Here is a 55,814-nt window from a genome sequence, read left to right as displayed (position 1 = left end):
GATCGGCTACAAGCTGGGCGAGCGGGCCTGGCTGACCGGGCGGGAGCGGGCCCGGGCCGCGCACGCCGCCCGCGGGGAGGAGTTCGACCTCGCCGCGTGGCACGCCGCCGCGCTCGCGCAGGGCACGCTGGGTCTCGACGACCTGGTGCCGGAGCTGGCGGCCCTGCCGGCGCGCGCCTGAGCGCACCCGGGGGCGCCGCGCGGCTCAGCCGTGTGCGGCGCCCTCGGTGACCGGCCCCGCGGGGCGCTGGGGGGTGTCGCGGCCGAGCCGGTGCGACAGGCCCCAGCAGGTGACCCGCCACAGCGCCTCGGCGACGATGCCGCCGCTCATCTTGGAGGCGCCGCGCTCGCGCTCGGTGAAGGTGATCGGGACCTCGCTGACCCGGAACCCGGCCTGCAGGGCCCGCCAGGCCATGTCCACCTGGAAGCAGTAGCCCTGGGAGGCGACCGAGTCCAGGTGCAGCTGCTCGAGCACCGTGCGCCGGTAGACGCGGTAGCCGCCGGTGATGTCGCGCAGCGGCACGCCGAGTGCGAGGCGGGAGTAGAGATTGCCGCCGCGGGAGAGGAGCTCGCGGTGCCAGGGCCAGTTCACGACGCGCCCGCCGGGCACGTAGCGGGAGCCGAGGACGACGTCGGCGTCGGTCAGGGCGGCGAGCAGCGCGGGGAGGTCCTCGGGGGCGTGCGAGCCGTCGGCGTCCATCTCGACGACGACCTGGTGCTCGCCGGTCAGCGCGTGCCGGAAGCCGTCGAGGTAGGCGGCGCCGAGGCCGTCCTTGCCGGAGCGGTGCAGGACGCGGACCCGCTCGTCGGCGGCGGCGAGGGCGTCGGCGAGCTCTCCGGTGCCGTCGGGGCTGGCGTCGTCGACGACGAGGACGTCGGCGTCGGGCAGCGCGGCGTGCAGCCGCGCGACGGCGGGACCGAGGTTCTCCCGCTCGTCGTAGGTGGGAACCACGACCAGGACCGGGCCCGGCGGTTCGACCATGCTCGTCCTCTCCCCCGCCCGATCGGTGTCGACCGGGCGACCCTACCCGTACCGACCGCACCTGCTCGGTCACCGCTCGTCGTGCTGCGGCGGAGCGCGGTCGTGCGGACAGCGTAGTGGAGCGCCGCGACCGCCCGACGCGGCGGCATCGGACGCGGGACCGGCCCCGGGGCGGGACCCGGCGCGGGACGGGGGCGGCGGTCAGCGGGTCCCGGCGAGCAGATGGGCGTTGCCCAGCGCCTCCAGGACACCGCCGCGGGCCCGGCCGCCGGTGTTCTCGCCGGGGAGGAACCACTCGTAGCCGTAGGCGGCGGCGAAGCCCGCCTCGTCGACCGCGTCCGGGGCGATCTGGCTGGCGTGGGCGAGCATCGCGGACCGCTTCACGGCGAGCTCGGCCGGGCCGCCCCCGACGGCCACGGCGATCTCGGCGGTGACCCGGCCGTAGCCGACGCCCGCGGCGTGCGCGGCGCCGTGGACGAGGTGCCGGTCGCGCGCGGCCAGCGCGAGGTGCTCCCGGTCGACGGTCATCCGGTAGCCGTGGGCGCCGGTGAGCGAGCAGGCGATGGCACCCGCGGCGTGCGCGGCGCGGTGGTCGGGATGGCCGTAGATGCCGGCGTCGTCGTCGTGCAGGACGGTGCCCGCGCCCTCGGCGTCGACGATCTCGGCGACGGCGCGGCCGAGCGCGACGGGGTCGGCGCCGGCGAGGGCGCGCGGATGGCGCAGGCCGGGGCCGCCGGGCAGGCCGGAGTCGCGGTGCCCCAGCAGCACGAGCCGGTGCACGCCGAGCAGGGCGGCGGCGTCGGTGAGCTCGCGGCGGCGGCGGTCGGGGACGGTCTCGCCGGGTTCCAGGGGGAGGCGGGACTCGCCGAGGTCGCCGCCGGTGGCCATGACGAGCACGACGCGGGCGCCCGCGTCGGCGAGGCGGCGCAGGGTCAGTCCGGTGAAGATCGACTCGTCGTCGGGGTGGGCGTGCAGGGCCAGGACGGTCTGGCCGGAGAGGGTGTGCACCTGGTGATCGCTTCGCGTGCGGGGCCGGGGCGGCCGGTACGGACACGGGTCCGGAGCGGGTCGGTACCCGGGCGGCGCGAGCGGTCCACGGACGGTGAGCCGGGACGGCGGTGTCAGCCGCGCGGGGACGGACCCCGACGACAGCGACACGCGGCGGCGCGCACGGGGCGCGCGGCGGCGGCGGTCGTCGGCTCGATCACGCGGGAGATGATGGCAGGGGCGCCGTCACGGGTCCACACCGGGGCCCCGCGACGGCGCTCACACCGGTCAGACGGTGCTCTTCGGCATGATCAGCCAGAGCGCCAGGTAGATGACGAACTGCGGGCCGGGCAGCAGGCAGGACAGCACGAACAGGAACCGCACGGTGTTGCGACCCATCCCGAAACGGTCGGCCAGCCCGGCGCAGACCCCGGCGATCACCTTCCCGTTGCGGGGACGGACGAGACGCTGGGTCACGGGCATGTTCACGGGGTGCTCCTTCGTGGTGCGGGTGGGACCTCCCCCACCCTGGCACCACCGGGGCCCGGCGCGCTCGGGGAACACCCGGAGGGTGACCCCGAACGCGCCCCGGGGGTCGTTACAGGACGACGAGGTCGCGGGCGGTGGTGTTGAGCCGCTCCACGCCGTCGGCGGTCACGACGACGATGTCCTCGATCCGGGCGCCCCACCTGCCGGCCTGGTAGATGCCGGGCTCGATCGAGAAGGTCATGCCCTCGGTGAGGACGAGGTCGTTGCCGCCGACGATGTAGGGCTCCTCGTGCACGTCGAGGCCGATGCCGTGCCCGGTGCGGTGGATGAAGTGCTCACCGTGCCCGGCGGCGGCGATGTGCTCGCGGGCGGCGGCGTCGATGTCGGCGGCGGTGGCACCGGGCCGGACGGCGGCGACGGCGCGCTCCTGGGCCTCCTGCAGCACCGCGTAGGTCTCCTTGACGTCCGGTCCGGGCTCGCCGCCGACGGCGTAGGTGCGGGTGCAGTCGGAGTTGTAGCCGCCGGGCAGCGGTCCGCCGATGTCGATGACGACGACGTCGCCGGCCTCGATCACGCGGTCGGAGACGTCGTGGTGCGGGCTGGCGCCGTTGGGGCCGGAGCCGACGATGACGAACGCGGCCTCGGCGTGGCCCTCGGCGATGATCGCGGCGGTGATGTCGGCGCCGACCTCGGCCTCGGTGCGGCCGGGGCGCAGGAACTCGCCCATCCGCCGGTGCACCCGGTCGATGGCGGCGCCGGCCTCGCGCAGGCGGTCGATCTCGGCCGGGTCCTTGCGCATGCGGAGCTCGCGCAGCACGGTGCCGCCGAGGTACTGCGGGACGTCGGGGAAGGCGTGGCGCAGGCCGAGGACGTGGCGGGCGGGCATGTCGTCGTCGACCGACATCCGGGTGGGGCCGCCGGCGAGGTCGCTGACCAGCAGGTACGGGTCCTCGCCGTCGGTCCAGGTGACCAGGTCGATGCCGAGCGCCTCCAGCGGCACACCGGCGAACCCGGGCGCCTCCAGCGACGGGACGACGAGCGCGGGCGGCGCCCGGTGCCCGGCGGCCGGGACGATCAGGCAGGTCAGGCGCTCGTGCGAGGACCCGTCGAACCCGGTCAGGTAGCGCAGGTCGGTTCCCGGGGTCAGGAACAGCACGTCGGTGCCCTGCTCGGCGGCGTGCTCACCGGCACGGCGCAGCCGGTCGGCGAGCAGCTCGGTGGGGACGGCATCGGTCATGACCGTGAGCGTAGGCGGGCACGGGGGGTACACGACCGCCACCCGGAGCACCGCGGCGTGGGCCGGGCGGGGGCCGGTGGGCGTCCGGACGCGCTGCGTGACCGGACGCCTGCGGAGCCGGAGCGCGGGTCAGTCGGTGTCGAGTGCGGTGGGGTGCGCGGTGACGGTCCCGGCGAGCTCGACGAGCTTGACGTTGAGGTCCTGGGAGGTGCGGCGGAGCACGTCGAAGGCCTCCTCGGCGGTGAGCCCGCGGCGCGCCATCAGGATGCCCTTGGCCTGGCCGATCACGTCGCGCGAGGCGATCGCCTGGCGCAGCTGGGTCTCCTGGAGCCCGGCGTCGGACACGGCGACGCAGGTGGCCAGGGCCAGCGACGCGTGCGTGGCGAGCAGCATCAGGCGGTCGCGGTCGGCGGAGGTGAACGCCCGGCGGTCGGTGGCGTAGACGTTGAGCGCGCCGGGCAGCCGCGGCGGCTCGGCGTCGGGGATCAGCGAGACCGCCAGCACCGAGTGGAACCCGTGCCCGACGGCGGCGTGGGCGAAGTCGCTCCAGCGGCTCTCGGCGGCGAGGTCGTCGGAGGAGGCCAGCGCGGGGCCGTCGGCGCGGGCGGCCTCGACACAGGGGCCGCGGCCGCTGGTGTACTGGGCCTCGTCGATCGACGAGGCGGCGGGGTCGGTCTCGACGGGGGTGTGGAAGCGGCCGTCGTCGTCGCGGAGGGTGACGCTGACCATGTCCGCGCCGGGCACGACCCGGCGGACCGCGGCGACGACCCGGGCGAGGACGTCGGCGACCGAGCCGGAGGCGAGCAGGGCGCCGGTGAGGGCGGCGAACTCGCGGGCGAGCGGGCCGGTGTCGGCCAGGGCGTCCTCGGCGGGGCCACCGCGCTGCTCGGTGACGACGAACAGGTCCCGCTCGGCGGTCCAGTCGTCGCGCCCGGTGACCGCAGCAGGTCCGCTGTTCGTGGTGGTTCCGCTGTTCTCCACACCGGGCATTCTGCACGGTCCGCGCGGGTGCGGCGCCCACCCGGGTACGGCGGCGGTGCCAGACTCGCGGCATGAGTGAGCGCCCGCTGATGCTGCTGGACTCCGCGAGCATGTACTTCCGTGCCTACTTCGGCGTGCCGGAGAGCGTCACCGCCCCGGACGGGACGCCGGTGAACGCGGTGCGCGGGTTCACCGACATGATCGCGCGGCTGGTCACCGAGCACCGCCCGGTGCGGCTGGTGGCCTGCCTCGACCTGGACTGGCGGCCGGCGTTCCGGGTGGACGCGCTGCCGTCGTACAAGGCGCACCGGGTGGAGGCGGGCCGGGCCGGCGACGAGGTGCCGGCCGGCGTGCCCGAGGAGGTGCCGGACACCCTCGCCCCGCAGGTACCGCTGATCATGGAGGTGCTGGCCGCGGCGGGGATCGCGACCGGCGGGGCCGTGGGCTGCGAGGCCGACGACGTGATCGGGACCCTGGCCCACCGGGAGGCCTCCGACCCGGTGCTGGGGGTGTCCGGGGACCGGGACCTCATGCAGATCGTGCGCGACGCCCCGCCGGTGCGGCTGCTCTACATCGGCCGCGGGCTGAACAAGGCCGAGAACCTGGGCCCGGACGACGTCGCGGAGAAGTTCGGGGTGCCCCGGGAGCGGGCGGGCGCGGCGTACGCGGAGATGGCGATGCTGCGCGGGGACCCCTCCGACGGGCTGCCCGGCGTGCCCGGGGTCGGTGCGAAGACGGCGGCGACGCTGGTCGGCCGGTTCGGCTCGTGGGCGGAGCTGCTGGCCGCGGTCGGCGACGGCGACGCCCGGATCGGGGCGGGGCCGCGGGCGAAGCTGGCGGCGGCGCGGGACTACCTCGACGTCGTCGAGCCGGTGGTGCGGGTGCGGACCGACGCCGAGGTCGACCTGAGCCGCGACGACGTGCTCCCGGCGTCGTTCGCCGACCCGGACCGGCTCGACGAGCTGGCACGGCGGTGGGGTCTGGAGTCGTCGGTGGGCCGGCTGCGGAAGGCCCTGGACGCGGCGGCGTCGTCGTGACCTGCCCGGACCACGGGCTGCCGGTCCCGCCGTCGTCGGCGTACGACGAGGCCGTGGCCCGGGAGACCGCGGTGCGCGCGGCGGCGGCCGACCCGATCACCTCCCCCCACGACGGCGCCCCCGCCGCGGTGCGGGAGGCGGTGGCGGCCGCGGTCGAGGAGCTGCGGGACGAGCTGCTGGCGCTGTCGCACGACCTGCACGCCCACCCGGAGACCGCGTTCTCCGAGCACCGCTCGGTCGCCGCGGTGGCCGCGCTGCTGGCCGGGCACGGGGTCGACGCCGCCGTCGGCGTGCACGGGCTGGACACGGCGCTGCGGGCGACGCTCGGCTCCGGGGACGGCCCGACGGTCGCGGTGCTCGCCGAGTACGACGCGCTGCCCGGCATCGGGCACGCCTGCGGGCACAACGTGATCTGCTCGGCGGCGGTGGGCGCGTTCCTGGCGCTGGCGCGGGTGCTCGCCGCGCATCCGGTGGGCGGCACCGTGGTGCTGCTCGGCACGCCGGCGGAGGAGGGCGGCGGCGGGAAGGAGACGATGGCCCGCGACAGTGCGTTCGACGGCGTCGACGCCGCGGTGATGCTGCACCCGTTCGCCCACGACATCGCCGACCACCCGTTCCTGGGGCGCCGCCAGCTGGAAGTCACCTACCACGGGGTCGCCGCGCACGCCTCGGCCCAGCCGCACCGGGGCCGCAACGCCCTGGACGCGGTCGTCCTGGGCTACCAGGGGATCGCGATGCTGCGCCAGCACATCCCCGACGCCGACCGGGTGCACGGCGTCGTCGTCGACGGCGGGCAGGCGCCCAACGTCGTGCCGGAGCGGGCGTCGGCGCGCTACTACCTGCGCTCGCAGCGCCCGGAGACGTTGCGGGACCTGACCACGCGGGTGGAGGCGATCGCCGTCGCGGCGGCGGCGATGACCGGCTGCGGCCACACCCTGGAGTGGGACCCGCGCCCGCCGTACCTGCCGATCCGCCACAACCGGACCCTCGCCGCGCGCTGGGCGGTGCACCAGGCCGGGCGGGGGCGCACGGTGTACCCGCGCGGGGTGGTGCCGGAGTCCGAGACCGGGTCGACCGACCTGGGCAACGTCTCGCTGCGGGTGCCGTCGATCCATCCGATGATCGCGATCGCGGAGCCGGGCACCGCGCTGCACACCACCGGGTTCGCCGAGGCCGCGGCGGGCGCGGCCGGGGACCGCGCGGTGCTCGACGGCGCCGCCGGGCTGGCGACGGTGGTGGCCGACCTGCTGTACGACGAGGCGCTTTGCGGGGCGGTCGCGGCGGAGTTCGCCGAGGCGGGCGGCCCGGTGGACGTGCCCTCGTTCTTCGACTGAGGCTCAGCCGCCGTGGCCTGCGGTGCGGCGCTCCCGCGGCGCGGCGCGGGTGTGGATCTTCTCGCCCTGTGGGCCGAACAGACTGAGGAGCTCGACGGCGCGGTCGCGGTCGGCGGAGCCGAACCAGTGCGGGACGTGGGTGTCGAACTCGGCGGCCTCCCCGGCGCCGAGCACGACGTCGTGCCCGCCGAGGACCAGGCGCAGCCTGCCGTCGAGGACGTAGAGCCACTCGTAGCCCTCGTGCACCCGCGGGTCGGGCTCGTCGCCGCGGAACGGGATGAGCATCTTGAACGCCTGCAGCCCGCCGGGGCGCTCGGTCAGCGGGACGACGGTCATCCCGTTGGCCCGGCGCGGCCGCAGCCGCACCCGCGGGTCGCCGACCGGTGGGGCGGCGACGAGCTCGTCGAGCGGCACCTGGTGGGCGGCCGCGATCGGGAGCAGCAGCTCCAGGGTCGGACGGCGCCCGCCGGACTCGAGGCGCGACAGCGTGCTCACCGAGATACCGGTGGCCTCCGACAGGTCGGCCAGGGTCATGCCGTGTGCGGTGCGCAGCCCGGCCAGCCGGGGGCCGACGCCGGCCAGGGTGTCCGCGATCGCCTCGTCCACTCCGACAGTTTGCCATCCCGGCAACGATGTTTGCCAGTGTCGCGCTGCGGCGCGCAGGGTGGTGCCATGACCTCCTCTCCCGCAGACCCGTTCGGTGCCGCGTCCGAGCGCCGGGTCGCCGCGCTCGTCGCGGACGACCGGGTGCACGGACTCGCCACCGCCACCACCGCTGCCGCGACGCCCACCCCGCCCACCCGACCCACCGGAGGAGCCACCGTGACGGAGGACCGCTGGTCCGCGGCGTTCTGGGACGCCCACTACGACACCCGACCGCAGATCTGGAGCGGCGACGCCAACGCCGCCCTCGTCGCCGAGGCCGCGGACCTGCCGCCCGGGCGGGCGCTCGACGTCGGCTGCGGGGAGGGCGGCGACGCGGTCTGGCTCGCCGCGCGGGGCTGGCGGGTGGACGCCGTCGACGTCTCCCCCGTCGCGGTGGAGCGGGCCCGGGCCGCCGTGCAGCGGGCCGGGTGGGCCGACGCGGTCACCCTCACCGCCGCCGACCTGCGCTCCGACCCGCCCGCCGCGGGCGTCTACGACCTGGTCAACGCCCAGTTCCTGCACCTGCCCCCGGACGTGCGCCGCCCGCTGTACGCCGCGCTCGCCGACGCCGTCGCACCCGGTGGGACGCTGCTGCTGGTGCTGCACCACCCGCGCGACCTGGCCGCCGGGATCCCGCGCCCGCCGGAGCCGGAGCTGTTCCCCGACGAGCACGAGCTCGCCGGTGCGCTCGACCCGGACCGGTGGGAGGTGCTGGTCACCGACGCGCGGCCGCGGCCGGTGACGCTGCCCGACGGCAGCACGGTGACCGGCCACGACGCGGTCGTCCGGGCCCGCCGCCGGGCCTGAGCGTCCGCGTCGCGGGCGGGGACGCTCAGAAGAACGTGCCGCACCACGGCGCCGGTCCGGGCACCGCGAACAGCGCGTCCGCCCGGACCCGGGCGCCGGGAGTGTGCTCGCGCCAGCGGCCCGCCGCCACCAGCGACGACGGCGACCGGTCGCCGAGGAACGCCGCCGCCAGTGCGTCGACGGTGCACTCCAGGTCGGGATCGGTGCCGGCGGCGGGCTCGGCGGCGCCGTCGGCGAGACGCCAGGTGCCGGTGTCGCCGAGGAACGCGTCGTGCACCCGCAGCACGACCGGTCCGCCGGGGCCCCAGGCGCGGGCCCGCAGCGCGGCGTCCGGGTCGAGCAGGCGCAGCCACAGGTCGTCGCCGCGGCCGGTGACCCGGTGGGCCCGGGAGTCGGCCAGCACCAGATCGAGGTCCTCGTCGAGGGGACGTGCCCAGCTCGTCACCGCGCCGGCCAGGTCGAGGCCGGTCAGGAACCGCCACAGCCCGGCGGTCGCGGAGGGCCCGGCGGCCCAGAGCTGCTGCAGCCGGACCTCGTCCGTGCCGCCGGTGGCCAGGTCGCCCTCCGCGACACCCCACACCACGAACCCGTCGTCGACGCCGTCGGTGCCGGTGTGCACCGCCACGCCCTTGTACTCGCCGGCGGGCGGGCCCGCGGGGCGCAGCGCCCGCCGCCACCAGCGCGCGGAGCGTGTCATCCCGCCCGGGCGGTCCGCGGCAAGGCGTTCCTGCAGGCCGGGCAGCAGCGCGGTCGCCTCGTCGGGGTCGAGCATCCGCACCGTGCCCCCGGCCGGGGCCTCCGGGCGCCACGCGGCCCCCGCCGTGACGCGGACCTGGTCGGCGCGGGAGGCGACGCCGTAGCCGTAGCGACCGTAGATGCCGGCCTCCGAGGCGCGGAGCACCGCGGCGACGTCGCCGCGGTCGCGGGCCGCGGTCAGCTGGGCGCGCATGAGCGCGGTCAGGCGCCCGGCGCGGGTCCGGTCGGGTCGCACCCCGACGCCGCTCACCGCGGCGGCGGGGACCCGGGCCCCGCCGGGCAGGGTCAGCCGGGTCGGGAAGGAGTACGCCGACCCGACGAGCGCACCGGAGGGGTCCGCGACGCCGAGCCAGTGCTCGTCGGGGGCCTGCCCGTGGGCCTCCCACGCGTCGTCGGTGACCGGGCCGTGGTGCAGGGTGCCCAGGAACAGGTCGAACGCGCGGCGCCGGTCGGCGGGGTCGGTCAGGGTCCGGACCGTGTGAGGGGCGACGGTCGGCGGGGCGGGGTACGGGGCGAACGGGTCATCGGGGCTCACATCCGACGAGCCTCGCGTCCGCGCGCCCCGTGCGCCAGCCGATTACCCGGCCCGCCACCGCAGCCCGGTCAGACCCGCCCGACCTGGTAGTCGCCCTGGTCGCTGGTCACGACCACGGGGACCTCGACCTGCTCGCCGTCGACGACGGCCTGGCAGGTGAACTGCGTACCGGCCGACACCTCGACGTCCTCCGGGCAGGCGATCGCACCGACCTGCAGGCCGTAGTCCTGGGTGAGGACCTGGTTGACCCCGGCCTGTAGCGCGGTGCGGTCGAGCCGGTCGCTGCCGAGCACGCCCGCCCAGAACAGGGCACCGACCACGAGTGCGGCCACCACCACGGCGCCGACCCCGGCCAGGATGTACAGCCGCGTCCGCGACGGGGAGCGGACCGCGTCCCGGGAGACCCAGGGCTCGTCCTCACCGGGCCCGGGGTTCTGCCACCCGCCCGGCCCGGACCCGCCGTCGGCCGGGACGGCTGCGGTGGTCTGCGCGTCGGCCCAGGGCGACCCGGGTGACGACGTGGGGACGGCGTCGGTGGGGGCTCCGGTCTCGGCGGCCCGGCGACGGGCGCGGCGCCCGGTCGGGACGGCCCATCCGCCGTCGGTGCCGGTGTCGGAGCCCGCCTCGTCGCCCCACAGCGACTCGCCGCGGGCCGGGTCCCCGGCGGCTCCGTCGTGGGCGGCCCAGCCGCCGGTGTCGCCGCCGTGGCGTCCGCCCGCGGGCGGGACGGCGTCCCAGCCGCCGGTGCCCTGCACGGGTGCGCCGCCGGCGCCGGGGGCGGCCCAGCCGTCGCGGTCGTCGCGGTCGGGGGACCAGGCTCCGGTGGTCTCGGGGTCGGCGCCCCACCCGCCGGGCGGTGGCGTGCCCCAGGCGGGGATCTCCCCGGTCCGCTCCGCGGCATCCTCGGGATGCCGGTCCGGTCCCTGCGGGTTGTTCATCGCCTACTCGTCCGCCCGTCTCTCTCGTCGTGCCGTCGTGACTGCTGGTGCTGCTCGTGACTGCTACTGCATACCGGCCGCGACCACGCCGCGCCGGACCGCACCGGAGGCCCGGTGGGCCGCCTTGCCGACCGCGCTCGACCGCCCGGCGACCCCGGCGATCTGGTCGAGCAGGTCGAGGACCTGCCGGGTCCAGCGTACGAAGTCGCCCGCGGACAGCTCGTGCCCGTTCCGTTCGGCGGCCTCCAGGACCTGTGCCAGGGACTCGCCGCGCGCCCACCGGTGCATCGGCCAGGCGAAGGCCAGGTCGGGTGCGCGGGTGCGTTCGGCCTTGTGCCGGCGCTGGTCGGCGTCGAGCTCCTCCCACAGCCGCACGGTCCGCTCCAGCGCGTCGGACACCGGGCCGGTGGGCAGCCGCGGCATCGGTGCGTCGTCGCGGCGGGACTCGTAGACCAGCGCCGAGACCACCGCGGCCAGTTCGTCGGGCTCCAGGCCCTCCCACGCGCCGTGCCGCAGGCACTCGGCGGCCAGCAGGTCCGACTCGCCCCACAGCCGGGCCAGGACCCGGCCGTGTGCGGTGATCTCCTCCTCGCCGGGCTCGGCCTCCCCTGCCGGGACGAGGTAGCCGCGCTCGGCGAGCAGCGCCCGGATCCGGTCGAACGCCCGGGCCAACGAGTGCGTCGTGGCCCGCACCTTCTGCCGCAGCGTCTCGGTCTCCCGCTCCAGCCTCGCGTGCCGCTCCGCCCAGCGGGCGTGCGCCTCGCGGTCGTCGCAGCCGTGGCAGGGGTGCGCGCGCAGGGCGCGGCGCAGTGTCGACAGCTCCGGGTCGTCCTGCACCCCGGGCCGGCGACGACGCCCGAGGGCGCGCCCCTCCCCCAGCCGGGAGGCACGCAGCGAGGAGGCCAGGTCCCGGCGGACCTGCGGGGACCGGTGCTCGACCCGCTTCGGCAGCGTGATCCGGCCCAGCACCTCCACCGCGTCCGGGAAGTCCGCCGCCGACAACCGTCCCGCCCAGCGGTCCTCGGTGCACACCAGCGGCCGGACCTCGGCGTCGCGGCCCGCGGCCGACAGCGCCCCGATCCCCGGGTCGAGCACCACGGCGATCCCGGCGCGCTTGCCCGAGGGCACCGCGATCACGTCGCCGGGGCGCAGCTCGCGCAGCGACTCCGAGGCCTCGTCGCGGGCGGCGACGGTGTTCTGGCGGCGCAGCGACTTCTCCCGGTCGGCGATGCGCCTACGCAGGTCGGCGTACTCGGCGAAGTCGCCGAGGTGGCAGCTCATCGCCTCCCGGTAGCCGTCCAGGGCCTCGGTGTTGCGGTCGATCCGCCGGGCCAGCCCGACCACCGACCGGTCCGCCTGGAACTGCCCGAAGGAGCGTTCCAGCAGCTCGCGGGCGGCGTCGGTGCCCAGGCGCCCGACCAGGTTGACCGACATGTTGTAGACCGGCCGGAACGAGCTGCGCAGCGGGTAGGTGCGGGTGGAGGCCAGCCCGCCGACCTGCTCCGGGTCCATGCCGGGTGCCCACAGCACGACGGCGTGGCCCTCGACGTCGATGCCGCGCCGCCCGGCTCGCCCGGTGAGCTGGGTGTACTCGCCGGGGGTGAGGTCGACGTGGGCCTCGCCGTTGTACTTGACCAACCGCTCCAGCACGACGGTGCGGGCGGGCATGTTGATGCCCAGCGCCAGGGTCTCGGTGGCGAACACGCAGCGCACCAGGCCGGCGACGAACAGCTCCTCGACGGTCTCCTTGAACGCCGGCAGCAGCCCGGCGTGGTGGGCGGCGACGCCGCGTTCGAGGGCCTCGCGCCACTCCCAGTACCCGAGCACGCCGAGGTCGGCCTGCGGTAGGTCGCCGGTGTGCTTCTCGACGATCCGGCGGATCTCGTCGACCTCCTCGGGCACGGTCAGGCGCACCCCGGCCCGCACGCACTGGCCGACCGCGGCGTCGCAGCCGGCGCGGGAGAAGACGAACGTGATCGCGGGCAGCAGCCCCTCGCGGTCGAGCCGGTCGATCACCTGCACCCGCGACGGCGGCCGGAACCCACCGCGCGACGGGCCGCCCCCGCGCGGCCCCCGCCCGACGACGGCCGTGGAGTCGGTCTTCCCGCCCCGGGTGCGGCCGCGCTGCGGACCACCCCGGCCGCGCGGCCCGCGGTCGCCCGCCCGGTCCGAGCCTCGTGAGGTGGTGAAGTCCCGCCGGGCCATCTCGCGGGTGTAGCGGACCAGCTCCGGGTCGACGACGACCTCACCGGGCCCGCCGGGGGTGCTCCGCTCACCGAACATGTCGAACAGCCGGTTCCCGACCATCATGTGCTGCCACAGCGGCACCGGGCGGTGCTCGTCGACCACCACGCGGGTGTCGCCGCGGACCTCGACCAGCCAGTCACCGAACTCCTCGGCGTTGCTGACCGTGGCCGAGAGCCCGACGACCGCGACGTGTTCGGGCAGCTGGAGGATGACCTCCTCCCAGACCGCGCCGCGGAACCGGTCGGCCAGGTAGTGGATCTCGTCCATCACCACGTAGCCGAGGTGGTCCAGCCGCCGGTTCGCCGCCTTGTCGGAGTCGGCGTAGATCATGTTGCGGAGCACCTCGGTGGTCATCACGACCACCTGGGCATCACCGTTCACCGCGGTGTCACCGGTGAGCAGGCCGACCGCGTCCGCGCCGTAGCGGGCGACCAGGTCGGCGTACTTCTGATTGGACAGCGCCTTGATCGGCGTGGTGTAGAAGCACTTGCGGCCCTCGGACAGGGCCAGGTGCACGGCGAACTCACCCGCGACGGTCTTGCCGGCGCCGGTGGGCGCACAGAGCAGGACGCCGTGGCCGTCCTCCAGTGCCTCGCACGCCTCGCGCTGGAACGGGTCCAGATCGAAGGGCATCAGACCGGTGAACTCGGCCAGCCGCGGATAGGCGGCGCGGGCCTTCGCCGCCGCGTACGCGGCGGCCGGGTCGGCGGCGGAACCATTCACGGCCCCAGGCTGTCACACGGCACCGACACCCTGCTCCGTCACAGGGTGAGCCGGGCCACGTGGCACCGCCGGGCTACTCCGGGTGGGCGAACTCCGCCTCGACGATGTCGGGGTTGATCTCCGTGCCGTGGTGCTCACCACGGCAGATCGCGGCCATCAGGCCGTCCTTCTCGATGTCGAACACGTGCAGCGGCAGGCCGTGGTCGCGGGCCAGGATGAACGCGGTCTGGTCCATCACGGCCAGCCGGCGCGACAGCACCTCGTCGTAGGGCAGGCGCTCGTAGCGGCGCGCGTCGGGGTTGGTGCGCGGGTCGGTGTCGTAGACGCCGTCGGTGCCGTGCTTGGCCACCAGCAGCGCGTCCGCGCCGATCTCCAGGGCGCGCTGCACGCTCGGGTAGTCGGTGGTGATGAACGGCTGCCCGTTGCCGCCGGAGAAGATCAGGATCGCGTCCTTCTCCAGGTGCCGCTTGGCGCGCAGCCGCAGGAACGGCTCGGCGACGGCGTTGATCGGGATCGCCGTCATGACGCGGACGTTCTCCTCACCACCCGCGGAGAGCTTGCCGCGCAGCAGGAGACCGTTGATCACGGTGCCGAGCATGCCGATGTTGTCGGCCTCGACGCGGTCGATCCCCCAGGTCTCGGAGCGGTTGCCGCGGAACACGTTCCCGCCGCCGACGACGACCGCGACCTGCACCCCCAGCGCACGCATCTGCCGGATCTGGTCGGCGAGGTGGGACAGGGCCTGCGCGGAGAACCCGAAGCCGTCGGCACCGGCCATCGCCTGTCCGCTGAGCTTGATGACCACCCGGTTGTACTTCATCTGTCCCGACCCGCTCCTCAGTGCCGCCCAACCCGATCCGGTGGGCAAGCCTACGGAGCCGTGCCGGACGGGGCCGCGGGGGGATCCGCGGCACCGGCCCCGGTCAGGTGATGTCGTCGTAGCGGGGCGGCTCGGGGGCGGTCCCGTTCGTCCCGGCACCCCCGGTGCGGCCGTTCCCCGCACCCGCGATGCCGCGGTCCGGGGCGACGACGGGGGCCCGGGTGGTCGACACCGGCGCGGGGGGTTCGATCCGGGACGGCCCCTCGAGCGGCGACGGCGTGGTGTCCAGCGGCGAGGGCTCGTCCGGGTCCAGGGAGTCCCAGCCCTCGGCGGCGCGGCGGCGGGCCCGGCGGCGGTCGGTGATCCGGCAGACCTGGATGGCGCCCTCGAACAGCAGCGTCAGCGCGAACGCCAGCACCAGCATCGAGATCGGGTCCTGGCCGGGCGTGGCGATCGCGGCGAAGCAGAACAGCCCGAAGATCAGCCCGCGCCGGGAGCGGCGGAGCAGGTCGTAGGACACGACCCCGGCCGCGTTGAGCGCGACGACCAGCAGCGGGATCAGGAAGCTGACCCCGAAGATGACGATCAGATTCACGACCAGCGAGAAGTACGACGTGCCGGTCAGCGCCGTCGTCTGGATCTCGCTACCGATGGTCAGCAGGAAGCCGAGCGCCTGCGGGATGATCAGGTAGGCGAGCACCGCGCCGGCGACGAACAGCACCGCGGCCACCGAGACGAAGCCCAGCGCGTAGCGGCGCTCCTTCCTCAGCAGGCCCGGGGTGATGAAGCCCCACAGCTGGTAGAGCCAGATCGGGCAGGCCAGGATCACCCCGGCCGTCGCCCCGACCTTCAGGCGCAGCATGAACTGGTCGAACGGGGTGGTGCCGAGCAGGGTGCAGGCGTTCGGGTCGGCCGTCAGCGACGCGCGCGCCGAGGGCGGCAGCGAGCAGTACGGCTCCTTGAGCAGCTCACCCAGGCTGGGGAAACCGAAGAACGAGACCTCGAACCAGATGTAGCCGAACACCGTCGTCACCACGATCGCGGCGAGCGAGATGCCGAGCCGGTTGCGCAGCTCGTAGAGGTGCTCGATCAGGGTCATGGTCCCGTCGGGGTTGAGCCTGCGCTTCCGACGGAACGGTGCCTTCACGGGATGGAGTGCCTCAGGCGGTCGGACCGGCGGGCCGGTCGGTGGCCTGCGCCGGCGGCTGCTGCGGCGTCTGCTGCGGGGCCGGGGCGGTCTGCTGCGGCGCCGGTGCGGCGGCGGGCAGCTCCTGGGCGGGCTTGGGCTCCTCGGCCTGCCGGCTGCGGGCGTCGTCGTCCTTGAGGCCCTTCATCTCACCCTTGAACACACGGGCGGACTGACCGACCGACCGCGCCATCTCGGGGAGCTTCTTCGCGCCGAACAGCAGGAGCAGAACGGCGATGATGATCAGCCACTCGTAGCCACCGGGCATGGGTCCACCTCGCGTCGATCGGGCCGGGTCGACACCGAGTGTAGACACGGGCGAATCGGTCGCCCGGCCCCCCCGTCCTGGGACGTGGCTCCGGTCACCCGGTGTTCACGCCGCCGTCGTCATCCTGTCGCATTCCCCCTCTCGGGGGTTGCGGGGTGACTCAGGGTGATGCGTCGGCGATCCGGAGGGCCTCGCGGGCCCGTTCGCGCACCGCCGTCGCCAGCTCCGGGGGCTCGACGATGCGGGCCGCGCCGCCGAGCCCCAGCACGAGGCGGACCAGCCAGTCGTCGTCGGCGAAGCGGAGCAGCACCCGCAGCCGGTCGTCGCCGCCCGCCGCGGCGGGCACCGGGTCCGGCGCGCCGGGCGGCGGGTCGCCCTCGACCAGCTCACCGGCGCCGGTGCGCACCTCGTCGACCGGGTAGTACTCGGCGACCCAGTGCGCGTCCGGGCCGAGTTCCAGGACCGCGTACCGGTGCTCGGCGCGCGGGCTGAACAGCCCGTGCGAGACGTCGACGGGCCGGGCCTCGGGATGGGCGCGGGCCGGTTCGTCGAGCTCCTCGGCCTGCTCCACCCGGTCCAGGCGGAACATCCGCACGTCCTCGGCGCGGCGGCACCACGCCTCCAGGTAGCCGCGCCCGCCGCTGACCACCAGCCGCATCGGGTCGACGTCGCGGCGCGACACCGCGTCACGGCCCGCGGTGAAGTAGACGATGCGCAGCGCGCGCCCGCGGTCGAGCGCCCGGCGCACGACCGCGGTGGTGTCGCGCTCGCCGATCCCGGACTCGACGGTGACCAGACCGCCCGGACCGGCCGCCTCCCCCACCGCGGCCTCGACCTTCGCGATGGCCCGCCCGACGGCGTCGGAGTCGACCACCCCGGCGGTCTGGTGCAGCATCCGCAGCGCCACGAGCAGCGCGGTCGCCTCGGTGGTGGTCAGGCGCAGCGGCCGGGTCAGCCCGGCGTCGAAGACGACGTCGACGGTGTCCCCGGCGAAGGACAGGTCGACCAGGTCACCCGGCCCGTAACCGGGCAGCCCGCACATCCACAGCAGCTCCAGGTCCTTGCGCAGCTGCCGCTCGTCGACGCCGAAGTCCGCGGCGGCCTCGGCGACCGGTACCCCGGGGTGCGCCCGCAGGTAGGGCACCAGCGACAGCAGCCGGGGCAGGCGCTGGGCGACGCCCTGGCGGCTCACGTGCGGGTCCTGAGGGCATCGGCACCGAGCGCGGCCTCCCACAGCTCGCGCACCGCGCGGGCCAGCTCCGGCGGGTCGAGGACGGCGACGTCCGGGCCGTGCCCGGCCAGCCACCGCGCGACGGTGCCCCGGTCGCGCAGGTCCAGCTCGATCTCCACGCCCGGCCGTCCGGCGTGCTCGCGTGGCCCGCGCTCGCGGCCGGTGCGGCGCAGCCCGGCCGCGCGGCCCGCCGCGACCCAGACCCGTGCGGTGCCCGACACCGGCTGCGGTCCCGCCGAGGCACGCACCAGCGCCCGCAGGTCGACACCGTCGGGCACGGTGACCGCGCCCTCCGGTCCGACGGCACGCACCGGGCCCTCGACGCGGGAGAGCCGGAAGCAGCGCACGTCGTCGCGGTCGCGGTCGTGGCCCACCAGATACCAGCGGCCCCGGAACGACACCACGCCCCAGGGCTCGACGGTCCGCCGCACCAGCTCCCCGGTGGGGCCGCCGCGGCGGTGGTCGAAGGTGACCACGCGGCCGGTGCGCACCGCGCCCAGCAGCGGCGCGAGGGCCGGCTCACCCGCGGCGGCGCCCGGCCGGATCGCCGCGGCCGGGGTCTCGGCGACCTCGACGCCCGCGGCGCGCAGCTTCACCAGCGCCCCGTGCGCGGCGCCGGCCAGCTCCGGGGAGTCCCACAGGTTCCCGGCCAGCGCGACGACGGTCGCCTCGTCCGGGTCGAGGTGGATCTCGCCGAGCTCGTAGTCGGCCCGGGCGATCCGGTAGCCCTCGACGGTGTCGAAGACCGAGTTGTGGCCGGTCTCCAGGGGCACGCCCAGCTCGCGCAGCTCGGCCTTGTCCCGCTCGAACATCCGGAAGAACGCCTCGTCGCCGGTGCCGTCGGCGTAGCCGGGGACGATCGACCGGATCCGCTCCGCGGACAGGTACTGGCGCGTCGACATCAGGCAGAGCACCAGGTTGACCAGTCGCTCGGCGCGGGCGGAGGACACGACGGGCATCGTAGCCAGGCCGGACGGGACGGATCGGGCGCCCCGGGCCGCGGGCACCCGGGACCGCGCCGGGGTGTCTCATCCTGCGACAGGGTCGTTGACGGCGACGCGCGTACGGAAAAGGCTCGACCCCGGGTGCGGCGCCGCGGCCGCACCGGCACGTGGAGGTGGCGCATGTCCGGTGAGCAGGAGACGTTCAACCCGTGGACCGTGGTGAACCTGGTGTTCCACCACCTGGCCGACCAGGGTCTGCACCCGGTGCTCGGGGAGACCGGGGACCCGGCCGCGGCCGCGACCGGGCTGCTGCGGTCGATGGGGATCGCCCCGGCGCCGGAGAAGGCGGGCCCGGCCGACCCGGAGGTACAGGACGAGCTGGCCGAGCTGCGCCGCCGGATCATGCCCGGGATCGAGTGATCCGGCACCGGTGATCTAGTTTGCGCTCCGCACCGGACGGACCGGTCCGCGAGGAGGGGCGCCGATGGAGCAGCAGGCCGAGCGCGCGATCGTGCAGCGGCAGCTCGAGGAGCTGCACCGGGCGGTCGGGAGCCCCGGCGGGGTGCCCGACGGGCGGGTCGTCGCGTACTACCCGCCGTCGATGGCCGGGCAGGCGCAGCTGTTCGGGCTGGCCGCCACCGACATCGAGGGCACCCAGTGGGAGGTCGGCGACGCCGGGGTCCGCTTCCCGTTGCACTCGATCTCCAAGGTGTTCACCTACGGCCTGGCGCTGGAGGACAACGGCCGCGAGGAGGTCCTGCTGCGGGTCGGGGTCGAGCCCTCCGGCGACCCGTTCAACTCGATCAGCTTCGACGAGGTCAACCACCGCCCGTTCAACCCGATGATCAACGCGGGGGCGCTGGTCGCGGTGAACCTGGTGCACGGCGCCACCAAGGAGGAGAAGGTCGAGCGGCTGCTGACCCGGCTGCGGATCTACGCGGGCAACCCCGACCTGGCCGTCGACGAGGACATCCTCGCCGAGCAACTGGTCTCCAACGACCGCAACGTCGCGCTGTCCTACCTGATGCGCAGCCTGGGGATGCTGCACGGCAACATCGAGGACAACCTGTACGTCTACCTGGCGGCCTGCTCGGTGACCGTCACCGCCGCGGAGCTGTCGACGATGGCGGCGACCCTGGCCCGGGGCGGGGCGAACCCGTTCACCGGGGTGCCTGCGCTGCCGCGGAGCTACACCCGTGACGTGCTCAGCGTGATGAGCATGTGCGGCATGTACGACGCCGCCGGGCAGTGGGCCTACGAGGTCGGCATCCCGGCCAAGTCGAGCGTGTCCGGGGCGATCCTGGCGGCGATCCCGGACGCGATCGGGGTCGGCGTCTACTCCCCCGGGCTGGACCGGCACGGCAACTCGGTGCGCGGGATCGCGGTGTGCCGGGAGCTGTCCGACCGGTTCGGGCTGCACGTGTTCGCCGACCCGTCGGAGTCGCGGCTGGGCCGGATCGTGCGCCCGGGCCGGCGGGAGGAGGCGACCGAGATGTACCCCTCCGGCGACGGCTGGCTGCCCGACGGGCTCTAACGATCCGGCGCGGCGGACGAGTCCTCTGCGGGACATCGTCGTCGACACCGGGAGCAGGGCACGCATGGCCACGTTGGACGTCGTCGCGGACCGGGCGCTGCGCCGGGCCGGGGCCATCCGGTTCCACCGCCGCCACCGCGGGGAGGCGGCGGCGCTCCTCGCCGCGATCGAGGCCGAGCGCGGTCCGTCCGCCCCGGCGACGGCCCGGGCGTGCGACGCCTGGGCCGGCGACGTGCTGGGCTGGCGCGGCTACGCCCCCTGGCTGCGGGTCTACGCCGCGGTGGCCGGGGAGTTCCGGGAGGGCTGGATCCCCGACAACTACTACGGCCGGGTCGTGCTCCCCGCGGTGCAGGGGCCCTACGGCGAGGTCTCGAAGCTCAAGCCGCTGTCGCGGCGGCTGCTGCGGTCCGACCTGTTCGCCGACGTCGCCTACTGGGTCAACGGCGGCCTCTACGACCGCGACCTGCGCCACCTCGACCGCGCCGGGCTCGCGTCGGTGCTGTTCGCCGGCTCGGACCGTGCGGTGTTCAAGTCCGACGACTCGATCCAGGGCGCCGGGGTGCGGGTGCTGCACCGGTCGGGGTTCGACCCCGACCAGCTCGGCGGGCTGCCGTCGGGGGTGTTCCAGAGCTGGGTCGACCAGCACCCGCTGCTCGCGGGGTTCACCCCGGGCTCGGTGGCGACGATGCGGGTCACCACCGTCGTGACCGACGACGGCGTCGCCTCGGTCCGGGCCGCCTACCTGCGGTTCGGGCGCGCCGCCGACACCCACGTGCGCTCCGCCAGCCACGTGCGCGTCGCCGTGGACACCACGACCGGCCGGCTCGCCGACCACGGCCTGACCCCGCGCTGGACGCGCGTCGACGCCCACCCCGACTCCGGCGCGGGGTTCACGGGGACCACCGTGCCGGGCTTCGACGGGTGCGTCGCGGCGGTGCTGGAGCTGCACCGGGGGATGCCGTTCGCGCGCTGCGTGGGGTGGGACCTGGCCGTCGACGCCGACGAACGGCCCGTCGTACTGGAGTGGAACGCCGGACACAACGACATCAAGTTCTCCGAGGCCACCCAGGGCCCCTGCTTCGCGGACATGGGCTGGGAACGGCTGTGGCGACCCGCGGCCCGGATCCCGGCCCCGCGGCGGCCCGGCCCGTAGGTTCGGTCGCCGGACGCCCCCGGCCGGGGGACGACGCTCCGGTGGCATGGCCGAGCCGGGCCCGGGGAATCCGGGTGCGGCCGCCCCGCGGGGTCCGGCACCCTGCGGGACATGGACACCTACCGGCGACCCGACGTGCCGGCCGCCGTGTTCCACGACGCCACCGGCACGGTCGTCCCGCACGGGAGCCGCTGGGGTCCGGACGGCCCGCCGGAGGACAGCTACTCGGTGGTGACCCACTCCGAGCGGTTCCGGCCGCTGCACACCGTCGCCGACGCCGTCGTCGCGCACCTGGCCGCCCGTTACGACGTCGATGTCGAGCACGAGGACGCCCCCGCCCGGGACGAGCCGGGCGCGGTCCGGGTGGCGACGCTGCGCCCGCGCGACCCGGACGCGGCCACGGTGACGCTGGTGTGGACGGATTTCCCGGGCGTCGTCGTCCGGGCCGGGCACCTGCTGTCCGCGCACCTGCCGCCGTGCGGGTGCGACGCCTGCGACGACACCTGGTCGCAGGTCGCCGACGAGCTCGAGCACACCGTGGCGGCGGTCGTCGCCGGGACGTTCCGGGAGTGGTGCACCCGTCGCGACGGCGTCACGTGGGTCGGGCACGCGCTCGGACCGCACCGCGGCAGGTCGTCGTCCGGGGAGACCGTCGCCGACGCCACGTCCGACGGCCGTAGGGCGACCGTGTGCGCCGGCCCGGGTGACGCTCCGGTCGTGTGGGCGACCTGGCCGCTGCGCCACACATGAGCCGCGCGCTCGCTACGGTGCGACCGGACACCCCCGACGAAAGGGACACCGATGGTCGCGCAGGCCGAACGCGAACTGGTCCAGCAGCAGTTCGAGGACCTCCGCAGCACCTGCACCGCCGGCAGCGGGATCCTGCTGCCCGGCGAGGAGGTCGTCAGCTACTACCCGCCCGAGATGGAGGCCCGGGCCGAGGAGTTCGGCCTGGCCGGTACGAACGTCGACGGCACGCAGTGGCAGGTCGGCGACTGCGACGTCCGCTTCCCGCTGCACTCGATCTCGAAGGTCTTCACCTACGGGCTCGCGCTGGAGGACAACGGCCTGGCCGAGACGCTGCGCCGGGTCGGGGTCGAGCCGTCGGGGGACCCGTTCAACTCCATCTCCTTCGACGAGACGCACCACCGCCCGTTCAACCCGATGATCAACGCGGGGGCGCTGGTCGCGGCGAACATGGTCAAGGGGGCCACCAAGGAGGAGCGCGCCGAGCGGCTCCTGGAGCGCAACCGGGTCTACACCGGCAACCCGTCGCTGGAGATCGACCGCGCGGTCCTCGACGAGCAGCTGGTCTCCAACGACCGCAACCTCGGGCTCAGCTACCTCATGCGGAGCCTGGGCATGCTGCACGGCGACATCGACGACACCCTCTACGTCTACCTCGCCGCCTGCTCGATCACGGTCACCGCACCGGAGCTGTCGGCGATGGGCGCCACGCTGGCCCACGGCGGGGTCAACCCGCTGACCGGGGAACGGGCGCTGCCCCGCGAGCACCTGCGCACGGTGATCAGTGTGATGAGCATGTGCGGGATGTACGACGCCGCAGGCGAGTGGGCGCACGACGTCGGCATCCCGGCCAAGAGCGGGGTGTCCGGCGGGATCATGGGGGTGCTGCCGAGCTGGTTCGGGCTGGGGGTGTACTCCCCCGGCCTGGACCGGCACGGGAACTCGGTGCGCGGCGTCGCGGTCTGCCGGGAGCTGTCGTCACGGTTCGGGCTGCACGTGTTCGCCGATCCGGAGGAATCGCGGTTCGGCCGGATCGCCCAGCCCGACTGAGCCGTACCCCGGGGTGGGTGTCCACCCACCCCGGGGCCGCGGTCAGAGCGAGGCGATCAGGCGGTCCACCCGCTCGTCGACGGCACGGAACGGGTCCTTGCACAGCACGGTGCGCTGGGCCTGGTCGTTCAGCTTCAGGTGCACCCAGTCGACGGTGAAGTCCCGCCCGGCGGCCTGCGCGGCGGCGATGAAGTCCCCGCGCAGCTTCGCCCGGGTCGTCTGCGGCGGGGTGTCCTTGGCGGCCTCGATCTCGCCGTCGTCGGTGACCCGGTCGACCAGCGCCTTGCGCTGCAGCATGTCGAACAGACCGCGACCACGGCGGACGTCGTGGTAGGCCAGGTCCAGCTGGGCGACGCGGGCGCTGGACAGCTCCAGGTCGTGCTTGGCCCGGTAGCGCTCCACCAGCCGGTGCTTGATCGCCCAGTCGATCTCCCGGTCGATCTTGGACAGGTCCTGGGACTCGACGGCGTCGAGGGTGCGGCCCCACAGCTCGACCACGCGCGCCATCGCCGGGTCCGGGTGCCCGGTCGCCTCCAGGTACTCCACGGCGCGGGCGTGGTACTCGCGCTGGATGTCCAGCGCGGAGGCCTCCCGGCCGCCGGCCATCCGCACCGGGCGGCGCCCGGTGAGGTCGTGGCTGATCTCGCGGATCGCGCGGATCGGGTTGTCCAGGGTGAAGTCCCGGAACTGGACGCCGGCCTCGATCATCTCCAGCACCAGGGTGGCCGACCCGACCTTGAGCAGGGTCGTCACCTCGGACATGTTCGAGTCGCCGACGATCACGTGCAGCCGCCGGTAGCGCTCGGCGTCGGCGTGCGGCTCGTCGCGGGTGTTGATGATCGGCCGGGACCGGGTCGTCGCCGAGGAGACGCCCTCCCAGATGTGCTCGGCCCGCTGGGACAGGCAGTAAACGGCGCCGCGCGGGGTCTGCAGGACCTTCCCGGCACCGCAGATGAGCTGGCGGGTGACCAGGAACGGCAGGAGCACGTCGGCGATCCGGGAGAACTCGCCCTGCCGCGCGACGAGGTAGTTCTCGTGGCAGCCGTAGGAGTTCCCCGCGGAGTCGGTGTTGTTCTTGAACAGGTAGATGTCCCCGCCGATGCCCTCGTCGACCAGGCGCCGCTCGGCGTCGACGAGCAGGTCCTCGAGGATCCGTTCACCGGCCTTGTCGTGCGACACGAGCTGGGTCAGCGAGTCGCACTCCGCCGTGGCGTACTCGGGGTGCGACCCGACGTCGAGGTAGAGACGGGCACCGTTGCGGAGGAAGACGTTGGAGGACCGGCCCCACGACACCACCCGGCGGAAGAGGTAGCGCGCCACCTCGTCCGGGGACAGTCGGCGCTGCCCGTGGAAGGTGCACGTGACACCGAACTCCGTCTCGACCCCGAAGATCCGACGCTGCATGCCGTTCAGGGTAGGCGCCCGACCCCCTCTACTGTCACGACTGTGAGTGGATGGTTCGAACGCGTCGCCCGCAGGTCCCGTCGTCTGGACCGCGGGGTGGACTCGGTCTCCCGGGCCGACCGGGCGGTCACCGAGTTCATCGCGAGCCGTCCGCCGAGCCGGGTGGACACCTCGCTGCGCCGGCTCACCCGCACCGCCGACCACAGCGTGCTGTGGTTCACCATCGCGGCGCTGATGGCGGTGCGCCGCGGCGCCGGGCGCAAGGCGGCGATGCGCGGGATCGCGTCCATCGCGCTGACCAGCCTCACCGCGAACGCGCTGCTCAAGCCGTTGCTGCCGCGCCGGCGGCCGGCCGCGGCGGAGCTGCCCGTCTACCGGACGGTGGCCGACCCGCCGTCGTCGTCGTCGTTCCCGTCGGGGCACGCCGCCTCGGCCGCGGCCTTCGCGACCGCGGTGGTGATGGAGAACCGCCGGGCCGCACCGGTCGTGGTGCCGCTGGCGGCGCTGGTCGGCTGGTCCCGGGTGCACGTGGGCGTGCACTGGACCTCCGACGTGCTCGTCGGGGCGGCGATCGGCACCGGCGTGGCGAAGCTGACGAACCGCTGGTGGCCGGTGCGTCCCAGCGACGAGGCCCGCGCCCGCCCGATCGACACCGTCCCGGTCCTGCCGCAGGGCGAGGGCCTGGTCATCGTCTCGAACCCGTTCTCCGGGCCACCCGACCAGGACGTGTCCGAGGAGGTCCGCGAGCGGCTGCCCGCGGCGCACCACCTCGTCGTCGGTGACGGGGTGAAGGTCGAGGACATGCTGACCGACGCGCTCGAGGAGCGCGGGACCTGGGTGCGCGCGGTGGGCGTCGCGGGCGGGGACGGCACCGTCGCGACCGCCGCCGCGGTCGCGGACCGGCACGGGCTGCCGCTGGTCGTGGTGCCGGGCGGGACCCTGAACCACTTCGCCCGCGACGTCGGTGTCTACGACACCCAGGAGGCCGTCGACGCCACCCAGGCCGGCGAGGCCGTCGCGGTCGACCTGGCCCTGGTCGAGGCCCATCCGGGCCGCCTGGACGATCCCGAGGACGTCTCGGTCACCCGCACCCGCTACTTCATCAACACCGCGTCGATCGGCTCCTACCCGGAGCTGGTGCGGCTGCGCGAGCAGTGGCAGCCGCGCTACGGCAAGTGGCCGGCGTTCGCCGCGGCACTGATCACGGTGCTGCAGCGCTCGGAGAAGATCTCGGTCCGGCTCGGGGACCGCTGGTACAAGGTCTGGTTCCTGTTCGTGGGCAACGGCCCGTACCACCCGCGCGGCGCAGTGCCCGCCTGGCGGCCGACGCTGGACTCGGGCCTGCTCGACGTCCGCTGGCTGCGCGCCGACGTGCGGTTCTCCCGGCTGCGGGTCGTCCTCGCGCTGATCCTGGGGGCCCTGGGGCACAGCCGGGTCTACCACCAGCGGGAGGTGCCCAGCCTCGACGTCGAACTGCTGGAGCCGAGCATGCTGGCCACCGACGGCGAGATCGTCGAGGAGGCCGGGCGCTACACCTTCCGGGTCGCCGAGAAGCCGATCCCGGTCTACCGCCGCGACGAGGACCGCTGGACCGGGCGGGACCGCCCGTTCCAGGGATGAGCGGCGTGCCGGCGGGAGGCACCGTGCTGCTGCGGTCGGTGCGGCCGCTGCGGCCCGGCTGCGACGGCCTGGGCGACCCCGTCGACGTGCTCCTGGACGGCGGCCGGGTGCGCGCCGTGGGCGCCGGGCTCGACCCGGGCGGCGCCGAGGTGGTCGGGTGCGACGGGCGGGCGCTGCTCCCCGGACTGTGGGACCACCACGTGCACATGGCGCAGTGGGCGCTGGCCCGCCGCAGGCTCGACGTGTCCGGCGCCCGCTCGGCCGCCGACGCCGTGGCACTCGTCGCGGCCCGGATGGCGACCGCACCGCCCGCCGCCGGTGAGGTGCTGGTCGGGTTCGGGTTCCGCGACGCGCTGTGGCCCGACGAGGCGCACCGCTCGCTGCTCGACCCGGTCACCGGTGACACCCCGGTCGTGCTGGTGTCCGGGGACCTGCACCAGGGGTGGCTCAACGGCGCCGCGCTGGCCCGCTTCGGGCACGGCGGGCACCCGACCGGCCGGATCCGGGAGTCGGAGTTCTTCGCCGTCGTCTCCCCCGCGCTCCAGGACGCACCGACCGAGGCCCTCGACGGGTTCGTCGCCGACGCCGTCACCGCGGCCTCGGCGCGCGGGGTGGTCGGCGTCGTCGACTTCGAGGCGCCGTGGTCGCTGCCGGACTGGCGGCGCCGGATCGCCGGCGGCACGACCGGGCTGCGGGTCGAGGCGTCGGTGTGGCCCGACCGCCTCGACGACGCCCTGGCCACCGGGCTGCGCAGCGGCGACGTCGTCGAGGGCACCGGGGGCCTGCTCACCGCGGGCCCGCTGAAGGTGATCACCGACGGGTCGCTCAACACCCGCACCGCCTACTGCTACGACCCCTACCCCGCGCCGCCGGAGAACCCCCTCGAGCACCCGTGCGGGCTGCTGCTGGTCCCGCCGGCACAGCTGCGGCCGCTGCTGGCCCGGGCGCACGCGGCCGGCCTCACCGCGGCCCTGCACGCCATCGGCGACCACGCCAACACCCTGGTCCTCGACGCGTTCGCCGGGACCGGCGCCCGCGGGCGGGTCGAGCACGCCCAGCTGCTCACCGCCGACGACGTGCCCCGCTTCGCCGGGCTCGGTCTGGTCGCGAGCGTGCAGCCCGAGCACGCCCTCGACGACCGCGACGTCGCCGACCGGCTCTGGGCGGGCCGCACCGGCCGGGCGTTCGCGTTCGCGACGCTCCACCGCGCCGGGGCCCGCCTCGCGCTCGGCTCCGACGCCCCGGTGGCGCCGCTGGACCCGTGGATCGCGCTCGCCGCGGCCGTGCACCGCACCGCCGACGACCGGGACCGCTGGCACCCCGAGCAGGAGATCGACCGGGCGACCGCGCTGGGTGCGTCGTTCGGGGTGGTCGACGGCTCGGCCGCCGCGGTCGTCGTGGGCGCGCCCGCCGACCTCGTGCTGACCGACGCCGACCCGACCTCCTGCGACCCGGCGACACTGCGGGCCATGCCGGTCGCGGCGACGCTCGTCGGCGGCCGGTTCACCCACCGCGCCGGTGTCTGACCCGGGGGTGCACGAGCGGGTCGGGCTCCCGGGCGGGCCGCTGGACCTGCTGCGTCCCGCCGACCCGGAGGCCGTCGCGTTCGACCCGGTCGCCGTCGGCGAGGGTGTGGAGGAGCTGCACCCGCCGCACTGGGCACGGCTGTGGCCGTCCGGGCGGGCGCTGGCGACGGCGCTGGACGACGCCGGTCCCGACCTGCTGGCCGGACGCTCGGTGCTGGAGCTGGGCTGCGGGCTGGGTCTGCCGTCGCTGGTGGCCGCCCGGGCCGGGGCACACCCGGTGCTCGCGACCGACCGCTCGCCCGTCGCACCGGGGTGGGTGGCGGCGACCGCGCGCCGCGCCGGGCTGCGGGTCGCGACGGCGGTCGCCGCGTTCGACGGCACCGGCGACGCCCTCACCGGCCGCGGCTGGGACCTGGTCCTGGCCGCCGACGTGCTCTACGGCGCGGCCGCCGCGGACGCGCTCACCGCGCTGCTGCCGCGGGTGACCGGCCCGGACGGGCAGGTGTGGCTGGCCGACCCGGGGCGCCCCGAGGCACCGCGCTGGCTCGACGCGGCCCGGGAGACCTGGACGGTCACATCCGGCAGACTGCCGGGCGGGGTGGACCTGCACGTCCTGCGCCGCCCCTGACCGTCCGGCCGGGGGCGGCGCAGGTGCGGATGCCGTCGCACCGGCCGGCTGCGATCATGGCCGGTGCACCGTGCAACGTCCTCCGGAAGGGGTCCCGCCATCCTCCGCCTGCCTCGGGCCGCCGCCTTCGCCTGCCTGGCCGTGACGTTCGCCGTGGTCATGCTCGGGGCGACGATGCCGACCCCGATGTACGCGCTCTACCAGCGCGAGCTCGGGTTCTCCCCCACCGTCCAGACCGTGATCTTCGCGCTCTACGCGGTCGGTGTGCTCGCCGCGCTGCTGGTCACCGGCCGGTGGTCGGACCAGCTGGGGCGGCGACCGGTGCTGCTGGCCGGGGTGGCGCTGTCGCTGGCGTCGAGCCTGGTGTTCCTGGTCGCGGGTCCGGTGTGGGTGCTGCTGGTGGGTCGGCTGCTGTCCGGCTTCTCGGCCGGGATCTTCGCGGGGGCGGCGACCGCCGCGGTCATCGAGGCCGCGCCGGAGTCCTGGCGCGAACGCGGGGCCGCGGTCGCGACCGTCGCGAACATCGGCGGGCTCGGGCTGGGCGCGGCGCTCGCCGGGGTGGCCGTGGAGTACCTGCCCGCGCCGCTGCACCTGTCCTTCGCGGTGCACGCGGTCGCCGTCGCGCTGTGCGGGCTGCTCGTGCTGGGCGCCCCGGAGACGGTGACCGGGCGGCCCGCGCACCCGGCCTTGCGGCCGCAGGTCCCCGAGGTGCCGCCCGCGGTGCGCGCCGTGTTCGTGCCGGCGGCGACGGCCGGGTTCGCCGGGTTCGCGGTGCTGGGCCTGTTCACCGCGCTGTCCCCGCGGATCGTGTCGGACCTGATCGGGATCCCGAACCATGCCGTCGCCGGGGCGATGTCGCTGCTGCTGCTGGGCGCCTCGGTGCTCGCGCAGCTCGCGGTCCGCACCGCGCCCACCGAGCGGGTCCTTGCCCTGGGCTGTGTGCTGCTGGCGGCCGGTCTCGCGCTCGTCGCACTGTCGGTGGCGCAGGGGTCGATGGCCGAGCTGGTGGCCGGCGCGGTGGTCGCCGGGGCCGGTCAGGGCATGACGTTCTCCAAGGGCCTGGCCGCGGTGAACGCGCGGGTGGAGGCCCACCAGCGGGCGGGGACGACGTCGTCGTACTTCGTGGTGGTCTACGTGGCGATCTCGCTGCCGGTCGTCGGGCTGGGGGCGTCGAGCCAGGCGTGGGGACTGCGGACCGCGGGGATCGTGTTCTGCGTCGCGGCCGCGGTGCTCGCGCTGCTGGCGCTGGCGGCGCTGCTGGTCATCCAGCGGCGCGACGCGCGCGCGTCCGTGTGAGCCTCACCGGTAACCGGTCGTGTCGGCGGGCCGTCCCGCGTCCTGGACCTCGGTGACGTAGCGCCAGGCGTCGGGCCGGGACCCGTCGACGTCGTCGACCCCGTAGACCCGCCCGAGCTCGCCCGAGGAGGTGGAGCGGCCGTTCCAGCGGTGCCGGTCGGGGTCGGCGGCCAGCGCGGCGATCCCGCGGCCGACGAACCGCGGGCTCTCCGAGATCGCGAAGTGCGGCTCGGCCACGCACGCGTCACGCCAGGTGTCGGCGGTGACCCCGAACTGCTCCAGCATGATCTCCGAGCGCAGCCAGCCCGGGGTGACGGCGACCGCGGTCCCACCGTGCCCGCGCAGCTCGTGCGCCCAGGACCGGGCCAGCCGGATGGGCGCGATCTTGGCCAGGTCGTAGAAGACGTTGAGCCGGTAGTGCTCGGCGTTGTAGGCCTCGGTGCCGTCGGTGACCTCGACGACGAGGCCGCCGGGTGTGCGGGAGAGCAGCCCCAGGGCGTGGTGGGCGGTGACGAGGTGGGTCTCGACCGCCAGGCGCAGCGTGCGCAGCCCGTTGTCCAGGTCGTGCTCCCAGACCGGGACGTCCCACTCGACCATCATCTCGCCGCCCCAGATGTCGTTGACCAGCACGTCGAGCCGGCCGTGGTCGCGCTCGACCCGCGTCACCAGCGCCCCGACCGCCCCGGGGTCGAGGTGGTCGGTGGGCACCGCGATGCCGGTGCCGCCCGCGGCGGTGACGAGATCGGCGGTGTCCTCGATCGTCTCCGGCCGGTCGTACTCCGACCGGGCCGCGCGGGTACTGCGGCCGGTGCAGTACACGACCGCGCCGGCCGCGCCCAGCTCGACCGCGATCCCCCGCCCGGCGCCGCGCGTCGCTCCCGCCACCAGCGCCACCCTGTCCCTCAGGTCCGTCATACCGGCCAGCGTCGCAGGGACCGGATTGTTTGTAAACGAGCATTCGGTTATGTTCGCCGGAGCCGATCCGAGCCGACGAGGGGACCGACTGCCGGCATGTTCGAGACGACCACCGAGATCACCGACCTCCAGCGGCTGCTGGACGCCTCCGTCTCCGGAGCCGGGGACCACCTGCGCAGCATCGTCACCCCCGGGGAGCGGACGCTGACCGCCGAGCAGCTCGTCCGGGTCGCCACCGGGATCTGCACCCTGGCGCTGGCCACCACCACGCGGCGCGGCGAACCCCGGGTCAGTGGTGTGGACGGACACTTCCTGCACGGCGCGTGGGTCGTCGGCACCGACCCCGGCGCCGTGAAGGCACGTCACCTCGCGGACCGCCCCGCGGTGAGCGCCGCCCACCTGCGCGGCGACGACCTCGGGATCTTCACACACGGGACCGCGCACCCGCTCAACCCGGCCGGCGCACCCGCGCACCCCCTGTGGCCCGCGACCCTCGACCACCTGCAGCGCTGCTACGGACCGGAGGGGTTCGTCTGGGACGAGGTCGTCTTCTACCGGATCGAGCCGACCTGGATGGTCGCCTACAGCCCCGACCCGGCCGGCCTCGCCGGGTCCGCGGCGTCGACGGCGCCGCCCGCCTGAGAGGGTGAGCCGTGCCCCGTCGCAAGCAGGTCCCCGACGCGGACGTCCTCGACGCCGCCCTCGACGTGCTGCACGCCCGCGGTCCGCAGGCGCTCACCTTCGCCGCGCTCGCCGGGGCGAGCGGGCTCGCCCCGGCGACGCTCGTGCAGCGCTTCGGCGGCAAGTCCGACCTGCTGCGCCGGACCCTGCTGCACGCGTGGGACCGGCTCGACCGCGCGACCTCCCGGAGCGGGGCCGAGGCGGAGCGCACGCCGGAGGGCGCCGTCGCGTTCCTGGTCGGGCTGTCGGGGCAGTACGGCGGGATCGACAGCTACGCCGACGCGCTGCTGGTCCTGCGCGAGGACCTCCTCGACCCCGACGTACGACGACGGGGCGCCGCCTGGCGACAGGCGCTCACCGACGTCCTGGACGCCTGCCTGGCCGGCACCCCGGGCGCCCCGGACGGCGCCGGCGCGCTCCTGGCGACCCACTGGCAGGGCACCCTGCTGTGGTGGAGCTTCGACCCCCGGCTGCCGGTGGCCGAGCACGTGGAGCGGGAGCTGACCCGGTTCGTGGCCGCGGTGCTCACGCCTCCGGCAGGTTCTGCACGTGCCGGAACCCGAACCGGCCCTTGATGCACAGGTGCCCGTGGGTGACCGAGTGGTCCGCCGGGCTGGTGACGTTGACGATCTCGCCCCGCTGCACGTGCAGCTCCAGGTTGCAGCCGACCCCGCAGAACGAGCAGATCGTCGTCGTGACGGTCTCCTCGTCGGGGTGCCAGTCGCCTGCCTCGCGGCGGTCGTGCTCGGCGACGGACTTCAGCGCCCCGGTCGGACAGACCCCGATGCAGTTGCCGCAGTAGACGCAGGCCGACCCGGGCAGCTCGACGTCGTGCTCGGTGGCGATGCGGGCATCGAACCCGCGGCCCGCGGCGGCGATCGCGAAGGTGAACTGGGCGTCGGTCCCGCAGGCGTTGACACACTTGTAGCACATGATGCACCGGGAGTAGTCCCGCACGTAGAGCTCGTTGTCGATCTTCACGGGCTGGGCGACCGTCGCCCGGGTCGCGCCGTCGGGAGCCGGGTGGTGCCCGGCGTGGCGGCGGTCGCGCTCCCCCGCCGCGGCCGGCGGCGCGGGCGGACCGTAGCGGTCGGGGTCGACGCCGTAGTCGGTCATCCAGCGCGCCACGTCGGCGCTCGCCTGGGTCATGTCCACCGACGACGCCAGCAGTTCCAGGACCATCCGGCGGCTGTGCCGGACCTTGTCGGTGTCGGTCCGCACCTCCATGCCGTCCTCGCAGCGCCGCGCGCAGGAGGGCACCAGCGCGCGGGAGCCCTCGACCTCGACCACGCAGACCCGGCAGGCGTTGATCGGGTCCATGTTCGGCGCCCAGCACAGGGTGGGGGTGTCGGCCTGGGCGGGGGAGCCCTCGCGGTGCAGGGCGTCGAGGATCGTCGCGTCCTCCGGGACACGGACCTCGGTGCCGTCCAGGGAGACGGTGACGGTGCGCCGGATCGCGCCGAGCATCACCGGGCCGCCGGCGAGCCGTTCGGCCGGTCCGGGACCGGAGCCCGCCGGGTCGGCGACGGTCACGCCGACCGCGCCGGCCCCGTTCGTGCGGTGCAGGGCGGCGACGCCCTCGCCCGCGCCGGGGCCGCCGCCGGGGGTGCCGTCGCCGGACGACGCGTCGGCCTCGGGTGCGCCGTCGACCTCCCCGGCCCGGGGTGCCCGCGAGCCGCCGCCCGGCCCCATCGGGCCCTTCCCGCTGGTCGTGGTCATCGACGCCCTCCGTGTCCGTTCGACGAGTGCGACGGCGCCGCGATCAGCCCCAGGTCGAGTGCGGAGGCGACGGCCGACGGCGCGGTCTGCCCGAGCCCGCAGATCGACGCGTCGCGCATGACCCGCGCGAGGTCGTCGAGCAGGGCCAGCTCGGTCTCCCGCGACCCGAGCGGGGCACCGCGTTCCAGCCGGGCCAGTGCCTCCTCCTGGCGGACCGTCCCGACCCGGCACGGCACGCACTGCCCGCAGGACTCGTCGCGGAAGAAGGCCGCGATCCGGCGGAGGGTGGCGGTGAGGTCGGCGCGGTCGTCGAACACGAGCACGACACCGGACCCGAGGGTGGCGCCGATGTCGCGGGCCCCCTCCAGGGTGAGGGGCACGTCGAGGTCCTGCGGGAGGACGAACCCGCCCGCGGCGCCGCCCAGCAGCACGGTGCGCAGCGTGCCGCGGGTGCCCCCGGCGAGGTCGAGCAGCTCGCGCAGGGTGGTGCCGAAGTCGACCTCGTACACCCCGGGGGCGCCGACGGCACCGGAGACGCAGAACAGCTTGGACCCGGTGGACCGGCCCCCGCCGACCGAGGCGAAGGCCCCGCCGCCGATGTTGAGCACCTCCAGCACGTTGTAGAGGGTCTCGACGTTGTTGATCGCGGTCGGCTTCCCGAACAGCCCCGAGGTGGCCGGGAACGGCGGCTTGTTCCGCGGCTCGCCGCGGTAGCCCTCGATCGACTCCAGCAGCGCGGTCTCCTCACCGCAGATGTAGGCGCCCGCGCCGCGGCGCAGGTCGATGTCGAAGGCGAAGCCCTCCCCCATGACGTCGTCGCCGAGGTGGCCGCGCGCCCGGGCCGCGGCGATCGCGTCCTGCAGCCGGCGGGTCGCCAGCGGGTACTCGCCGCGGATGTAGAGGTGCCCGACGGTGGCGCCGGTGACGTAGCCGGCGATCGTCATGGCCTCGACCAGCCCGAACGGGTCGCCCTCCATGAGCACCCGGTCCTTGAAGGTGCCCGGTTCGGACTCGTCGGCGTTGCAGACGAGGTGGTGCGGACGCTCCGGGGACTGCGCCACACCCTCCCACTTGACGCCGGTGGGGAACGCCGCGCCGCCGCGCCCGGTGAGCGAGGCGTCCTTCAGCTCGGCGATGACCCGGGTGGCGCCGAGGCGGACCGCGCGGCGCAGGGCCGCGTAGCCGCCGCGGGCGCGGTAGTCGTCGAGCGAGGTGGGGTCGACGACGCCGACCCGGCGCAGCAGCCGCAGGTGTTCCCCGGTCCGGGTCTGCGGGGCCGAGACGGTGGTGTCGGCGAAGGCCCGGTCGGCGTCGGCCGCCTGCTCCCCGGCCGGGTCGGCGGGCGCGTGCGCCGCGGCGAGGACGGCCTGCGGGGTCGCGGGGGCCTGGGACAGGTCGGGTTCGCCCGCGCGCTGGTGCAGCACCGCGGGTGCCCGCTCGCACAGTCCCAGGCAGGGGCTGCGCACCACGCAGGCGCGCCCGCCGTCGAGGTCGCGCTCCAGCGCCGCGACGATCTCCTCGCCGCCGGACGGGCCGCACGCCACGTCGTCGCAGACGTGCACCACCCGCGGGGCGCGCGGCTCCACCGAGAACATCGCGTAGAAGGTGGCGACGCCGTACACCTCGGCCGGCGGGACCTGCAGCGTCCGCGCGACGTGGTTCAGCGACCCCTCCGACAGCCAGCCCGCCGCGTCGTGCACCGCGTGCAGCAGTGGCAGCAGCAGGTGGCGCCGCGAGCGGGCGGCGTGCCCGGCGTGCGCCGACCGGGTCGGCCGGTCCCCGGCCGTGGCGTCCGCGGCGGTGGGGGCGAGCAGCCCGAACGCGGCGTCGATCGTGTCCCGTTCGGCCGCGGTCGGTGCGGCGGTGGAGATGTGGAGATCCATTCACAGCCTCTCGATCCGCACCGCGGTCGCCTTGAACTCCGAGGTCCCCGACTTGGGGTCCCAGGCGTCGTTGGTGAGGACGTTGACGTCGACCTGCTCGGTGAAGTGCGGGGTGAACGACGCCAGCCCCGGCCGCAGCGACCGGTCGACCCACACCGGCGCCTCGACACTGCCGCGACGGCTGGTGACCCGCACCCGGTCGCCGTCGGTGATGCCGAGTGCGGCGGCGTCGGCCGCGTCGATGCGCAGCGACTCGCGGCGGCGCAGCGGCGAGGCGTAGCCGCCGGTCTGCACCCCCGAGTTGTAGGCGTCGAGCAGCCGCACGGTGGTGAGCCGGATCGGATACTCCTCGGTGAGCTCGTCGGCCGGTGGGACGTGCTCGACCGGGGTGAACGGCGCCGGCGCGCCGCGCTCGTCCGGGTCGTCGGCCCACAGCCGGGTGTGCATCAGCGGGGTGCCCGGGTGGTCCTCGGCGGGGCAGGGCCACTGGATGCCGCCGAGGGTGTCGAGGCGGTCGTAGCTCATGCCGTGGTGCCAGTTCAGCGACACCGAGCGCAGCTCGTCCCACACCTGCTCGGCGGTCGGCTCGCCCCAGTCGTGCCCGAGGCGCTGCGCGACGCCGCAGATGATGTGGGTGTCGGGGCGGGCCAGGCCCGGCGGGTCGAGGGCCTTGCGGACCCGCTGGACGCGGCGCTCGGAGTTGGTGACGGTGCCCTCGTACTCGCACCAGTCCGCGGCGGCGGGCAGCACGACGTCGGCGAGCTCGGCCGTGGCGGTGCGGAAGATGTCCTGGACGACGAGGTGGTCGAGGGAGGACAGCAGGTGCCGGGCGTGGGTGGCGTCGGCCTCGGACTCGGCCGGGTTCTCCCCGATGCAGTACAGCGCGCTCATCTGGCCGGCCTCCATCGCCTCGAACATCTGCGACAGGTGCCTGCCGGGACGGTCGGGGAACTCCGTGCCGCCGTAGACGGCGTGGAAGCGGGCGTGCGCCTCGGCGTCGGACACGTCGTAGCCGCCGGGCAGCTTGGCCGGGATGGCGCCCATGTCGCCGCCGCCCTGCACGTTGTTCTGTCCGCGCAGCGGCACCAGGCCGGAGCCGTAGCGGCCGACGTGCCCGGTCAGCAGCGCGAGGTTGATCAGCGCGAAGACGTAGTCGGCGGCGTTGTGGTGCTCGGTGATGCCCAGGGTCCAGCAGATCTGGGCGCGGTCGGCGCGGGCGTACGCGTGCGCCAGCTCCCGGATCGACGACGCCGGGACCCCGGTGATCTCCTCGGCGCGCTCGAGCGTGTACGGCTCCACCGCGGCCCGGTAGTCCTCGAACCCGCTGGTGGAACGCTGCACGAACGCGTGGTTGACCAGTCCGGCGTGGATGATCTCGCGGCCGACCGCGTTGGCCAGCGCGATGTCGGTGCCCACGTCGAGACCGAGCCACGAGTCCGCCCAGTGCGCGGTGGAGGTGTGGCGCGGGTCGACCGAGAACATCCGGGCGCCCTTGCGAATCCCCTGCAGCACGTGGTGGAAGAAGATGGGGTGCGTCTCGCGGGCGTTACTGCCCCACAGGACGAGGAGGTCGGCGTTCTCCGCCTCGACGTAGGCGGAGGTGCCGCCGCCGGCACCGAACACTGCCGTCAGACCGACGACGCTGGGAGCGTGTCAAGTGCGGTTGCAGCTGTCGACGTTGTTGCTGCCCATCACCGCCCGGGCGAACTTCTGCGCGACGTAGTTCATCTCATTCGTCGCCTTGGAGCAGCTGAACATGCCGAAGCGGTCGCCCGGGACACCGGCGAGCCCGGCCGCGGCACGGTCGAGGGCCTCGTCCCAGGACGCCGGGCGCAGCACCCCGTTCTCGCGGACCAGCGGCTCGGTGAGGCGGACGTGGCGGGGGCGGAAGCCCCGGCGCGATCCCTGCGGGCGGGTGGCGGTCATCGTCGACCTCCGGGGTGGTGGTGACCTTCGGCCCCCGCACCGTAGCAAGGTCGAGACCCCCGTCACACCCCTTCGAGCTCGTCGCCGGTCACCAGCGGGAACCACGGCGGCAGCGGCCCCGTCCCGCCCGCGACGGCCACCGGGCGCCCCAGCTCCCCCGCCGTGCGGGCGCGGACGGTGCGGATCACGCCCCCCTCGACCAGCCGCACCGCGGGCAGCGGGCGGGCCCGGGCCGCGGCCAGCTCGGCGGGGGTGTTGACGTTGGTCAGCGACGCCAGGTCCGGGTCGAGGCGGGCCAGCACCGGGTCGCTGCGCAGGGTCTGCTCGCCGATCCGGCGCACCGCGACCCGGTCGAACAGCGACGGCGGGCGGCCCTGCCCGGCCGCGGTCAGCCCGTCGATCACCGGGGCGAGTGCGGTGGCGTAGGCGGCGGCGAGCGGCTGGTGGTGCCCGAACGCCTCGGGCAGCGCGACGTCGTGGTCCCCGCGCAGATCCAGCACGCGGGCGACGAAGGCGGGGTGCAGCAGCGGCAGGTCGACCGACGCGACGAACGCCGCCTGCGCCCGGCCCGCGACGGCGGCCAGCCCGGCGCCGATCGCGGGCAGCGGGCCGAGCCCGGGTACCGGGTCGTCGACGACCTCGGTGCCCGGCGGCAGCTCCGGCAGCTCCTGCCCGGCGGCACGCACCACGACCAGCGGCCCGTCCACCGCCCGGCCCAGTACGGCGACGGTGCGGGTCAGCAGCGCCGCCCCGTGCCAGTCCAGCGACGCCTTCGCCGTCCCCATCCGCGAGGACGCACCGCCCGCCGGCACGATTCCCGCCCCCGGCCGCCGACCCCCGTACCCGCGCACGTGACCGATCCTCCTCCTACCCTGGGGGGTGGACAGCGGGAGGGGATCGGAATGGGACGGCTCACCGTGCGGCGCCCGGTGCTGCACCTCAACGGGGACGGCAGCACCCGCTCGCGGCCGGACACCCTCGTGGCCGAGGAGCCGCTGGAGCTACGCGTCGGGGGGAAGGCGCTGTCGGTGACGATGCGCACCCCCGGCCACGACGTGGAGCTCGCGCACGGGTTCCTGCTGACCGAGGGTGTGATCGGCTCCGGGCTGGACCTGGCCGGGGCCCGCTACTGCAACTCCGTCGACGAGCAGGGCCGCAACACCTACAACGTGCTCGACGTCGACCTGGCCGAGGGCGTCGCCCCGCCGGACGCGTCGGTGGAGCGGAACTTCTACACCACCTCGTCGTGCGGGGTGTGCGGGAAGGCCTCGCTGGACGCGGTGAAGCTCAAGACCCGCCACTCCCCGGCGGCGGACCCGCTGCGGATCGACCGGGAGCTGCTGCTGGAGCTGCCCGACCGGCTGCGCGAGCACCAGAAGGTGTTCGGCTCCACCGGCGGGCTGCACGCCGCCGCCCTGTTCGACGCCGACGGCGGCCTGCTCGCCGCCCGCGAGGACGTGGGCCGGCACAACGCGGTGGACAAGGTGCTGGGCCGGATGGTGATGGACGGCCGCGTGCCCGCCGCCGGCACCGTGCTGATGGTGTCGGGACGGGCGTCGTTCGAACTGGTGCAGAAGGCCGTGATGGCCGGGGTGCCGATGCTCGCGGCGGTGTCGGCGCCGTCGTCGCTGGCCGTCGAGCTGGCCGAGGAGTCCGGGATGACCCTGGTCGGGTTCCTGCGTGGGCGGACCGGCAACGTCTACACCGGGGCCGAGCGCATCGACCTGTAGGGCCGGGAGGTGCGTCAGGCCCGTGGCGTGAGCGTGGCCCAGGCCCGCTCGTGCCGGTCCACCACCCGGCGCAGCCGCCCCGCGGTCCCGGCCGGACCGACCAGCGCGGCGACGGTGGCGACCACCAGCGCGCAGCCCGCGACCTGCCACCCGGTCAGGGTCTCCCCGAGCACCAGCATGCCGAGCACCACCGACAGCACCGGGTGCACCAGCAGCAGCGCACCCGCGGTGCCCGGCGCCAGCCCGGCCGAGCCGCGCCCGATCAGCACCCAGGACACCACCTGCCCGGCCAGGGCCAGCACGATCAGCCAGGCCCACGTCGTCGCGGGCAGCGCGACCACGATCCCGCCCCCGGCGACGCCGACGATCCCGCAGGTCACCCCGGCCCCGACGGTCGCCAGCGCGACCGGGGTCACCAGGTGACGCGGACGGCCCCGCGACACCGAGCGGTTCAGGTGCAGGAAGCCGGCGTAGGCGACCCCGGCGAGGGTGCCGAGCACCGCACCTCGCACCGGCTCCGGTCCACCGGCCCCGGCGCCGAGCACCCCGCCGGCCAGCGCGATGCCGCCCAGCAGCAGCGGCGCCGCGTACACCAGCCGGCGCGGGACCCGCTCCCCCGCGACGACCCAGGCGATCAGCGGCAGCGCCAGCACCTGGATGTTGAGCACCACGTTCGCGATCCCGGCGCCCGCGTCGAGCACCGCGCGGGTCCACAGCAGGAAGTCCGCCCCCAGGAACACCCCGGACAGCAGGGACCAGCCGACCGTCGCGAGCGGGAGGCCGCCCGCGCGGCGGTACTCGGCCAGTGCCCACGGCCCCAGCACGACCAGGGCGAGCACGCACCGCCAGACCGACGCCGTCGCCGGGTCGGCGCCCGCGAGCGCGACGAGGATGCCGGTCCAGGCCAGGACCGAGGCGCCGGCGACGAGGAGGAGGGCGGAGTGCGGATCGGGGGTGGTGCGTACGTTCACCCGTTCCACGATCCCCGCCGACACCGCGAAGCTCCAATGATTGTTCCTACCTGGTACCGCTAAGCTGTGCTGTGTGATCTCCTGGGACCGGCTGCGCGTGTTCGACGCCGTCGCCGAGCACGGCTCGGTCGGCGCCGCCGCGGCCGCGCTGCACATCACCGGTCCCGCAGTGACCCAGCAGCTGCGCAAGCTCGAACGCGAGACCGGCACCCGGCTCGTCGAACCGGACGGGCGGGGCATCCGGCTCACCGCGGCCGGGCACGTGCTGGCCGGGCACGCGGCCACCGCGGCGGCGACCGTCGCCGGCGCCGAGCGCGACCTCGCCGCCCTGCACGACGACGCCGCCGGACCCCTGCGGATCGGCTCGGTCGCGAGCGCCCTGCGGACACTGCTGCCCGAGGTCATCGACGGCCTGGCCGCCGCGCACCCCCGGCTGGTCCCCACCGTCGACGACGGCGAGGTCGTCGACCTGCTGCCCGCGCTGCAGAACCGCGACCTGGACGCGGTGCTCATGGAGAGCTGGACCCAGCGTCCGGCCCGGCTGCCCGCGGGGATCCGGGTGACCGCGCTGGCCACCGAGCCCGCGATGCTCGCCGTCCCCGCCGACGACCCGCTCACCGGGCCCGACCCGGTGCCGCTGCGCACCCTGGCCGGACGGGTGTGGGCGTCGGGCCCGATCGGGACCGAGCCGTACGAGGCGCTGCTGCAGCTGCTGCGCAGCGCCGGGTTCGAGCCGGACATCCGCTACCGGGTCGGGGACTTCTCCACCCAGCTGTCCCTCGTCCGGGCGCGGCTCGCGGTCGCGCTCGTGCCGGCGATGGCGGTGGCGGGCTCGGCGGTGCCCGGAGGCACCGGCCCGGTCCCCGCCACCGCCGACGACGGCGTCCGCCTGCTGACCTGCCGGCCCGCGGCGGGCCGCTCCCTGGTCCTGGCCACCCGCGGGTCCGACGCCGACCTCCCCGCCCTGCGCGCCCTCGTCGACGGCCTGCGCACCGCGGCGGCCCGCATCTCCCCCGCCTGACCCCCGCGTCCGCAGCCACACCCCCTGGCCGCCTCCCACACCCGTCGCAACGGGTGTGGGAGCCCGGAACCGGGTGTGGGTCCGGTCAGGCGAGCATGTCGCGCACCATCGGGATGACCCGCGTGCCGTACAGCTCGACCGCGCGCAGCCGGGCGGACACCGGCTGCGGCCCGACGGTGTAGATCAGGTCGAAGCGCTGGGCGCCCAGCGAGCGGATCGAGTCGGCGATGCGGCGGGCCACCGTCTCGGGGGACCCGACGTGCAGCGCGCCGCCGGAGACCTCGGCCTCGAACCGGGCGCGGTCCAGCGGCGGCCAGCCGCGCTGGGCGCCGATCCGGTCCATCTGCGCCTTGTACGGGGCGAAGAAGATCTCCTTCGCCTCCTCGTCGGTGTCGGCGACGAAGCCCGGCGAGTGCATGCCGACCGGCTTCGCCGCGTGCCCGAACTGCTCGACGGCGCGGTGGTAGAGGTCGACGTAGGGCGCGAACCGTCCGGCCGGGCCGCCGATGATGGCGAGCATCAGGCCCAGGTCGTGGCGGGCGGTGCGGACCACCGACTCCGGCGAGCCGCCGACACCGACCCACACGGGTAGCCGGCGGCCAGTCGTCGGGAAGACCTCGACGCCGTCGAGCGCGGCGCGGGTGGCGCCCCGCCATGTCACCGGCTTCTCGTCGAGGAGCTGCACGAACAGCTCCAGCTTCTCCTCGAACAGCTGCTCGTAGTCGTTCATGGAGTAGCCGAACAGCGGGAAGGACTCGGTGAACGAGCCGCGACCCACGATGACCTCGGCACGGCCGTCGGACAGCGCATCGAGGGTGGCGAAGCGCTGGTACACCCGCACCGGGTCGTCCGAGCTGAGCACGGTGACGCCGGAGGACAGCCGGATCCGGGAGGTGCGGGTCGCGATCCCGGCGAGCACCGTCTCCGGGGTGGTGATGGCGTACTCGGGGCGGTGGTGCTCCCCCAGCGCGACGACGTCGACGCCGGCCCCGTCGGCCAGCACCACCTCGTCGACGACCTGGCGGATGGCCTGCGGGTGCGACAGCGGCGTGCCGTCGTCGCCCACCGGCACGTCGCCGAAGGTGTCCATGCCGAAGACGATGTCGCTCATCCGCTCCCCCAATATGGTTGATTCTTCAACCATCATGCCACGGAGGCGGACCGTGCGTGGACGGGGCCCGAAACGGGGAACCCGGGCACATGCGACGTACCGCGCCCGCGCTGCTGGCCCTGTTCCTGCTCACGGGGTGCGGCACGGCCGCACCCACCATCGACCTGGACGACCCGATGGGCACCGCGGGCGACGCGGCCACCTCGATCGGCGCGATCGACATCCGCGACGCGGCCATCGCACCCGCCGACGACGCCGAGGGCGAGATCGCCCACCCCGCGGGCTCCGACGTCGGGCTGCGCCTCGTCGCGGTCAACAACGGCGACGCCGCCGACCGGCTGGTCTCGGCGAGCTCCCCACTGGCCGAGGACGTCGACGTCAGCGGCGAGCAGTCCCTGCTCGGCGGCGCGACGCTGCTGGTGGGTGACACCGGGTCCGCCGTCCCCGCCGGCGCGGCGTCGGTCACCCGGGCCACGGTGACCCTCGACGACCTGCGCCAGGCCCTGTCGGTCGGCCCGACCTACCCGGTCACCCTGACCTTCGAGCGGGCCGGGTCGGTGACCGTGGAGCTGCCGGTGGACAACCCCGACGGCAGGTGAGCCCGCTCAGCGCTCCCGGGCGCCGAGACGGCGGAGCAGGTTCGCCCCGAACCGGTCCCCGGTGGCGTCCATCGTCGCCTTCATCGTGCGGGTGACCACCGGCGCCGCGAGACGCGACAGCGGCATGTCGACGTCGACGGTCAGCGAGATCTCCAGGTGCGTCGCCGGCGAGCCGTCCGGCTCCGGGTCGGCGTCGCTCAGCGCGTAGTAGCCCTCCGCGCCCGCCCACTCGGTGACCCCGGAGGGCGGCGCGTGGGTGAACTCGATCCGCTTGCCCTCGACGAAGGTCATCCGCTCGGTGAACACCGGCTTGATGCCCACCCCGAGCACCGCGATCCGCACCATGTGCCAGCGCCACAGCTCGTAGCCGTCGACGGCCGCGCTCCACCCGGAGTCGGCGTCGATCCGGTTGAGCAGCGGCGTCAGCGTCGGCAGCACATCGGGATCGGTCAGGACGCGCCAGACGTCGTCGCGCGAGGCCGTCACGACGGCCTCGGACGCGGTGGTCGCGGAGAAGCGGGTCAGGACGCCCCGTCCCCGCCCAGTGCCCCACCGGCGGCCGGGGTGTCGTCCCCGCCCGCCACGTCGGGCTCGGGCTCCTCGGTGCCGCGGTTCGCGGCCGGCAGCAGGTCGGCCAGCGCCGCACCCTCGAGACGGCGGAAGGTCCGCCGGGGCCGGGTCCGGTCGAGCACCGCGACCTCGAGCGCCTCGGCGCCCAGGACCCGCGGCTGCGCGTTCGCGCCGTTGCCGGGCGACGCCGGGTCCGCGCCCGGCACCTGCAACCCGCCCAGCGCGACCTCGATCGCCGCGCCGAGCTCCAGGCCGTGCTCGTAGGTCTCGGACAGCTTCTGCGAGATCGGCTCGGTCTGACCGCCCATGACGACGAACCGCGGCTCGTCGGTGATCGACCCGTCGTAGGTGATCCGGTACAGCTGGTCCCCGGCGGCCTCGACGCCCACCTCGGCGACGCAGAGCTCCACCTCGAAGGGCTTCTGCTGCTCGACGAACGCGGTGCCCAGCGCCTGCGCGTAGGCGTTGGCCAGCATCCGGCCGGTCACGTCGCGCCGGTCGTAGGTGAACCCGCGGAAGTCGGCCATCCGGATCCCGCCGGTACGCAGGTTCTCGAACTCGTTGTACCGGCCGACCGCGGCGAAGCCGATCTTGTCGTAGATCTCGGAGACCTTGTGCAGCGCCGTCGACCGGTTCTCCGCGACGAACAGCACGCCACCGGCGTAGGTCAGCACGACCACGCTGCGGCCGCGCGAGATGCCCTTGCGGGCCAGCTCGGAACGGTCACGCAGCAGCTGGTCGACGGAGGAGTAGAACGGCATCGTCATGGGGAGGCGCTCCAGGCTCGTGCTTCGTGCGGGGAGGGGGTCAGCGGGCCGGACCGCCAGGGCGCTCCCGGCGCCCGGCGATCACCTGGTCGACGACGGCGGCGATCTCGGCGTCGTCGCGGCGCACGGCGCCCTCGGCGGTGATGCCGACGACCACCGGGTAGATGCGCCGCACCGTGTCCGGCCCACCGGTGGCGGTGTCGTCGTCCGCGGCGTCGTAGAGAGCCTCGACCGCGGTGCGCACCGCGCCGTCGAGGTCCGCGGCCGGGTCGTGCAGCTTCTTCAGCGACGACTTCGCGAACACCGAGCCGGAACCGACCGCGTGGAAGCCGAGGTTCTCGTCGTACCGGCCTCCGGTCGGGTCGAAGGTGACGATCCGGCCGGCCTGCGCCGGGTCGGCGGCGTCGGTTTCGTAGCCCGCGAACAGCGGGACGACGACGAAGCCCTGCATCGCCGCGCCCAGGTTCTGGCGGACCATGCCGGCGAGCTTGTTGGCCTTGCCGTCGAGCGAGAGCGGGACGCCCTCGAGCTTCTCGTAGTGCTCGAGGTCGACCGAGAACAGCCGGACCATCTCCAGCGCGATCCCCGCGGAGCCGGCGATGCCGACGGCGGAATGGGTGTCGGTGACGAACACCTTCTCGATGTCGCGCTGGGCGATCACGTTGCCCGCGGTCGCGCGCCGGTCACCGGCGATCACGACGCCGCCGGAGAACAGCAGCGCGACGATCGTGGTGCCGTGCGGGACGCCCAGGGCGTCGGCGGAGGTGCCGGGACCGGCTGTCCGGTCCAGGCCCGCGCCGGGGAGCAGGTGCGGGGCCGCGCCGCCGACGAAGTCGGAGAACGACTGCGACCCGGTCAGGAAGGTGCCGAGCTGACCCGTGTGGTGCCCGGGCACCAGCCCGGAGGTGACCGACGGCCGGAACTCCATCTCTCGGACGTGCCTTTCGTTCGAACTGCGTGCGCCGGTGGTCCCGCTCCCCCGCGTCGGCGGGGTCTGCGGCCCTTCCGGCACGGCCGGGCCCGCAGGTGCGGACCCGGCCGGGACGGTACTGCTGGTGCCGGGGTGCGGCAGGGTGAGTGGCCCCGTGGGGCTCACTCACCGCCCTTCTGCACGTAGGACCGCACGAAGTCCTCCGCGTTCTCCTCCAGCACGTCGTCGATCTCGTCGAGGATGGTGTCGACGTCCTCACCGAGCTTCTCGCGGCGCTCCTGACCGGATCCGGACGCGTTCTCCCCGGACTCGTCGTCTCCGTCGCCGCCACCCTGGCGCTTGGTCTGCTCCTGGGACATGACGCCTCCTCCTCGCAGAGTTGCCTGCAGGTTCACCCTACCCACCGGGGGCGACAAAATCGCCTGTTGCGCAGCGGCGTGTGATCCGCTCCCCCCGGCGGGCGGGCTCAGGAGGCGGTGAGCTTGTCGACCAGCTCCTCGGCCGTCGACACCGCCTCGAACAGCTCCCCCACGTGCTTGCGGGTACCGCGCAGCGGCTCCAGCGTCGGGATCCGCACCAGGGACTCGCGGCCCAGGTCGAAGATCACCGAGTCCCAGGACGCGGCGGCGACCTCGACCGGGAACCGGCCCATGCAGGTACCGCGGAAGTAGGCGCGGGTGTCCTCGGGCGGCTCGGTGATCGCCGCGGCGACCTGCTCCTCGGTGACCAGCCGGCGCATCGACCCGCGGGTGACGAGCCGGTTGTAGAGGCCCTTGGCCAGCCGCACGTCGGAGTACTGCAGGTCGACCATCCCGAGCCGGCCCGACCCCCAGGTCAGGCCGTCGCGCTCGCGGTAGGCCTCGAGCAGCTTGAGCTTGGCCGTCCAGTCGAGCCGGTCGGCGGTCAGCATCGGGTCGCGCTCCAGGTCGACCAGTACCGACTCCCACTCCTCGACGACCTCGCGGGTGTCGGGGTCCCACTCCTCGCGGCGCGGGGAGACGGTCTGCTCCATGTGCTCGACCGCGCGGGCCAGGTACTCCTGCTGGATCTGCACCGCGGTGAGGTGACGACCGTCGGCCAGCGGGACGGTCCGCTGCAGCGTCGGGTCGTGACTGATCCGCGAGACCGACTTCACCGGCTCGGCCAGGCGCAGGTCCTCGAACGAGCGCCCCTTCTCGATCATGTCGAGGACCAGGGCGGTGGTGCCGACCTTGAGCAGCGTCGAGATCTCGGACAGGTTCGCGTCGCCGATGATGACGTGCAGGCGGCGGTACTTGTCGGCGTCGGCGTGCGGCTCGTCGCGGGTGTTGATGATGCCGCGCTTGAGCGTGGTCTCCAGGCCGACCTCGACCTCGACGTAGTCCGAGCGCTGGGCGATCTGGTAGCCGGCCTCGTCACCCTGCTGGCCGAGGCCGACCCGGCCGGCGCCGCAGACGACCTGGCGGGTCACGAAGAACGGGGTGAGGCCGGTGACGATCGACGGGAAAGTCGTCGTCCGGGCCATCAGGTAGTTCTCGTGGGAGCCGTAGCTGGCGCCCTTGCCGTCGACGTTGTTCTTGTAGAGCTGCATCCGCGGCGCACCCGGCACGGTGGCCGCGCGGTTCGCCGCCTCCAGCATGATCCGCTCGCCGGCCTTGTCCCAGGTCACGATGTCGCGCGGGGACAGGACCTCCGGAGTGGAGTACTCCGGGTGGGCGTGGTCGACGTAGAACCGGGCGCCGTTGGTGAGGATGACGTTCGCCGCGCCGAGGTCGTCGAGGTCGGTGTCGAGCTGCGGCGCCAGCGACGGCGCCGACAGGTCGAACCCCCGGGCGTCGCGCAGCGGCGACTCCACCTCGTAGTCCCAGCGCGCCCGGCGGTTGCGGGGCACGTCCGCCGCAGCGGCGTAGGCCAGCACCACCTGCGTCGAGGTGACGACGGGGTTCGCGGTGGGGTCACCGGGCACGGCGATGCCGTACTCCACCTCGGTGCCCATGATCCGGCGGGCCGTCACGACCGGCCCCCTGCGCGAGAGTGCATTGCACGAGACTAACCGTCCGCGCCCCCGGTCGGGGTGCACCGCGGCCCGGCGGGATCATCGTGGCGTGACCGATCCCGCACGTGAGCGCCTCACCGTCTTCGACGCCGGGGGCGCGCCCACCGGCGTCGCCGAGCGCGGCGAGGTCTACGCGCGCTCGCTGTGGCACGCCACGACGGCGGTCCTGCTCCGCTCCGCCGACGGCACGCGGGTCTACGTGCACCGTCGTACCGACACCAAGCTGGTCATGGCCGGGATGTGGGACTGCCTCGCCGGCGGGGTCCTCGACGAGGGCGAGACCCCCGACGCGTGCGCCGCCCGCGAGCTCGGCGAGGAGCTCGGCGTCACCGGCGTGCCGCTGGAGAAGCTGGCCGTGGTCGCCTTCGACGCCGCCGCGCTGGGTGTCGACACCGGGCCCGGCACCGGCCCGGACGGTCTGCGGGCCCACGTGCACGTCTACCGCGCCTTCTCCGACGGCCCGGTGACCCACCAGCCCTCGGAGGTGGCCGAGGGCGACTGGTGGACCCTCGACGAGCTGGCGGCCCGGATCGGCGCGCCGGACCGGGCCTGGGTCCCCGACGGCCTGTACGTCACCCGCCTGCTGCTGGCCGACCTCGTCCGTTAAGGTCCTCGGGCCAGCGCGTTTACCAGTGGGTAACATACGTCACCCACATCGGTACCTGAATCGGTCATTACCCGGCGGGTCGCGCGACGCCACCCGGGGAAGGGCCCAGCGTGGGGCCTTCCCCGACGCCCACCACGCCCACCACGCGACAGTTCCAGGAGTCACCCATGGTCAGCATCTCGGTCTCGGCCCGTTCCCTCGCCGCCGCCAGGCTGATCGATCCCGACGTCAACACCGCCGCCGTGCAGGCCGCGGTGGAGGCGGCACTGGCCGCCGAGCGCCACGAGCAGCGCGCCGCCGCGGGCTCCACCACGCGTCGCGAGCACACCGCCCGCCGCGAGCCGGACTCCCGCCACTCCTGACCCTTCCCCGCCCCGCCGGCGGCTTCCCGTGGGCCCGGCGGCGGGGCCGGACAGCGCGACGGCCCGCACCCCGAGCGGGATGCGGGCCGTCGCGGCCGTGATCAGAAGTTGATCATGTGGCCGGCCAGGCCGTGGATCGCCTCCTGCAGGCACTCCGACAGGGTCGGGTGCGCGTGCACGTTGCGCGCCATCTCGTGGACGGTCAGGTCCCACTTCTGGGCCAGGGTCAGCTCGGGCAGCAGCTCGGTCGCCTCGGCGCCGATGATGTGCCCACCCAGCAGCTCGCCGTAGGTGTCGTCGGCGATCAGCTTGACGAAGCCGGCGGGCTCGGCCATGCCGTGCGCCTTGCCGTTCGCGGTGAACGGGAAGGTCGCGGTGTTGACCTTCCAGCCCTTCTCGTCGGCCAGCTCGCGGGCCTCGGTCTCGGTGTAGCCGAACGACGCGACCTGCGGGTTGCAGAAGGTCGCGCGCGGCATCATCTTGTAGTTCAGCTCCTGGGTCTCGGCGCCCGCCAGGGTCTCGGCGGCGACGATGCCCTGCGCCTCGGCGACGTGGGCGAGCATGAGCTTCGCGGTGACGTCACCGATGGCGTAGACGTGCTCCACACTGGTGCGCATGTAGTCGTCGATCTCGATGGCGCCGCGCTCGGTGAGGTTCACGCCGAGCTTGTCGAGGCCGTACCCGTCGACCCGCGGGGCGAAGCCGATCGCCTGCACGACCTTGTCGGCGCGCAGGTCCTCGCTGCCCTTGGACGAGGAGACCGAGACGGTGACACCCTTGCCGTCGTCGGTGATGGACTCGACCTTCGTGGAGGTCCGCACCGTCACGCCGAGCTTCTTGTAGGCCTTGAGCAGCTCCTTGGACACGTCCGCGTCCTCGAGCGGGAGCAGCCGGTCCAGGTACTCGACGATGGTGACGTCGACGCCGTAGTTGGCCAGCACGAACGCGAACTCGACGCCGATCGCACCGGCACCGGCGATGATCACGCTCTCCGGCAGCTCGCGGGTGAGGATCTGCTCCTCGTAGGTCACGACGCGGTCGGACAGCTCGGTGCCCGGCAGCAGCTTGACGGTGGAGCCCGCAGCGATGATCACGTCGTCGTAGGTGACGGTCTCGTTGCCGCCCTTCGACAGCTCGACCTCGATCTCGCCCGGCTTGGTGAACCGGCCGAACCCGTCGAGCTCGGTGATCTTGTTCTTCTTCATCAGGAAGTGCACGCCCTTGACGCGCCCGTCCGCGACCGAACGGCTGCGGTCGAAGGCGGCGCCGAAGTCGAGCGACACCTCACCGGACAGACCGAAGGTCTTCTGCTCCTTGGTGACGATGTGCGCGATCTCGGCGTTGCGCAGCAGCGCCTTGGAGGGGATGCAGCCCACGTTGAGACAGACACCGCCCCAGTACTTCTCCTCGATCACCGCCACACTGCGGCCGAGCTGGGCAGCACGGATGGCCGCCACGTATCCACCGGGTCCGGCTCCGAGTACGACGACGTCGAAATGAGGCATGTGCCCAGCCTAGGACGCCTGGGCCGGGTCCGGGCCGTCCGGTCCCGAGTCCCGGGTCACGGGCCACTCCCCGCCACCGGACAGGTGCGCGACGACCGCCTCGCACGCCTCGCGCAGCCCGGCCTGCTGGGCCGGGGTCAGCCCGTCGAACACCGCCTCGCGGACGCTCTCGACGTGGTCCGGGGCCGCACCGGCCAGCACCTCGAAGCCGCGGTCGGTCAGCCGGGCCAGCTGACCGCGCCGGTCGGTGGGACAGGACCGTCGCTCGATCCAGCCCGCCTCCTCCATCCGGGCCACCGCGTGCGACACCCGGCTGCGCGAGGACAGCGCGGAGTCCGCGAGGACGCTCATCCGCAGCGTGCGGTCCGGCGCCTCGGAGAGCCGGACCAGGATCTCGTAGTACGCCTGGGGCATCCCCGCCCCGGCCTGCAGGCGTCGCTCCACCTTCTCCGAGACCAGCCGCTGCGCGGCCAGGAAGGCGCGCCAGGTGCGCTGCTCCTCGTCGTCCAGCCAGCGTGTGTGACTCATAGCACCCTCCGAAACATTGGGGTGTGGCATTCGTTGAACCTAGTATCGCTCTCAACAAGTGAGAGTTCAACTATCCCGAGGAGTCACCACCATGACCGCTGCCACCACCATCCCCGGCTACGTCGTCGGCACCTGGGACATCGACCCGGTGCACTCCGACGTGGCGTTCGTCGTCCGTCACATGATGGTCAGCAAGGTCCGTGGCCGCTTCGAGAAGGTCTCCGGCGAGCTCGTGACCGCGGAGCGGCTCGAGGACTCCACCGTCACCGCCACCATCGACGCCTCCTCGATCACCACCGGCAACGACCAGCGCGACGGCCACATCCGCTCCGCCGACTTCTTCGAGGTCGAGAAGTACCCGGAGTGGACCTTCCGGTCCACCGGGATCGCCGCGAAGGGTGAGGACTACGTGCTCACCGGCGACCTGACCCTCAAGGGCGTCACCAAGCCCGTCGAGCTGGACCTCGAGCTGAACGGCTTCGGCCCCGACGCCTGGGGCGGCACCCGCGCCGGGTTCACCGCGAAGACCACCGTCAAGCGGTCGGAGTTCGGTGTCGACATCGAGCTGCCGATGGACGGCGGCGGCGTCGTCGTCAGCGAGAAGGTCGGCGTCGAGCTGGAGATCCAGGCGGTCCTGCGCGCCTCCTGACCCCGCGCACGCAGCCACGGCCCCGGACCGGCGACGCCGGCACCGGGGCCGTGCCGCGTCCGTAGGCTGGTGCCGTGCGCAGCTACTCCGAGACGGCCCCCGCCGGACCGCTGCGCGCGGTCGTCGAGGTGACCTGGCGGGCGCACGCCGGTACCACGCCGCACACCCAGCGGGTGCTCCCCGACGGCTGCATGGACCTGCTCCTGTCCGGGGACCGGCTGGTCGTCGCGGGCCCCGACACCACGGCACACCTCGCCGCCTCTCCCGCGGGCGGCGTGACCACCGGTCTGCGCTTCCGCCCCGGCGCCCTCCCGGCCCTGCTCGGCGTCCCGGCCGACGAGCTGCGCGACCGCCGGGCCCCGCTCGCCGACGTGCTCGACCCCGGCCGGCGCCGGCTGCTCCGGCCCACCCCCGCCGGCGACGACGGCGACGGCGCGTGGCTCGCCCGGCTGGCCCTCGCCCTGCACGCGGCGGCCGTGGACGACCGGACGCCGACCCGACTCCCCCACCCCGCGCTGCGCGCCCTGGCAGGGGGCATGTCCGCCGCGGAGCTGGCCGACCGGCTCGGCGTCACCGGACGCACCCTGCACCGCCGCTGCGTCGCCACCCTCGGGTACGGACCGGCCGTCGCACGGCGGGTGCTGCGCTTCCGGGCCGCGGCCGCGCTGCTGTACGACGGCGTCTCCCCCGCCGCGGTCGCCGCCCGCACCGGCTACGCCGACCAGCCCCACCTGTCCCGCGAGGTCCGCGCACTCGCCGGCGTGTCGCCGGCGTCCCTCGCACCTCGCACGGCTTCCCCCGACGTCGCAGCCACTGCGGGGGAGGCGACGTCGGGGGAACGTGTGCGAGGTCAGGTCCAGGCGAACAGGTCCAGCGATGAGCCGTCGGGGTCGGCGACGGTGGCGTAGCGCTGCCCCCACGGCGCGTCGAACGGGTCCAGCACCGAGGTGTGACCGACCGCGGTGACCCGGCGCCAGGCGTCGTCGACGGCCGCGGCGGTCGGCAGCCGGAACGCCAGCCCGACCCGGCCGTGGCCGTCCGGGGTGGCACCCGGGTGGAAGCCCTCCACCATCGACTGCAGGTCCAGGGCCAGGCGCACGCCGCCGCGCAGCGTGGTCTCCACGTGCGCCTCGGTCTCGGAGCCCTCGGGGAACTCGAGCCCCAGCAGGCGATAGAAGGCCAGCGAGCGGGTCATGTCGGTGACCACGATGCCGATCATGTCGAGCTCGGCGCCGATCGAGGTGTCCATGCCCACGACGCTAGGCCGCGGGCAGCCCGGCGTCGTGAACGGATCGGACTCCGGTCAGCGCTTGCCGCGGAAGCGACGCAGCATGTCCTGCGCCCGCCGGCGGTTGCGCGGATCGCTCGCCATCCGCTTGGCCTGGTCGCTGTAGCGACGCCCCTGCGGGCTCTTCAGGAATGCGCTGATGCGCCCGATGATGCCGGCCATGAGGACCTCCGTGGTGGCGGGCCGCGACACGGACGTGCACGGCTCCGTGCACAGGATGCCCGTTTCGTCCGGACATCATTCCACCGGGTGACGATCCCCGGACACACGACGGGCCCCGCCGCGGGATGCGGCGGGGCCCGTGCGTGCGGAGCGTGCCTACAGGTACTGGCCGGTGTTCGACGCGGTGTCGATCGCGCGGCCGGTGGCGTCGTTCTTGCCGGTGACCAGGGTGCGGATGTAGACGATCCGCTCCCCCTTCTTCCCCGAGATCCGCGCCCAGTCGTCGGGGTTGGTCGTGTTCGGGAGGTCCTCGTTCTCGGCGAACTCGTCGACGATCGCGTCCAGCAGATGCTGGACCCGCAGCCCCGGCTGGCCGGACTCGAGCACCGCCTTGATCGCGGACTTCTTCCCGCGGTCGACGATGTTCTGGATCATCGCACCGGAGTTGAAGTCCTTGAAGTAGAGCGTCTCCTTGTCGCCGTTGGCGTAGGTGACCTCCAGGAACCGGTTCTCCTCGGACTCGTCGTACATCCGCTCGGTGACCCGCTGGATCATCCCGTCCACGCAGGCCTTGCGGCTGCCGCCGAACTCGGCGACGTCGTCGGCGTGGATGGGCAGCGTCTCGGTCAGGTACTTCGAGAAGATGTCCTTCGCGCCCTCGGCGTCCGGACGCTCGATCTTGATCTTCACGTCGAGCCGTCCCGGCCGCAGGATCGCCGGGTCGATCATGTCCTCACGGTTCGAGGCACCGATGACGATGACGTTCTCCAGGCCCTCGACGCCGTCGATCTCGGCGAGGAGCTGGGGGACGATCGTCGTCTCCACGTCGGAGGACACACCCGAACCACGGGTCCGGAAGATCGAGTCCATCTCGTCGAAGAACACGATCACCGGGGTGCCGGCGCTCGCCTTCTCCCGCGCGCGCTGGAAGATCAGCCGGATGTGCCGCTCGGTCTCGCCGACGAACTTGTTGAGCAGCTCGGGACCCTTGATGTTGAGGAAGAACGCGCGCCCCTCGTCCGGGTCGTCGCCCCGCTGCTTGGCGATCTTCTTCGCCAGCGAGTTCGCGACGGCCTTCGCGATGAGCGTCTTCCCGCAGCCGGGCGGCCCGTAGAGCAGCACGCCCTTGGGCGGACGCAGCTCGTACTGGGTGAACAGCTCGGTGTGCAGGAACGGCAGCTCGACCGCGTCCTGGATCTGCTCGATCTGCCGGGACAGGCCGCCGATGTCGGAGTAGGCGATGTCCGGGACCTCCTCGAGCACGAGGTCCTCGACCTCGGCCTTGGCGACCCGTTCGTAGGCGTAGCCCGCCCGCGAGTCGACCATGACCGAGTCGCCGGACTTGAGCGGGCTGGTGCCCTCCTCCTGTCCGAGCTCGAACAGCGGCGCCGCCAGCCAGACGACGCGCTCCTCATCGGAGTGGCCGACGACCAGGCCGCGACCGGCCGAGCCGTCCTCACCCGGACGGGAGATGATCTCCCGCAGCGAGTAGAGGTCACCGACCTGCTCGAAGCCCATGGCCTCGACCACGGTGAGCGCCTCGTTGAGCCGGACGGACTGACCGCTGCGCAGCGTCTCGCCCTCGACCGCCGGGGACACGGGGACCCGCATCCGGCGGCCGGAGGTGAAGACGTCGACCGTGTCGTCGTCGTACCGGCCCAGGAACACCCCGTAGCCGGACGGCGGCTGCGCGAGCCGGTCGACCTCCTCGCGGAGCGCGACCAGCTGGCCGCGGGCCTCCTTGAGGGTCTCGGTCAGCTTCTCGTTCCGAGCGTTGAGCGCGGAGAGCCGGCTCGTGGTCTCGGCGAGCCGCTGTTCCAGCACTCGGGCGTGCCGGGGCGTCTCGGTCAGCCGTTGACGTAGCGAGGAGATCTCGTGCTCGAGGTGACGGATGTGCTCGGCGGCCTCAGCGGGGCTGAGGTCGCGGTCAGACTGGAAACCCTGGTTGCCGGGACCGTCGTCGTAGGGGTGGTTCACGGCAGCCTCCCTCCGTGTTCCGTCTCACCACGGTACCCGTGACGGGTGACCGCGACGGTGCGTCGAACCGGTGATCCGGGCCTCAGCCGGTCGGCACCATGTGGTCACTCTGCGGCTTCACGGGCGTCACCGCCACGTCCACACGGAGGGTAGTTCGTAACGTTCTCGTTCCGCGGTCCGGCGCGTCGCGGTGGCGATCCGGTCGAAACCGGACAGAACTCCCGGGTCAGCGGCCGGTCGGCCGTCGCTGCTGCCGGGGCGGCGTGACGCCGTCGGCGAGCCGCCGGGTGGTCAGCAGGAAGGCCGTATGGGCGATCATCCGATGCTCCGGACGGACGGCCAGACCCACCACGTGCCAGGGGCGGACCATCGCCTCCCAGGACTCGGGCTCGGTCCAGCACTGCATCTCCCGCAGCGCCTCGGTGAGCACCGACAGCTGGGTGGTGGTCGCGACGTAGCCGACGAGGATCCCGCCCGGCACCAGGCAGTCGCGGACGGTGTCGAGCACGTCCCACGGCGAGAGCATGTCCAGCACGACCCGGTCGACCTCGCCGCGGTGCTGCCTGACGTCACCGACGGTCAGCTCCCAGTGCGGGGGCCGGTGACCGAAGAAGGTCTCGACGTTGGTGACCGCGTGCGGGGCGTGGTCGTCGCGGACCTCGTAGGAGATCACCTTGCCGGTCGGCCCGACGGCCTGCAGCAGCGAGCAGGTCAGCGCGCCGGACCCGGCGCCGGCCTCCAGTACCCGCGCGCCGGGGAACACGTCGCCCCACATGAGGATCTGCGCGGAGTCCTTGGGGTAGATCACCTGGGCGCCGCGGGGCATCGACAGCACGTAGTCGGCCAGGCGGGGACGCATGGTCAGGTACGGCGTGTTCGCCGCGGAGTGCACGAGCCCGCCCTCGGGCGAGCCGATGATGTCGTCGTGGTCGATCTGGCCGCGGTGGGTGTGGTACGCCCCGCCGGCCTGGAGGACGACGGTGTAGCGGCGCCCCTTGGGGTCGGTGAGCTGCACCCGGTCGCCCTCGCGGAACGGCCCGCCGCGGCGCGGGGGCTCCCAGACGACGTCGGCGCTCCCGGCGACGTGGTGGTCGTCGGCGGGGCCGTCGTCGGCCGGGCCGGCGTCGGTGGGGCCGGCGTCGGTGGGGCCGGCGTCGACGGGGTCGGCGTCGACGGGGTCGGCGTCGACGGGGTCGGCGTCGACGGGACCGGTGGCACCGTCGGAGGTCGGGAGGGCGTCGTGCACGGGCGACGACGCTATCCGCGCTCCCGCACGGCCCGGTCGCCGGGGCGTCGGCCGCGCGGCACGAGCAGGCCGAGCCCCAGCAGCAGGAGCACCGCTCCCCCACCGACCATCAGGCCCGGGCCGGTGCGCAGGAACCCGGCTGCGCCACCGACCCAGGGCAGGTCGTACCAGACCCGGCCCAGCAGGTCCTGCGCCGTCACCGGATGCGGGTCCGGCGCCGGGTTCGCGTCGCCGCGGGTGGTGAACACGGGGCCGGGATCGACCGCGACCACACGGTGGGTGACGGTCCGGGTCTCGCCGCGGGCCCGGTCGCGGTCGACGAAGGAGATCAGGTCACCGACGACGACGCTGTCCGCGTCCACCGGGCGGGACACGACCAGCGAGCCCACCGGCAGGGTCGGGACCATGCTCCCGGACAGCACCGTGTACGCGCGGGACCCGGTGACCGCGGGGACGACGGCGACCGCCACGGCCAGCCCGACCAGCCCGAGCACGACGACGGTGACGAGCGCACCGCCGATCCGGCGCCACGGGGACGGGCGGGGGGCGGCCGGTACCGGCCACGACGTGCGCGCGGGTGCGGAGGGATCTCGGCCCATCGGATCACCCTAGGTCGGCCTCCGGACACGTGACGTACACGATCGTGCGGTGAGCTGCGCCGATGCAGCGGGAACGTCCACGCGCATGGACACACGCACACGCCTCGGGATCGGCGTCGCCGCGGTCGCGGTCGCCGTACTCGCGATCGGCCTCGGCACCTATGCCGCGTTCACCGACACCGAGGACGGGCCGGGTGGGCAGGTCTCCTCCGGCACCCTCGACCTCACCGTCGGCTCCAACGCCGACAAGGTCCTCTTCAACCAGGCCAACATCGCCCCCGGCTTCTCCACCACCGTCACCGTCGACGTCCGCAACGCCGGTTCCGTCCCCGGCACCGTCACCGGATCGCTGACCGCGACCGGGTCCGACGTCACCTGCACCGAGCCCGAGGCGGAGGCGGAGAAGGTGGCTGCGAACGCCTGCGCCGCCGGCGGCAACCTGCAGGACGAGATGACCGTCCAGGTCGTCTCCGGGCCGGGGGTGGGCACCGCGGGGGCGGCGGTACCGCTGCGCACCTTCGTCCAGAGCCCGCTGCCGTCCGGGCCGCTGGGCGCCGGGGCCACCGGTACCTACACGCTGACCTTCGCGCTGCCGCCGTCGGCGGACAACAAGGTGCAGGGCGACCGGATCACCGTCGGGTCGACGTTCACCCTGAACCAGTCGTGACCCCGGCGGTCCCCCGGCGGCGGGCAGCGCTCGCGATGGGGGCCGCGGCCGTGCTCGTCGCGGTGTCGGCCACGGCCTGGGGCACCTGGGCCGTGTTCACCGACAGCGACCCGGGTGCCGCGGGTTCGACCTCGGCGGGCACGGTGGTGCTGGGCGGGCGCGCGACCCCGCCCGCGGTCGCCCTGACCGGCCTGCGGGCGAACTCGACGACGACCACCTCGGTGACCGTGGACTACCGCGGTTCGGTGCCGGCGACGCTG

58 protein-coding genes (2 of these 58 running past the window's edge) are annotated in these 55,814 nt (G+C 74.5%); 24 read left to right on the top strand and 34 right to left on the bottom strand.

Annotated features, from left to right (window positions below):
• On the top strand, window positions 1–181 hold the 3' end of the coding sequence (locus tag ATL51_RS04425; RefSeq protein ID WP_100877747.1) for a DUF885 domain-containing protein. It extends 1,571 nt beyond the left edge of the window; 181 of the gene's 1,752 nt are visible here — the last part of the coding sequence; its start codon lies off the left edge, out of view; its stop codon occupies window positions 179–181.
• Window positions 182–205: 24 nt separating this feature from the next.
• Here ATL51_RS04425 and ATL51_RS04420 read toward each other — a convergent pair whose 3' ends face one another.
• The 5 genes from ATL51_RS04420 to ATL51_RS04400 form a co-directional block, all read right to left on the bottom strand.
• Window positions 206–982, bottom strand: a complete 777-nt coding sequence (locus tag ATL51_RS04420; protein WP_073574854.1) for a polyprenol monophosphomannose synthase — start codon at window positions 980–982, stop codon at window positions 206–208.
• Window positions 983–1,183: 201 nt separating this feature from the next.
• Entirely contained in the window at window positions 1,184–1,990 is an 807-nt protein-coding gene (locus tag ATL51_RS04415) for a PIG-L deacetylase family protein (RefSeq protein WP_157818220.1), read from the bottom strand.
• 267 nt (window positions 1,991–2,257) lie between these two features.
• Entirely contained in the window at window positions 2,258–2,452 is a 195-nt protein-coding gene (locus tag ATL51_RS04410; protein WP_073575328.1) for a PspC domain-containing protein, read from the bottom strand.
• 115 nt (window positions 2,453–2,567) lie between these two features.
• Entirely contained in the window at window positions 2,568–3,695 is a 1,128-nt protein-coding gene (locus tag ATL51_RS04405; RefSeq protein ID WP_073574852.1) for a M24 family metallopeptidase, read from the bottom strand.
• A gap of 129 nt (window positions 3,696–3,824) precedes the next feature.
• A complete protein-coding gene (locus ATL51_RS04400) occupies window positions 3,825–4,676 on the bottom strand; it encodes a GAF and ANTAR domain-containing protein (RefSeq protein ID WP_374210141.1) in 852 nt (283 codons plus the stop codon).
• A 71-nt stretch (window positions 4,677–4,747) separates the two neighbouring features.
• Between ATL51_RS04400 and ATL51_RS04395 the strand changes: the two genes are divergently transcribed.
• Together ATL51_RS04395 and ATL51_RS04390 are read left to right on the top strand one after the other, a co-directional pair.
• Window positions 4,748–5,713, top strand: a complete 966-nt coding sequence (locus ATL51_RS04395; protein ID WP_073574851.1) for a 5'-3' exonuclease — start codon at window positions 4,748–4,750, stop codon at window positions 5,711–5,713.
• Window positions 5,710–7,047: a M20 family metallopeptidase gene (locus ATL51_RS04390; RefSeq protein ID WP_100877744.1), complete on the top strand. Its 1,338-nt coding sequence runs from the start codon at window positions 5,710–5,712 to the stop codon at window positions 7,045–7,047. Before ATL51_RS04395 ends, ATL51_RS04390 begins: the two co-directional genes overlap by 4 nt.
• 3 nt (window positions 7,048–7,050) lie before the next feature.
• On the opposite strand, the gene ATL51_RS04385 is transcribed toward ATL51_RS04390, so the two are convergent.
• Window positions 7,051–7,653 carry a helix-turn-helix domain-containing protein gene (locus ATL51_RS04385; protein ID WP_301548889.1) on the bottom strand — a complete coding sequence of 201 codons (603 nt, stop codon included), beginning with the start codon at window positions 7,651–7,653 and terminating at the stop codon, window positions 7,051–7,053.
• Window positions 7,654–7,719: 66 nt separating this feature from the next.
• On the opposite strand from ATL51_RS04385, the gene ATL51_RS04380 reads away from it, so the two are divergent.
• Window positions 7,720–8,499, top strand: coding sequence for an SAM-dependent methyltransferase (locus tag ATL51_RS04380; protein WP_100880474.1), 780 nt, complete (start codon window positions 7,720–7,722; stop codon window positions 8,497–8,499).
• A gap of 25 nt (window positions 8,500–8,524) precedes the next feature.
• On the opposite strand, the gene ATL51_RS04375 is transcribed toward ATL51_RS04380, so the two are convergent.
• The 8 genes from ATL51_RS04375 to ATL51_RS04340 all read right to left on the bottom strand — a co-directional run bounded on the left by ATL51_RS04375 (window position 8,525) and on the right by ATL51_RS04340 (window position 18,153).
• Window positions 8,525–9,790 carry a GNAT family N-acetyltransferase gene (locus ATL51_RS04375; RefSeq protein WP_301548888.1) on the bottom strand — a complete coding sequence of 422 codons (1,266 nt, stop codon included), beginning with the start codon at window positions 9,788–9,790 and terminating at the stop codon, window positions 8,525–8,527.
• Window positions 9,791–9,858: 68 nt separating this feature from the next.
• Window positions 9,859–10,728, bottom strand: coding sequence for a DUF4333 domain-containing protein (locus tag ATL51_RS04370; RefSeq protein ID WP_073574849.1), 870 nt, complete (start codon window positions 10,726–10,728; stop codon window positions 9,859–9,861).
• Between the two features lie 63 nt (window positions 10,729–10,791).
• Window positions 10,792–13,698, bottom strand: coding sequence for a DEAD/DEAH box helicase (locus ATL51_RS04365; RefSeq protein WP_253069174.1), 2,907 nt, complete (start codon window positions 13,696–13,698; stop codon window positions 10,792–10,794).
• Window positions 13,699–13,771: 73 nt separating this feature from the next.
• Window positions 13,772–14,518, bottom strand: coding sequence for a UMP kinase (gene pyrH, locus ATL51_RS04360; protein WP_062395067.1), 747 nt, complete (start codon window positions 14,516–14,518; stop codon window positions 13,772–13,774).
• Between the two features lie 103 nt (window positions 14,519–14,621).
• Complete coding sequence (gene tatC / locus ATL51_RS04355; protein ID WP_100880471.1) at window positions 14,622–15,617, bottom strand: twin-arginine translocase subunit TatC; 996 nt, start codon at window positions 15,615–15,617, stop codon at window positions 14,622–14,624.
• A gap of 61 nt (window positions 15,618–15,678) precedes the next feature.
• Entirely contained in the window at window positions 15,679–15,972 is a 294-nt protein-coding gene (gene tatA / locus ATL51_RS04350) for a Sec-independent protein translocase subunit TatA (protein ID WP_073574847.1), read from the bottom strand.
• Between the two features lie 160 nt (window positions 15,973–16,132).
• Complete coding sequence (locus ATL51_RS04345) at window positions 16,133–17,164, bottom strand: helix-turn-helix transcriptional regulator (protein ID WP_100877743.1); 1,032 nt, start codon at window positions 17,162–17,164, stop codon at window positions 16,133–16,135.
• Window positions 17,161–18,153, bottom strand: coding sequence for a helix-turn-helix transcriptional regulator (locus ATL51_RS04340; RefSeq protein WP_100880470.1), 993 nt, complete (start codon window positions 18,151–18,153; stop codon window positions 17,161–17,163). The genes ATL51_RS04345 and ATL51_RS04340 overlap by 4 nt, the downstream gene beginning before the upstream one ends.
• A gap of 174 nt (window positions 18,154–18,327) precedes the next feature.
• Between ATL51_RS04340 and ATL51_RS04335 the strand changes: the two genes are divergently transcribed.
• The 5 genes from ATL51_RS04335 to glsA (ATL51_RS04315) all read left to right on the top strand — a co-directional run bounded on the left by ATL51_RS04335 (window position 18,328) and on the right by glsA (ATL51_RS04315) (window position 22,631).
• Window positions 18,328–18,567 carry a hypothetical protein gene (locus ATL51_RS04335; protein ID WP_073574845.1) on the top strand — a complete coding sequence of 80 codons (240 nt, stop codon included), beginning with the start codon at window positions 18,328–18,330 and terminating at the stop codon, window positions 18,565–18,567.
• A 64-nt stretch (window positions 18,568–18,631) separates the two neighbouring features.
• Entirely contained in the window at window positions 18,632–19,681 is a 1,050-nt protein-coding gene (gene glsA, locus ATL51_RS04330) for a glutaminase A (protein WP_073574844.1), read from the top strand.
• A gap of 64 nt (window positions 19,682–19,745) precedes the next feature.
• A complete protein-coding gene (locus ATL51_RS04325; RefSeq protein WP_100877742.1) occupies window positions 19,746–20,834 on the top strand; it encodes a sugar-transfer associated ATP-grasp domain-containing protein in 1,089 nt (362 codons plus the stop codon).
• Between the two features lie 111 nt (window positions 20,835–20,945).
• A complete protein-coding gene (locus ATL51_RS04320; protein ID WP_100877741.1) occupies window positions 20,946–21,584 on the top strand; it encodes a DUF6226 family protein in 639 nt (212 codons plus the stop codon).
• 51 nt (window positions 21,585–21,635) lie between these two features.
• The gene (gene glsA, locus ATL51_RS04315; protein WP_100877740.1) at window positions 21,636–22,631 is read left to right on the top strand and encodes a glutaminase A; all 996 of its coding nucleotides are present in this window, start codon (window positions 21,636–21,638) and stop codon (window positions 22,629–22,631) included.
• A gap of 42 nt (window positions 22,632–22,673) precedes the next feature.
• On the opposite strand, the gene pafA is transcribed toward glsA (ATL51_RS04315), so the two are convergent.
• Window positions 22,674–24,035, bottom strand: a complete 1,362-nt coding sequence (pafA, locus tag ATL51_RS04310; RefSeq protein ID WP_073574841.1) for a Pup--protein ligase — start codon at window positions 24,033–24,035, stop codon at window positions 22,674–22,676.
• Between the two features lie 42 nt (window positions 24,036–24,077).
• On the opposite strand from pafA, the gene ATL51_RS04305 reads away from it, so the two are divergent.
• The 4 genes from ATL51_RS04305 to ATL51_RS04290 all read left to right on the top strand — a co-directional run bounded on the left by ATL51_RS04305 (window position 24,078) and on the right by ATL51_RS04290 (window position 29,105).
• Complete coding sequence (locus ATL51_RS04305; protein ID WP_301548886.1) at window positions 24,078–25,655, top strand: phosphatase PAP2 family protein; 1,578 nt, start codon at window positions 24,078–24,080, stop codon at window positions 25,653–25,655.
• Window positions 25,656–25,660: 5 nt separating this feature from the next.
• Complete coding sequence (locus tag ATL51_RS04300; protein ID WP_301548885.1) at window positions 25,661–27,181, top strand: amidohydrolase; 1,521 nt, start codon at window positions 25,661–25,663, stop codon at window positions 27,179–27,181.
• Window positions 27,174–27,809, top strand: coding sequence for a class I SAM-dependent methyltransferase (locus ATL51_RS04295; RefSeq protein ID WP_100877738.1), 636 nt, complete (start codon window positions 27,174–27,176; stop codon window positions 27,807–27,809). The genes ATL51_RS04300 and ATL51_RS04295 overlap by 8 nt, the downstream gene beginning before the upstream one ends.
• A gap of 63 nt (window positions 27,810–27,872) precedes the next feature.
• Complete coding sequence (locus ATL51_RS04290; protein WP_301548884.1) at window positions 27,873–29,105, top strand: MFS transporter; 1,233 nt, start codon at window positions 27,873–27,875, stop codon at window positions 29,103–29,105.
• 3 nt (window positions 29,106–29,108) lie between these two features.
• Here the strand turns inward: ATL51_RS04290 and ATL51_RS04285 are convergent, their stop codons facing one another.
• The gene (locus tag ATL51_RS04285) at window positions 29,109–30,020 is read right to left on the bottom strand and encodes an SDR family oxidoreductase (RefSeq protein ID WP_100877736.1); all 912 of its coding nucleotides are present in this window, start codon (window positions 30,018–30,020) and stop codon (window positions 29,109–29,111) included.
• A gap of 96 nt (window positions 30,021–30,116) precedes the next feature.
• Between ATL51_RS04285 and ATL51_RS04280 the strand changes: the two genes are divergently transcribed.
• Both ATL51_RS04280 and ATL51_RS04275 read left to right on the top strand, forming a co-directional pair.
• Complete coding sequence (locus ATL51_RS04280) at window positions 30,117–30,662, top strand: pyridoxamine 5'-phosphate oxidase (protein WP_073574838.1); 546 nt, start codon at window positions 30,117–30,119, stop codon at window positions 30,660–30,662.
• Window positions 30,663–30,673: 11 nt separating this feature from the next.
• Window positions 30,674–31,276 carry a TetR family transcriptional regulator gene (locus ATL51_RS04275; protein WP_100877735.1) on the top strand — a complete coding sequence of 201 codons (603 nt, stop codon included), beginning with the start codon at window positions 30,674–30,676 and terminating at the stop codon, window positions 31,274–31,276.
• Here ATL51_RS04275 and ATL51_RS04270 read toward each other — a convergent pair.
• From ATL51_RS04270 to mobA, 4 genes are all read right to left on the bottom strand, one after another.
• The gene (locus ATL51_RS04270; protein WP_246352622.1) at window positions 31,227–32,420 is read right to left on the bottom strand and encodes a 2Fe-2S iron-sulfur cluster-binding protein; all 1,194 of its coding nucleotides are present in this window, start codon (window positions 32,418–32,420) and stop codon (window positions 31,227–31,229) included. The genes ATL51_RS04275 and ATL51_RS04270 overlap by 50 nt on opposite strands.
• Window positions 32,417–34,303, bottom strand: a complete 1,887-nt coding sequence (locus ATL51_RS04265; RefSeq protein ID WP_073574836.1) for an NAD(P)H-dependent oxidoreductase subunit E — start codon at window positions 34,301–34,303, stop codon at window positions 32,417–32,419. The genes ATL51_RS04270 and ATL51_RS04265 overlap by 4 nt, the downstream gene beginning before the upstream one ends.
• Complete coding sequence (locus ATL51_RS04260) at window positions 34,304–36,229, bottom strand: molybdopterin oxidoreductase family protein (RefSeq protein WP_100877734.1); 1,926 nt, start codon at window positions 36,227–36,229, stop codon at window positions 34,304–34,306. It lies immediately after the preceding gene.
• A gap of 62 nt (window positions 36,230–36,291) precedes the next feature.
• Window positions 36,292–37,041: a molybdenum cofactor guanylyltransferase gene (gene mobA / locus ATL51_RS04255; protein ID WP_301549230.1), complete on the bottom strand. Its 750-nt coding sequence runs from the start codon at window positions 37,039–37,041 to the stop codon at window positions 36,292–36,294.
• Between the two features lie 90 nt (window positions 37,042–37,131).
• Here mobA and fdhD point away from each other — a divergent pair, with 90 nt between their 5' ends.
• On the top strand, window positions 37,132–37,959 hold the full coding sequence (fdhD, locus tag ATL51_RS04250; protein WP_073574832.1) for a formate dehydrogenase accessory sulfurtransferase FdhD: 828 nt from the start codon (window positions 37,132–37,134) through the stop codon (window positions 37,957–37,959).
• Between the two features lie 14 nt (window positions 37,960–37,973).
• Here fdhD and ATL51_RS28000 read toward each other — a convergent pair whose 3' ends face one another.
• Window positions 37,974–38,930 carry a DMT family transporter gene (locus ATL51_RS28000; protein ID WP_167409959.1) on the bottom strand — a complete coding sequence of 319 codons (957 nt, stop codon included), beginning with the start codon at window positions 38,928–38,930 and terminating at the stop codon, window positions 37,974–37,976.
• Window positions 38,931–39,003: 73 nt separating this feature from the next.
• Here ATL51_RS28000 and ATL51_RS04235 point away from each other — a divergent pair, with 73 nt between their 5' ends.
• A complete protein-coding gene (locus ATL51_RS04235; protein ID WP_167409958.1) occupies window positions 39,004–39,951 on the top strand; it encodes a LysR family transcriptional regulator in 948 nt (315 codons plus the stop codon).
• 85 nt (window positions 39,952–40,036) lie between these two features.
• On the opposite strand, the gene ATL51_RS04230 is transcribed toward ATL51_RS04235, so the two are convergent.
• A complete protein-coding gene (locus ATL51_RS04230) occupies window positions 40,037–41,062 on the bottom strand; it encodes an LLM class flavin-dependent oxidoreductase (protein WP_073574829.1) in 1,026 nt (341 codons plus the stop codon).
• Window positions 41,063–41,151: 89 nt separating this feature from the next.
• On the opposite strand from ATL51_RS04230, the gene ATL51_RS04225 reads away from it, so the two are divergent.
• Entirely contained in the window at window positions 41,152–41,661 is a 510-nt protein-coding gene (locus tag ATL51_RS04225; protein ID WP_100877730.1) for a copper chaperone PCu(A)C, read from the top strand.
• Window positions 41,662–41,667: 6 nt separating this feature from the next.
• On the opposite strand, the gene ATL51_RS04220 is transcribed toward ATL51_RS04225, so the two are convergent.
• From ATL51_RS04220 to dop, 5 genes are all read right to left on the bottom strand, one after another.
• Window positions 41,668–42,147, bottom strand: coding sequence for an SRPBCC family protein (locus tag ATL51_RS04220; RefSeq protein WP_100877729.1), 480 nt, complete (start codon window positions 42,145–42,147; stop codon window positions 41,668–41,670).
• 35 nt (window positions 42,148–42,182) lie between these two features.
• A complete protein-coding gene (gene prcA / locus ATL51_RS04215; protein WP_062395119.1) occupies window positions 42,183–42,998 on the bottom strand; it encodes a proteasome subunit alpha in 816 nt (271 codons plus the stop codon).
• Window positions 42,999–43,038: 40 nt separating this feature from the next.
• Window positions 43,039–43,926, bottom strand: coding sequence for a proteasome subunit beta (gene prcB, locus ATL51_RS04210; RefSeq protein ID WP_100877728.1), 888 nt, complete (start codon window positions 43,924–43,926; stop codon window positions 43,039–43,041).
• A gap of 164 nt (window positions 43,927–44,090) precedes the next feature.
• The gene (locus tag ATL51_RS04205) at window positions 44,091–44,288 is read right to left on the bottom strand and encodes a ubiquitin-like protein Pup (protein WP_020626587.1); all 198 of its coding nucleotides are present in this window, start codon (window positions 44,286–44,288) and stop codon (window positions 44,091–44,093) included.
• A gap of 107 nt (window positions 44,289–44,395) precedes the next feature.
• Window positions 44,396–45,904 carry a depupylase/deamidase Dop gene (gene dop / locus ATL51_RS04200; RefSeq protein WP_100877727.1) on the bottom strand — a complete coding sequence of 503 codons (1,509 nt, stop codon included), beginning with the start codon at window positions 45,902–45,904 and terminating at the stop codon, window positions 44,396–44,398.
• 109 nt (window positions 45,905–46,013) lie between these two features.
• Here dop and ATL51_RS04195 point away from each other — a divergent pair, with 109 nt between their 5' ends.
• On the top strand, window positions 46,014–46,571 hold the full coding sequence (locus ATL51_RS04195; RefSeq protein ID WP_100877726.1) for an NUDIX hydrolase: 558 nt from the start codon (window positions 46,014–46,016) through the stop codon (window positions 46,569–46,571).
• A 167-nt stretch (window positions 46,572–46,738) separates the two neighbouring features.
• Window positions 46,739–46,933, top strand: a complete 195-nt coding sequence (locus ATL51_RS04190) for a hypothetical protein (RefSeq protein WP_100877725.1) — start codon at window positions 46,739–46,741, stop codon at window positions 46,931–46,933.
• A 101-nt stretch (window positions 46,934–47,034) separates the two neighbouring features.
• On the opposite strand, the gene lpdA is transcribed toward ATL51_RS04190, so the two are convergent.
• Window positions 47,035–48,438, bottom strand: a complete 1,404-nt coding sequence (lpdA, locus tag ATL51_RS04185) for a dihydrolipoyl dehydrogenase (protein ID WP_073574823.1) — start codon at window positions 48,436–48,438, stop codon at window positions 47,035–47,037.
• 9 nt (window positions 48,439–48,447) lie between these two features.
• Window positions 48,448–48,966: a MarR family winged helix-turn-helix transcriptional regulator gene (locus ATL51_RS04180; RefSeq protein ID WP_062395129.1), complete on the bottom strand. Its 519-nt coding sequence runs from the start codon at window positions 48,964–48,966 to the stop codon at window positions 48,448–48,450.
• Window positions 48,967–49,057: 91 nt separating this feature from the next.
• Between ATL51_RS04180 and ATL51_RS04175 the strand changes: the two genes are divergently transcribed.
• Both ATL51_RS04175 and ATL51_RS04170 read left to right on the top strand, forming a co-directional pair.
• Window positions 49,058–49,615, top strand: coding sequence for a YceI family protein (locus ATL51_RS04175; RefSeq protein WP_062395132.1), 558 nt, complete (start codon window positions 49,058–49,060; stop codon window positions 49,613–49,615).
• 74 nt (window positions 49,616–49,689) lie between these two features.
• Window positions 49,690–50,523, top strand: a complete 834-nt coding sequence (locus tag ATL51_RS04170) for a helix-turn-helix domain-containing protein (protein ID WP_100877724.1) — start codon at window positions 49,690–49,692, stop codon at window positions 50,521–50,523.
• Here ATL51_RS04170 and ATL51_RS04165 read toward each other — a convergent pair.
• The 5 genes from ATL51_RS04165 to ATL51_RS04145 form a co-directional block, all read right to left on the bottom strand.
• Complete coding sequence (locus ATL51_RS04165) at window positions 50,466–50,864, bottom strand: VOC family protein (RefSeq protein WP_100877723.1); 399 nt, start codon at window positions 50,862–50,864, stop codon at window positions 50,466–50,468. The genes ATL51_RS04170 and ATL51_RS04165 overlap by 58 nt on opposite strands.
• Before the next feature lie 54 nt (window positions 50,865–50,918).
• The gene (locus tag ATL51_RS28595; RefSeq protein WP_167379050.1) at window positions 50,919–51,065 is read right to left on the bottom strand and encodes a hypothetical protein; all 147 of its coding nucleotides are present in this window, start codon (window positions 51,063–51,065) and stop codon (window positions 50,919–50,921) included.
• Window positions 51,066–51,221: 156 nt separating this feature from the next.
• Window positions 51,222–53,042, bottom strand: coding sequence for a proteasome ATPase (gene arc, locus ATL51_RS04160; protein ID WP_073574821.1), 1,821 nt, complete (start codon window positions 53,040–53,042; stop codon window positions 51,222–51,224).
• Between the two features lie 226 nt (window positions 53,043–53,268).
• A complete protein-coding gene (locus tag ATL51_RS04155) occupies window positions 53,269–54,288 on the bottom strand; it encodes a tRNA (adenine-N1)-methyltransferase (RefSeq protein ID WP_301548883.1) in 1,020 nt (339 codons plus the stop codon).
• Window positions 54,289–54,299: 11 nt separating this feature from the next.
• The gene (locus ATL51_RS04145; RefSeq protein WP_100877722.1) at window positions 54,300–54,887 is read right to left on the bottom strand and encodes a signal peptidase I; all 588 of its coding nucleotides are present in this window, start codon (window positions 54,885–54,887) and stop codon (window positions 54,300–54,302) included.
• 85 nt (window positions 54,888–54,972) lie between these two features.
• Between ATL51_RS04145 and ATL51_RS04140 the strand changes: the two genes are divergently transcribed.
• Window positions 54,973–55,554: a TasA family protein gene (locus ATL51_RS04140; protein WP_100877721.1), complete on the top strand. Its 582-nt coding sequence runs from the start codon at window positions 54,973–54,975 to the stop codon at window positions 55,552–55,554.
• Window positions 55,551–55,814, top strand: the beginning of a protein-coding gene (locus ATL51_RS04135) for a calcium-binding protein (protein WP_301548882.1). 981 nt of this gene lie beyond the right edge of the window; only the first 264 of its 1,245 coding nucleotides appear in the window; the start codon lies at window positions 55,551–55,553; its stop codon lies beyond the right edge, outside the window. Before ATL51_RS04140 ends, ATL51_RS04135 begins: the two co-directional genes overlap by 4 nt.

It is taken from the genome of Pseudonocardia alni, from assembly GCF_002813375.1.
GTDB classification, from domain to species: Bacteria; Actinomycetota; Actinomycetes; order Mycobacteriales; family Pseudonocardiaceae; genus Pseudonocardia; species Pseudonocardia alni.
This window is presented reverse-complemented; position numbering and strand designations above follow the sequence as displayed.

Bases quoted from the DNA above. Each gene is read 5' to 3' on its own strand.
- ATL51_RS04420 (WP_073574854.1), bottom strand. From the start codon at position 982: ATGGTCGAACCGCCGGGCCCGGTCCTGGTCGTGGTTCCCACCTACGAC.
- ATL51_RS04410 (WP_073575328.1), bottom strand. From the start codon at position 2,452: ATGCCCGTGACCCAGCGTCTCGTCCGTCCCCGCAACGGGAAGGTGATC.
- ATL51_RS04405 (WP_073574852.1), bottom strand. From the start codon at position 3,695: ATGACCGATGCCGTCCCCACCGAGCTGCTCGCCGACCGGCTGCGCCGT.
- ATL51_RS04395 (WP_073574851.1), top strand. From the start codon at position 4,748: ATGAGTGAGCGCCCGCTGATGCTGCTGGACTCCGCGAGCATGTACTTC.
- ATL51_RS04380 (WP_100880474.1), top strand. From the start codon at position 7,720: ATGACCTCCTCTCCCGCAGACCCGTTCGGTGCCGCGTCCGAGCGCCGG.
- ATL51_RS04370 (WP_073574849.1), bottom strand. From the start codon at position 10,728: ATGAACAACCCGCAGGGACCGGACCGGCATCCCGAGGATGCCGCGGAG.
- pyrH (WP_062395067.1), bottom strand. From the start codon at position 14,518: ATGAAGTACAACCGGGTGGTCATCAAGCTCAGCGGACAGGCGATGGCC.
- tatC (WP_100880471.1), bottom strand. From the start codon at position 15,617: ATGACCCTGATCGAGCACCTCTACGAGCTGCGCAACCGGCTCGGCATC.
- tatA (WP_073574847.1), bottom strand. From the start codon at position 15,972: ATGCCCGGTGGCTACGAGTGGCTGATCATCATCGCCGTTCTGCTCCTG.
- ATL51_RS04335 (WP_073574845.1), top strand. From the start codon at position 18,328: ATGTCCGGTGAGCAGGAGACGTTCAACCCGTGGACCGTGGTGAACCTG.
- glsA (WP_073574844.1), top strand. From the start codon at position 18,632: ATGGAGCAGCAGGCCGAGCGCGCGATCGTGCAGCGGCAGCTCGAGGAG.
- ATL51_RS04325 (WP_100877742.1), top strand. From the start codon at position 19,746: ATGGCCACGTTGGACGTCGTCGCGGACCGGGCGCTGCGCCGGGCCGGG.
- ATL51_RS04320 (WP_100877741.1), top strand. From the start codon at position 20,946: ATGGACACCTACCGGCGACCCGACGTGCCGGCCGCCGTGTTCCACGAC.
- glsA (WP_100877740.1), top strand. From the start codon at position 21,636: ATGGTCGCGCAGGCCGAACGCGAACTGGTCCAGCAGCAGTTCGAGGAC.
- pafA (WP_073574841.1), bottom strand. From the start codon at position 24,035: ATGCAGCGTCGGATCTTCGGGGTCGAGACGGAGTTCGGTGTCACGTGC.
- ATL51_RS04285 (WP_100877736.1), bottom strand. From the start codon at position 30,020: ATGACGGACCTGAGGGACAGGGTGGCGCTGGTGGCGGGAGCGACGCGC.
- ATL51_RS04280 (WP_073574838.1), top strand. From the start codon at position 30,117: ATGTTCGAGACGACCACCGAGATCACCGACCTCCAGCGGCTGCTGGAC.
- ATL51_RS04270 (WP_246352622.1), bottom strand. From the start codon at position 32,420: ATGACCACGACCAGCGGGAAGGGCCCGATGGGGCCGGGCGGCGGCTCG.
- ATL51_RS04265 (WP_073574836.1), bottom strand. From the start codon at position 34,303: ATGGATCTCCACATCTCCACCGCCGCACCGACCGCGGCCGAACGGGAC.
- fdhD (WP_073574832.1), top strand. From the start codon at position 37,132: ATGGGACGGCTCACCGTGCGGCGCCCGGTGCTGCACCTCAACGGGGAC.
- ATL51_RS04230 (WP_073574829.1), bottom strand. From the start codon at position 41,062: ATGAGCGACATCGTCTTCGGCATGGACACCTTCGGCGACGTGCCGGTG.
- ATL51_RS04225 (WP_100877730.1), top strand. From the start codon at position 41,152: ATGCGACGTACCGCGCCCGCGCTGCTGGCCCTGTTCCTGCTCACGGGG.
- prcA (WP_062395119.1), bottom strand. From the start codon at position 42,998: ATGACGATGCCGTTCTACTCCTCCGTCGACCAGCTGCTGCGTGACCGT.
- prcB (WP_100877728.1), bottom strand. From the start codon at position 43,926: ATGGAGTTCCGGCCGTCGGTCACCTCCGGGCTGGTGCCCGGGCACCAC.
- ATL51_RS04205 (WP_020626587.1), bottom strand. From the start codon at position 44,288: ATGTCCCAGGAGCAGACCAAGCGCCAGGGTGGCGGCGACGGAGACGAC.
- dop (WP_100877727.1), bottom strand. From the start codon at position 45,904: ATGGGCACCGAGGTGGAGTACGGCATCGCCGTGCCCGGTGACCCCACC.
- ATL51_RS04190 (WP_100877725.1), top strand. From the start codon at position 46,739: ATGGTCAGCATCTCGGTCTCGGCCCGTTCCCTCGCCGCCGCCAGGCTG.
- lpdA (WP_073574823.1), bottom strand. From the start codon at position 48,438: ATGCCTCATTTCGACGTCGTCGTACTCGGAGCCGGACCCGGTGGATAC.
- ATL51_RS04180 (WP_062395129.1), bottom strand. From the start codon at position 48,966: ATGAGTCACACACGCTGGCTGGACGACGAGGAGCAGCGCACCTGGCGC.
- ATL51_RS04175 (WP_062395132.1), top strand. From the start codon at position 49,058: ATGACCGCTGCCACCACCATCCCCGGCTACGTCGTCGGCACCTGGGAC.
- ATL51_RS04165 (WP_100877723.1), bottom strand. From the start codon at position 50,864: ATGGACACCTCGATCGGCGCCGAGCTCGACATGATCGGCATCGTGGTC.
- ATL51_RS28595 (WP_167379050.1), bottom strand. From the start codon at position 51,065: ATGGCCGGCATCATCGGGCGCATCAGCGCATTCCTGAAGAGCCCGCAG.
- ATL51_RS04145 (WP_100877722.1), bottom strand. From the start codon at position 54,887: ATGGGCCGAGATCCCTCCGCACCCGCGCGCACGTCGTGGCCGGTACCG.
- ATL51_RS04140 (WP_100877721.1), top strand. From the start codon at position 54,973: ATGGACACACGCACACGCCTCGGGATCGGCGTCGCCGCGGTCGCGGTC.